This window comes from Enterococcus sp. C76 (assembly GCF_040886985.1).
Lineage (GTDB): Bacteria > Bacillota > Bacilli > Lactobacillales > Enterococcaceae > Enterococcus_B > Enterococcus_B lactis.
Genome location: NZ_JBFOEY010000004.1, coordinates 230,686 through 271,482, shown reverse-complemented (window position 1 = coordinate 271,482; position 40,797 = coordinate 230,686). Strand labels below are relative to the sequence as shown.

Below are 40,797 nucleotides of genomic sequence, written 5' to 3'. Positions count from 1 at the left end.
AAAAGTAGATGTAAGAAATATCATACTGTAGGCAAAAGTATCAGTTTCCTCTTTACTAAGAGTGTAGACTGATACTTTTGTCTATTTTTGTATAATAAAAAATATGAAGACATATGATCCCACTGCCAAGTGACCAATTTTTTCAGATTCATTTCGGCAAAAACAAGCATCGTATGCACCTGATTTTTTTCTAAGCCTCGATACCTGATGCAGCGCATTCCATGCTTTTTCCCATAAAACGAAAAAAGATGAGCAGGAAGTCAAGATAGAAGTCAGCTTTGAAATCTATTTCAAACAAGTTTCTGGTGGACCTGTGGCTTATCCTGTAGAAGATTACAATTATCTTTTTAATGGGGGTAAAACTGTAGAAGTTTTTGCAGGTGTTGCTATTACATGTTGTGATCATTTTTTTTATCATTACTAAAGAAATCAGAACAGATCTCATTGAAAAAGTTGAACAATTTCACCTTGTCCCAGTTAAGTTTTCGTATTCGTGAATATACACAAATGCTTTCAATGGTCGATATGCAGATTGCTTAAACAATCGATCCGTAGAGAAGTAGGTGTGTGATTCTTAGCACCAGGAATCTTAGGTGTAGTCCATGTCTTGTTCGGGTTACAAATGTTTGGTCTATTCATGCAAAATCCATACAAAAATATTTAGGTGCCATTTACGATCTTCTTCGAATTGTATTTCATCTACTATGTATTGACGACATGGTTATATACAAGGATTGTATTACAAGACAAAAATAAGTAGGTATCATTTTGCTAATATGAACAAATATCAAGACCAATCAGAATTTGGCTTAAGAATTTTTTTCCCTAAATACTGACAATTAAAATTTTTACATTTGCCAGTGTAACTTAAATTTATTTTCTACTTGCAAATGCCTCTTATCTAAAAATTAGCATCGTGTTTGTTAACTAGAAATTTGTTAAACTTTTTAATGAAACTTCAATTTAACCAATGAAATTAGAATAAAGGAAAGGTTATACTAATATCTTATTGTCATTTGAAAAATTAGCATATAAGGCCATAGTAAGGCAAAAAAGAAATATTACAAAAAATAAAAAGGGTCTTTGTAACATTAACCAAAGTGTTACAAAAGATTCTTTTTGTTTTAAATAAATTACGGAATGCTTTCACGCACAGATCAACAAACTATTAGGTGAGAAAAACGATATTTACTATAAAAGAAACATAGTATAACGAAAATTTGGTTTATTTTAACAGTAATGAGGTTAAAAAGGCTGGCTGCTAAATGGCAACAATTAAAGAAGTTTTTTAAAACAATGGTATCGGTTAAATCGCATCCTTAAGTCTTTAAGCAATTTAAGATTGTTAGTGTAACTTGTTACTTAAAATGTAACAAGTTTTCTTTAAATGATTTTGATTTCTAAAGTTTTAAATCCGCTTTCATAAATCTCAAAAGACGCTTATTCTAAATATGTCAGATATATTACTCGAGTAAAAGACAGATCAATTAAAAATTTCGAAGGAGCGTTAATTATGCAGAAAAGAGATTTTATCGATACAAATGATTTTACAAAAGAAGAAATCGATTACTTGATCAAGTTAGGATTAAAAATCAAAAAAAGTATTAAGTATGGTCATTACCCATTACTACTTAAAAATAAAACACTAGGGATGATTTTTGAACAGTCTTCCACTCGAACCCGTGTTTCCTTTGAAACCGCAATGGAACAATTAGGAGGACACGCCCAATATTTAGCACCTGGTCAAATACAACTAGGAGGACATGAAAGTCTTGGTGATACTGCACGAGTATTATCACGTTTAGTAGATATATTAATGGCTCGAGTTGAACGTCATGAATCAGTGGTTTCGTTGGCAAAGAACGCAACAATTCCAGTTATTAATGGCATGAGTGATTACAACCATCCTACGCAAGAACTAGGCGATATTATTACGATGACTGAACATTTACCAAAAGGAAAAAAATTATCTGATTGTAAAATTGTTTTTGTTGGAGATGCAACGCAAGTTTGTGTATCTACCATGTTTATGGCAACAAAAATGGGAATGGATTTTGTTCAATACGGGCCAGAGGGATTCCAAATTAAAGAAGAAGCATTAGAAATAGGGAAGGAAAATGCAAAAAAATCAGGAGGAAGCGTGCAGATCACAGAAGATGTTAATGTGGCTCTTAAAGATGCGGACTTTGTCTATACGGATGTGTGGTATGGCTTATATGAAGCGGAATTATCTGAAGAAGAACGGATGAATATTTTCTATCCAACCTACCAAGTAAATAATGAATTGATGAAAAAAGCTTCACCACATGCAAAATTTTTGCACTGCTTACCAGCAACACGCGGCGAAGAAGTTACAGATGAAGTGTTAGATGGTGAACAATCTATCGTATTAGATGAAGCAGAAAATCGATTAACAGCTATGCGGGCTTTATTAGTTTATTTTTTGAATCCATATTTGGATTATGCCGATCAAGCTTTAGCAGAAAAATTTGATGGGGAATTACAATGCATGCTGAAACCTAAACGTCAATTAGAACGAAGAGATTAGCAAGAACTTGCTTAAGCAGTAGAAGAGTCGTGTAAATCTTTTGCTAATTCATAGAGAGTAAAAAATTTACACGTACTTTTCACAAAAGGCTCATCGAAAGGAGCACATTAATGAAAGAAAAAAAGAGATTCCGTTTATTTGATGCAGTATTGATGGCCGTTGTAGTTATCTTAGTAGTAGAGTCGGCAGCACCAGCTGCTGCAATCGGCTCTTCTCAATTTTTTTGGTGGGGTTTATTATTGATATTATTTTTCTTACCTTACGGATTAATATCAGCTGAACTTGGCACGACATATGACGGCGAAGGAGGGATCTATGACTGGGTTAAAAAAGCTTATGGAAGAAAGTGGGGTGCTAGAGTCGCTTGGTTTTACTGGATTAATTTTCCTATTTGGATGGCGAGTCTTGCCGTTTTATTTCAAGAAGTATTAACTCAAATTTTTCAATTAAATTTTAGTACACCTCTACTGATTATGTTGCAGTTGGTATTTGTCTGGATTGTTACGATAATTAGCTGTTACCCTGTTAGTGATAGTAAGTGGATCTTAAATATCGCTGCATTTGCGAAAGTGGCAATCATGATATGTCTTGGTGTTTTAGGTATCTATCATGCATTAACAAAAGGAATGGCTAATAACTTTTCTGGAACAGCTTTGTTACCTAAACTAGATATTCAAAATTTTAGTTTTTTATCTGTTATCTTGTTTAATTTTTTAGGATTTGAAGTGGTCACTACTCTAGCAAATGAAATGGATAACCCTAAAAAACAAATTCCACAAGCCATTATTTATGGTGGTGTTTTGATCGCCTTTTTCTATTTGTTTGCTGCATTTGGAATGGGAGCGGCGGTACCAGCAGATCAATTATCTGCTTCTGGAGGATTAATTGACAGCTTTATTCTGCTCGTTGGGGGATTGAATCCTTTTGTTGTATTAATCGGTATTCTCTTCATGTATACGCTGGCAGCAAACTTGATTTCTTGGTCCTTAGGAGTAAATTATGTTGCTTTGTATGCTGCGAAAAATCATGATATGCCTCTAATTTTCGCTAAAAAAAGTCAAAAAAATGATATGCCAGTAGGAGCTTCTGTCATTAATGGTATTATTGCTTCACTTCTAATTGTTATTGCACCCTTTATCCCAAATGAGAATATTTTTTGGGCATTTTTCTCACTAAATGTAGTAGCGTTGTTACTTTCTTATATTATGATGTTTCCAGCATTCTTGAAGTTAAGAAAAATCGATTCTCATGTTGTTCGTCCATTTAAAGTCCCTGGACCCAATTGGTTGTTAAAATTAATGACGATTATCCCAATGTTGTTGCTAATCGCGACACTGCTTTTTTCTGTAGTTCCTCTAGATTCGAGTTCTTCAGAGATAAATACTAAAATACCCGTGTTGCTTGGAACAATTTTTGCCTTTGTTATTGGTGAAATCGTGATTCACTATTCGTCAAAAGAAAAAAAAGATAAGGGAGTGCTTACTGATGAAAACAATTGATAGTTCACCTAAAAAAGATCATTTTAGAATGCCCGGAGAATTTTCGGTGCATGAAGGAGTATATATGTTGTGGCCACAACGTCCTGATAATTGGCGAGATGGAGGAAAACCAGCCCAGCGAGCTTTCGTAGAGGTTGCTAGAGCGATTGCCAAATTTGAACCTGTTACAATGGGCGTGAATTCTGATCAATATGATAATGCTCGCCACATGCTTCCCGAACATATACGGGTGGTAGAAATTGCTAGTAATGATTCATGGGTTCGAGATTGTGGTCCTACTTTTGTTACAAATAGTCAAGGAAAAGTTCGAGGTGTGGATTGGACATTCAATGCTTGGGGCGGGCTGGAAGATGGACTTTATTTTCCTTGGGATCAAGATGATCAAGTTGCACAAAAAATTTGTGAAATTGAATGGAAGGACCGTTATCGTTTAGATAATTTTGTTTTGGAAGGGGGATCTATCCATGTTGATGGAGAAGGTACATTAATTACCACAGAAGAGTGCTTATTATCAAAAGGACGCAATCCACAGCTATCAAAAGAACAAATTGAAAATATTCTAGGAGAGTATCTAAATATTGAGAAGGTAATTTGGTTAAAGCATGGAATTTATTTAGATGAAACGAATGGCCATGTAGATAATATCGTTAATTTTGTAGCGCCTGGTGAAGTCGTTTTAGCTTGGACAGATGATAAGCAGGATCCACAATATGAAATTTCTAAAGAGTGTCTAGAAATTCTGGAAAACTCCGTAGATGCAAAAGGTCGAAATATTCATGTAACAAAATTACATGTGCCTAAGCCTATACTGATTAACGAAAAAGAAAGTCATGGAGTAGATACTATAAATGGTACACTCCCACGTCAAAAAGGAGATCGTTTAGCGGCAAGTTATGTAAATTACTATACAGCCAATGGAGGAGTTATTTATCCATTATTTGATGATCCAATGGACGAAAAGGCAAAGGAAACATTGCAATCCTTATATCCTGATCGTAAAATTGTGGGTGTTTATGCTCGAGAGATCTTATTAGGTGGAGGAAATATTCATTGTATCACGCAACAAATCCCTAAAGGAGAAAACGTGTTATGACAAAGAAAATAGTTGTGGCATTAGGGGGTAATGCAATATTAACAAATGATCCTACGGCCATAGGACAACAAAAGACTTTAGCTGAAACAGCTCAGTCATTAGCTGCTCTAGTTGAAAAAGGCTACAAGCTACTTATTACTCATGGTAACGGGCCTCAAGTAGGTAACTTATTATTACAACAAAAAGCTGGAGCAACCCAAACGAATCCAGCCATGCCACTTGATACCAACGTTGCTATGACTCAAGGCAGCATAGGATATTGGCTAGCACAGGCATTAACGAATGAATTAAAGAAGCGTGGTATAGAAAAATCCATAGTAGGATTGTTCACTCAAGTTATTGTTTCTGAAGAAGACCCAGAATTTGAACAGCCTACTAAACCAATTGGACCATTTATCACGAAAGAACAGGCTGAAAAAGAAATGAGAAGGACCGATTCTATCTTCAAAGAAGATGCAGGAAGAGGATGGCGTAAAGTAGTGGCTTCTCCTAAACCTATAGATATAGTTGAATCAAAAGTTATAAAAACGCTAGTTGATTCAGATGTAATTGTAATTGCAGGAGGAGGTGGAGGTATTCCGGTAATTCAAACTGGTGAAGGCCTAAGAGGTAAAGAAGCTGTGATAGATAAAGATTTTGCTTCTGAAAAACTTGCTGAAATCATTGATGCAAATGAACTGATTATCTTAACTGGTGTGGCAAATGTTGCTGTCCATTTTAATACACCGCAACAAAAAGAACTGAAAAAAATTGATATCGAGACGTTAGAAAAATACAAAGATAATGGTGAATTTGCTCCAGGCAGTATGTTGCCAAAAGTGGAAGCTGCCTTAGAATTTGTTAAGAAAAAACCTAATGCGCAAGCTGTAATTACTTCTTTAGAAAATTTAGATAAATTACTAAAAGAAAATGCTGGCACGATTATTTACAGCTCGCAAAATTTAGAACAAAAAAGTCACTTAGTAGATATAGTATCATATGAGTAACAAAAAGTAACTGTGCGAAATAGAACATCTAGTTGTTTCTATTTCGCTTTTTTAATCCTATTATAGATATACTTAAAATGTTATAGTATGTTTAAGACAATACCTTAAAATTTAGTTGATTACTAAAATGTTGGTTTATTTAAAGGAGGAGCATTTATGTTAGAGTCGTCACCAAAAAAAGATGGATTTCAATTGGCACCAGAGTGGACTTTTCATAAAGAATGCTATTTGATTTGGCCAGAACGTCCAGATAACTGGCGCTTAGGGGGGAAACCTGCACAAAAAGCATACGCTGAAGTCGCTGAAGTAATTGCACGATTTGAAAATGTAACTATGCTCGTTTCGCATCAACAATTCTTGAATGCACGTTATCAATTATCTGAAAAAATACGTGTACTAGAAGTAAGTAATAACGATGCATGGATAAAAGACACGGGACCATTATATGTTATGAATTCTTTGGGACAAGTACGTGGTGTCGATTTTCGATTTAATGCTTGGGGCGGTTTGTTAGATGGGTTATTTTTTCCGTGGGATCAAGATGATTTGTTAGCTCAAAAAATTTGTGAACAGGAGAGAATTGAATATTACCAATTACAAGAGTTTGTTTTAGAAGGTTGCTCAATACATACAGATGGGGAAGGAACGCTTTTTGCAACAGAAGAATGCTTGTTATCAGAAGGACGTAACCCTCAATTAGATAAAGAATCAATTGAAAAAATTCTAAAAGAGTATTGTGGCATAGAAAAAATCGTTTGGTTTCCTCGAGGTTTTTTCTTGGATGAAACAAACGGTGATATCGATAATTTAATCAATGTTGTACGGCCTGGTGAAATTATTTTGAGTTGGTGTGAACAACCAAATGATCCAATGTACGAAATCGTCAGAGAAGCAGAAGAAGTATTGATGAAAGAAAAAGACGCAAAAGGAAGAAGCTTCATTATACACAAGATAGAATTACCGAAACCTTTATATATTACAGAGGAAGAGGCTGCTGGTGTTGATCCAGTAAATGGTATGTTGCCTCGATTTTCCGGTGATCGATTGATTGCTTCTTATGTAAGCTATTATACAGCAAATGGTGGTATTATTTTTCCACTTTTTGAGGACCCAAATGATAAAAAAGCAGAATTACTATTAAAAAAAATATACCCAGAACATGAAATTATTGGTGTAATGGCTCGTGAAATTTTACTTGGTGGAGGAAATATTCACTGTGTTGCTCAAGGAGTACCTCAATAAGAAAGGAGAGATAGGCAATGGATTTTTTTGAAATAGCCAATAGTCATATTTCAGAACTGACTAAGAATGAACAAATTCTTTTTGATTATGTCATCAATAACCTAGAAAACATTAAAGGTAAAAGTATCCGCGAAGTTGCTGATGATTGTTTTGTTTCAACAACCACTTTTCTGCGTTTTGTCAGAAAGCTAGGATTTTCTGGATTTAGTGAATTTACTACTGTTATTAAATATACTTTGCTTTATAAAACTCCGTTTCCTGAGAGTTCACCTTTTGTCGTTAGCCAGAAAGACTATCGCGAAGAGTATTTAAAAAATTTAGTCGAATCTGTTCGCGTAATAGATACAGATAAAGTGAAATTAATTGTAGAACAACTACAAAAGCAGCCTAAAATTTTTTTATTTGCTAAAGGATTGAGTAAAGAAATTATGCGTTATATACAATACTTGTATAATACAGCCGGTTTTTTTGTAATTTTTCCTGAAGATCATCAAACTCGTTCTATTGCACAAAAGCAAGTTAAAAAGAATGATATAGCCTTTATCTTTAGTTACAGAGGTGAAGATTTAGAGTTGATCGAAACAATTCGAAAAATAAAGGAACAAGAGCATCCTTTAATCGTTTCAATTACTGGAGCAGATAATAACTTAATACAAAATTTTAGTGATATTAATCTTTATTTGTTTACAGATGAAATCAGCTTGAATCATCTAGATATTACGTCACATATCTCAATGATTGCATTAATGGAATTAATTTTGTACCAATTTATCGAAAGTAGTGGAACAGACACTTACCATCTTGTTTTTCGCTGAATGTTTTAATAGATTTGAGAAGTAGTCTATTCTGCTTTCCTCGTAATATTATATTCATAGGAAATGATGTACCATAATATGTGTGAGATACTTTAAAAATGTAACTTACAAGCAATGAAAACGTTGACTAAGCAAAGGAAATATAGTATATTTTCTTTGTAAGAAAAGAAAAAAGAACTTGAGATAGCGACGCAGTTATCTCTAGAGTTATGTTACTGATAAATCAGGCAGAACTCAGAACTAATATCAAGTAAAGCTTTATGATCAAAAGCTTATTTGATATTGGATCTGAGTTCTTTTTTCTGGAAAGGAGCAACTAATGAAAGTTAAAAAGATTATCAATAACAATGTAGCTTTAATTGAACGGGGAGGAAATGAAGCAATTATCTATATGACAGGAATTTCTTTCAAAAAAAAGGTTGGCCAACGAATTGATGATTCCGAAATTGAAAAAACATATGTTTTAGATTCAAAAGACCGTTTAGAACATTTTAGCTATTTGTTGTCACATTCTGATGATAGACTGCTCTCTATGATCAACGAGCTCGTTAGTTATGGAGAAAAGGAAATCGGTAAAAAAGCAAATGATTATCTTTATTTAGCTTTATTAGATCATCTCTCCTTCGCATTGAAACGCTCAGAGAAAGGACAATATCTTAGAAGTCCGCTTTTTTGGGAAGTTAAAAAGTTTTATCCAGTTTATTACAAAATCGGTTTGGAAGCTTTAAAAATGATAAAGAAATATTTTGATCATTCCTTTCCCACAGATGAAGCTGTTTCAATTGCCTTACACTTTGTTAATCTTCAAGAAAATCAGGTCAATTTTGATGAACAGATAGAAGATATGGAGACACTAAGAGACATGTTGAATATTATCAAATATCATTTTAGTTTATCTATTGACGAAGAGAGCATCAACTACATGAGGCTAGTGACACATTTACAGTACTTTATTGAACGATTAAGAAAAAAACAAGCATACGTTGAAAATGAATCTCAGTTATTTGAACAAGTAAAAAAACTATACCCTAAAGCATATACAGCTGTAGAAAAGATAGAAATATATGTAAAGGGAAAGTTCAACACCTATTTATCTCAAGATGAATACACTTATTTGATGATTCATGTTAATCGCGTAGCGGAAAGAGGCGACAATAATGGATAAATATCATGATTTTAACAAAAATATTATTGAACTTGTTGGAGGAAAAGAAAATATAGAGGCAGTAGTTCACTGTATGACACGGTTGCGTTTTACTCTTATCGACAAAACGAAAGCGCAAACAAATAAGCTTAAAAACTTAGACGGTGTGATTGATGTAGTTAGCAATAATGTTGCTTATCAAATCATCATAGGTACACATGTTAACGATGTATATAAAGAATTGATGACGCAATTGGAACTATCCCCAAAAACTACTTTAGAAGAGCAAAGTGGGAAAAAAAATCCAATAAAAGCAGCATTAGATGTCATATCGGAGTCTATGACACCGATACTTGAGCCTATTATTTGTGCTGGATTACTTGCTGCTGTTTTATCCATTGCTTCTTTAACTGGAATAATCTCACCAGACAGTTCAACCTATCAGATTTTTGATGCTTTGCGGTCTGCTGTATTTTATTTTCTACCTATTTTAATGGCTATGAGCTGCGCAAAACGATTAGGAGCAAGTCCTTATTTAGCAGTAGCACTTGCTGCTACTATACTTTCAAGTTCTATCAATGATGTGAAAGGACTGGAGTTATTTGGTATTGGGTTACCGCAAATTACGTATTCTAATAGTTTTATCCCTATTTTACTAGCTATCTGGTTTATGGGGTACGTAACTAAAGTAGTTAAAAGAGTTATACCTAACACACTCCAATACTTTTTAACCCCTTTGTTCGTAATGTTAATTACTTTACCGGCAACGTTGTTGGTTTTTGGGCCTTTAGGATTTTATATAGGAGAAGGAATCATTGGCTTTTTTAATCTACTGATGAAATATGTAGGTAGTTGGTTTGTCATGATGTTATACTCTGCTCTTCAACCATTTATTATCATGTTGGGCGCGGGAAACTTTATCATGCCGGTTGTAGCTTCTCTAATTGCAGCAAATGGGTATGACCCTGCCTTTATATCTTCATGTACAATTTCAGATATTGCTGTTGGAGGCGCAATGCTAGGGTATTTCTTAAGAGCTCGGAACTTAAAACAAAAACAATTATTTGGGACAGTAACACTTTCTGCAGTACTTGGTGTGACTGAACCTGCTATCTATGGTGTCTTTGTTAAATACCGTCGGCCATTTGTTGCAGTAATGATTGGAGGAGGACTCGGTGGATTATTTGCTGGTTTGACTGGTGTTAAAGCTTATTCTGTTGCTTGGGGATTATTTGGCCTCCCAGCGTATATAGGTGAAGGAGACTTCATGAACTTCTGGTTTATGTTAGCGGCAGTCGTGATTAGTTTTGCTGGTTCAGCTGTAGCTGCTTATCTCTTAGGCGTTCCTACACAAGAAGAGGATCAGGAGACAATCAACCATGTAGTAGCTGAAAAGGGGAAAGATAAAAATCTACGAACTTCTTCATTAGGGAATGTAGTAAAAGGAGAAGTTATTTCTTTAAATGAAGTTAAAGATCAAGCTTTTTCAACAGGAGCATTAGGAAAAGGAATCGCAATCAAACCAACAGGTACACATCTTTATTCTCCAGTAGATGGGGAGATCACGGTAGTTTTTCCTACGAATCATGCAATAGGTATCCAATCACAAGATGGAATTGAAATACTGATCCATATTGGAATCGATACAGTAGAGTTAGAGGGGAAATATTTTAATTTAAATATAAAACAAGGAGATAAAATTCAAAGAGGACAACTCCTTGGAACAGTAGACTTTGATAAAATACAAGAAGCTGGTTATGATACATCTACTATTGTAGTTGTCACGAATACCGATAGTTATTTAGACGTCATCCCTTCAAATTCAGAACAAGTAATAAAAACAAATAATCTACTAAACGTCATTTTATAGAAGGTGAAAAAATGAAATTGAAAAAGAATTTTTTATGGGGTGGAAGTATTGCTGCACATCAATGTGAAGGAGCCTGGCAGGAGGGAGGAAAAGGACCAGCTATCATGGACTATGTCAGACAAGGAAGCTATCAGGTCCCACGCCAAATCGATACAATGATTTCTTCTGAAGCTACGTATCCCTCACATATGGGTATTGATTTTTATCATCAATACAAGTCAGATATTCGTCTGTTTAGTGAAATGGGATTTACAGCATTAAGATTATCAATAGACTGGTCTCGTATCTTTCCTAATGGAGATGATGAGCAGCCGAATCAAGAAGGAATCACGTATTATATAGATGTCGTGGATACGTTGTTGTCTTATGACATTGAGCCAATTGTAACATTATATCACTTCGAGATGCCAAAAAATTTAGTTCAAAAGTATGGTTCATGGACCAATCGAAAAGTAATTGAACTTTATTTGAAATTTTGTCAAACCATGTTTGAATCTTTAAAAGGAAAAGTCCACTATTGGGTTACGTTTAATGAAATGAATCATATTGATCCTCAAACAGAAGCTACAGATATTTTTACGTATATTATCGCAGGTTTGAAGTATTCTGAACTCGAAAACAAATCTCAGACATTGGCTGAGATCGGATACAATATGACAGTGGCTAGCTGTTCGGCAATAGTTTTAGGAAAAAAAATAGATCCAGAAAACAAGATTGGTTGCGTATTTGGAATCGAACCTGTTTATCCAGTAGATTGCAATCCCACAAATGTGATGAATGCTTTTAAACAGATGGATCGAGATTTCTATCAAATAGATGCTATGTGTACAGGCAAATTTCCAGAGTATAAAATCAATGAATATGCAGACCAAGGAATAAAGTTGACCATAACAGAGGATGATAAATATATGTTTTCTAAAGGAACACTTGACTTTATTGGTATGAACTATTACGCATCATCTGTTGCGAAGTACGAAGGAGCGGCTGAAGAAAAGAGTGCCTTATTTGGCGGTCTTCAAAACCCGTATCTTGTGACTAGTAAATGGGGATGGACCATTGATCCGATGGGATTACGATATCTGCTGAATTACACTTATAGAAAATATGGTCTCCCTATCATAATTACAGAAAATGGATTAGGTGCCATAGATGATTTGACAGATGATAAAAATATACATGATGAATATCGCATCGAATACTTAAAACAGCATATTCAACAAATGAAGATTGCAATCGAAAAAGATCAGGTGGATTGCTTTGGGTATCTCACGTGGGCACCCATAGATTTAGTAAGTGCTACAACAGGCGAAATGAAAAAAAGATATGGGTTTATCTATGTGGACAAAGACGATGAAGGAAATGGCACCTTAGAAAGGTACAAAAAGGACTCTTTTTATTGGTACAAAGAAGTGATTGGTTCCAATGGAGATATTTTGTAATACCTGTCTAACATAGAAGGAGTTATAGTAGTTATATTCATATAACAAGTAGTTAGCTTAGAGTAATATTACTAAAGGACCAAAGTTCTATCTAAAAAAAAAACTATCTTTAATATATAAAATCAACAAATCATAACCACCCTTTAAAAAAGAGGGAGCAGGGTGTAGACAAAAGTATCAGTCTACACTCTAGATGTAAGAAATATCATAAGATATTTCTTACATCTTTTTGTTTTGAGCAGGACTTTAGATAATTTTATTAATATATGCTAGCATGCTTTTGTAAATAAAAGAAAGAGGGCGTTTGAATATGTATCTTAAAATTACGGATCAAGCACAAGAAAGATTACAAAAATATATTGATGAAGGCGCAACAATTATTTTAGATTTAGATGATGGCGTGGGCGAATATTCTAAAATGGGTGTTTGCTCTTTAGATACTAGTTTCCGTTTACTTCTTCTTGATAAAGAACAAGGAAAAAATGATTATAAACTCCAATTAGATAGTGATATTGGGGAAGTTTATATCAAAGATTATTCAAAAATGTACATGGATGAACACATGACCCTTTCTTTAGATCCACGTCTAGGTGTATTTACTCTTGAAAGTCCAAGTGGTTCTTTAGACAGCCATGTACAATTAGTCGATCTACGACCAGAAAAATTCTCTGGCATGAAACAATAATTTTCTCCTTATTGATCCATGATCCATAAAACTAGTCTCAATCGAGCTACATTGAAAAACAAGACAACATTCTTAACTTGGTAAATAAAAAAGACGACACATTTTGTCGTCTTTTTTATTGATTAGCTATTTTCGATAAATGATCGCATAGCTTGTGCCATTATTTCTGGCTTTTCTTTATTCAATTCCTATTTTCCGTTTTCGATAAACAGGAGACGGCTATAGGCTGAAACTTTATATAACCGTTTTGCTCCAGGTATGTTTGCATAATCTTTTATACCGCATAAAATCAATTTAGGAAGTCGTGATGTACGAAGCTGTTTTTTGTAATCTAATGTTTTAAGTGAACGGAGTAGATTTAGACAAACCTAATTTTTTAAACATTTTAAAAGGTACGCAGTAAAAATAAACATTCTGGAAAATAAGCAATAAGCGATCAGGAGATTCAAATTGTGGATCAATTAAATCGATGGAGTACTCGGGGGCACTGAAACATCCATAAAGCAAGTAGCCCCGCTATCGATTGTCAACAGAATCACTTACTTTAATGTGATTCCATTAATTTGGAGAATAAATGAACTTCACTCTACTACGATGGTCATCCTGAAAGAATTATCAACCATCGGAAGACCTAACATTTCCTTCCCCAAACCAAATTGATACACAACAAACTCATAACTTCCTGGATCACTTGGCGCTTTGAAAGAAATCTTTCTATTTTGTGGAGTAATTTTATTGGATTTAGAATCTTTCGATAACCGAATAGGCAGGTTAGAAAGACCATTTAGTTCAATTTGCTTATTTCCTAATAAGACAACAAGGAAGTATTCCTATAATCCCTCAATACTTGGACCAACTAAGAAGTTTAATTCAACCATTTCTCCTATTGATACATTCAAATAAGGACTTGGATTATTTATTAACTCACTTTTAGAATCTGTAACATTTAATCCATATTAAAGTATTCGCAGATTAACTGAAAAAGTCGTTTTTTCTTTATTTAAAATAAAAACAGTTTTGTGGGATTTTCGTGGCATAAAATAAAAAACAGCGCAGACACATTGTTAAACCAACATGTTGCACTGTTTAAGGAAGCCACTTGCCGGGCTTGAACCGGCGACCTCTTCCTTACCATGGAAGCGCTCTACCAGCTGAGCTAAAGCGGCATTATCATTAATACAAATAATAGGATAACGAATATTAATGTATTTGTCAATATGTTTTTTATCAAAAAAATGTGTTTTTGTACTAATGAAACAATTCTTAGAAAAAAGTAAAAATAACAAAAAATGCTAACGGTTTCTTCTAGAATATAGTAAAAAAATTCAAAAAAAGTATTGCGTTATTTGAAAGAAATTGATATTATATTCATGTACTTGATTCCGGCATAGCTCAGTTGGTAGTAGCGCATGACTGTTAATCATGATGTCGTAGGTTCGAGTCCTACTGCCGGAGTAAATAAAGCTTATGCAAAGAAAAAGAAATCCAATCACTTGGGTTTCTTTTTCTTTTATTATTATGATGAATCAAGCTTTCTGTTTTTGTCACGTATGTTGTAATCTTTACGAAAGAGTAGAGTTGGCTACTCATAATCAACCATACTTCCCATCATCGCTAAATACGAAATAAATCAGCATTCCTACACCAATCAAAGCACAAGCTGCACCAAGAAAAGGGATGATATTCCCAAAGTTATCTGTATTCATAAGTATGCCACCACCCACAAACAAAAAGCCGCCAGCAATCAGGTTTTTCATTTTATTCATTCTCCTTTCTTATGTTATAGTATTTCCTTCTTTCAATGAGTATTTTGAAAGCTATCTTATTGTATGATGTTCTTCTAGGCCTCTTCTTTATTATACAGGCCATTTTCGTTATCTCATAGAAATATTCCTTTTTATCTGAAAATTATTGTATACCATATGATATTTTTCTTCATGAAGTTGTAAGTATATTCTCATTCAAATGAAAATTTCATCATAGAAGAGATTGTATTTCTAAATTCTTAAGAGTAAAATACGAAGTGTAACTTGGATTTGGAAGGATGATTGGATGAAAGCTATTACACCGGATATGACAACAAAATTTGACAAACAGTTTCAAGCAAATAACAAACAGCAGGCATTGCAGCGGGCTGTCGTGAAGAACGGGATAACTGCTTCTGCTGAAAATATTTCAGCACATGTGGCGAATACACCAGTATTTTCTATTGATCTGGCTACAGGAAAAGTGGCTAATCAGATGCAATCGGGCCGTTGCTGGATGTTTGCTGCATTGAATACGTTCCGTCACAAAATGCTGAATCAATTCCATTTAAAAGAGTTTGAATTATCACAAAATTATACTTTTTTCTGGGATAAATATGAAAAGGCAAATTACTTCTATGAAAACATCATTGCAACTGGAAAAGAGGCTATTGATAGCCGAAAAGTGGCTTTCTTGCTAACTACTCCTCAACAAGATGGCGGTCAATGGGATATGATCGTTTCATTATTCCAAAAATACGGTGTTGTGCCCAAATCGGTAATGCCGGAAAGTGCGAATAGTTCAAATTCTCGAGATTTGAATAACTACTTGAACAAACTACTGCGTAAAGATGCAGTTGTGTTACGCGAAATGGTTGCTCAAGGAGAAACATTAGACGCTATTGAAGAAAAAAAAGAAGAAATGCTAGAAAGTATTTATAACTTCTTAGCCATCTCATTAGGAACACCTCCAAAAGAATTCGATTTTGAGTACCGCGATGAAGAACAGAACTATCATCTTGACCGAGGACTGACACCACAAATTTTTTATGATAAATACATCGGTGTAAAATTAGATGATTATGTTAGTGTGATCAATGCACCAACAAAAGACAAACCATTCAATCGTTCTTATACAGTAGAGATGCTAGGGAATGTCGTTGGCGGGAAAGAAGTTAAATACCTGAATGTTGATATGGAAATTTTCAAAAAATTAGCGATTGCTCAGCTTGAACAAGGAGAATCTGTATGGTTTGGTTGTGATGTAGGACAATCTTCTACTAGAACCAGTGGCATCATGGCCTTAGATGCTTATTCGATGGATGATCTATTCGATACGGATTTCACAATGACTAAAGCTGAACGTTTGGATTTTGGTGAAAGTTTGATGACCCATGCGATGGTATTGACTGGTGTTGATTTAGTGGACGGACAATCAACAAAATGGAAAGTCGAAAACAGCTGGGGCGAAAAAGTTGGAAAGAACGGTTTCTTCGTTATGAGTGATGCCTGGATGGACGAATATACGTACCAAATCGTTGTCAGAAAAGATTTGTTGACGAAAGAGCAACTAAATGCGTTCAATGAAGAACCAATTGTGCTAGCTCCATGGGATCCAATGGGTGCTTTAGCATAGGTAAATAGTTCAATAAAGAGTATGCATTATAGATAAAAAAGAGCTGGCTTAAGTCAGCTCTTTTTTATCTATAAAGTCCATCTCCTGCTTTTTATGGTCTCTGTGCTATAATTCTAAATAAAGGGATGAGGATTGGAAATAATCCTTTTATCATGAAACAAGTATGATGACAAAATAGAATAAAATTGGGAGTAGGGGGGAAAGTCATGGATATCCAAACTGTTTTATCTGATCTGAAACTAAATGGGAAAGTGATTCCAGTTGTTGGCGGCGATGTGAATCAAACTTATCGTATAAAAACAGAGCAGCGTGCTTATTTTTTGAAAATCCATCCGAATGTAAAAAAAGGTTTTTTTGAAGCAGAAGTAGACGGGTTAAAAGAGCTAGCTGCATTCGTACGTGTACCAGATACGTACATGCTGGGTGAAACAAGTGAAGGCGCTTATTTGTTAATGGAATGGATCGAGCCGGGAAAAGGAGATCAACGAGATCTTGCTGCAGCTTTAGCTAATCTCCATCAGCAAACAGCGCCGCAATTTGGTTTTCGAAAAGATAACTATCTAGGTACACTTATTCAGAAAAATTCTTTTGAAGAAGATTGGTGGATTTTTTTCTTTAAAAATCGGCTTGAAGCCCAGATTTCTTTAGCAGAAGAAACGAATCGTTGGAATGTACAGCGGCAAGAAAAGTATCTGCGATTTAAAGAACGAGTATTGAGATCGGTTGAACCCAAAAAGATCACTCCACGCCTCTTGCACGGAGACCTGTGGAGTGGTAATGTGTTCTTTGACCAGCAAGGACAACCAATTTTTGTCGATCCGGCTGTTTCTTATGGGAATCGGGAACAAGATATCGCAATGAGTCAATTATTCGGCGGTTTCCGACCGGAATTTTTAGATGCCTATCAAACTATATTTCCATTAGAAGAGGGATGGGAAGATCGACTGCCGATTTACCAGTTATATTATCTTTTGGCACATTTGAATATGTTTGGAGAAAGTTACGGTTCCCAAGTAGATCAATTACTAGAAAGTTTTTAAGAGGAGGGCGTGTTTTTGGCAAAGAAATATACCAAAAAGCATGAAGTTTCATATTACGAGTGTGACATCAATCAAACGATGACATTTCCTTCGATGTTAGGAGTAGTTATCAAAACATCTGAAGATCAAAGCGACCAATTGGGAAGAGGCAGTGAATTCGTCAATAGCTTTGGACTGACTTGGGTCATCACGAATTATTCTATGGAGATTAAACGTTTACCTAGAGTCGGTGAAGTAATTTCAGTAACGACTCAAGCCATGGAGTACAATAAGTTTTTCTGTTATCGGAACTTCTGGATCCATGATGAAGATGGGGAAGAATTAGTTAAAATAGAATCTGTTTTTGTATTGATGGATTTTGTGAATCGAAAAATGAGCAGTGTTAATGAAGAGATCATTGCTCCTTTTGAGAGTGAGAAAATCAAGAAAATCAAGCGTCAGGAAAAAATTGAAAAGATTGATTCGGGCTTCATGCTGCCATATCGTGTTCGTTTTTATGATATCGATAGTAATCAGCATGTTAATAATGCGATGTATTTTAATTGGATCATTGATGTATTGGGATATGACTTTTTGACTACGCATGTTCCAGAAAAAGTAATTATTCGATTTGATAAAGAAGTAGAGTACGGGAATGAGATCGAAAGCCATTTTGAACAAGTCCCAATTGAAAATGGTGTCAAAACAAAACATGAAATCCGAATGCAAGAACAGCTGTATTGTGAAGCCAATATTCTATGGAAAAATAAATAAAAAAGAGGTTGTGACAGAAATGGTCAGCTTCAAGAAATAAGAAGAAATTTACGAAAATTGTTTCTCAAATTTTTGTAAAATTTCGGCTTAGTTTTCGAAGAAGCTACTTTTGTCACAGCCTCTCTTTTTAAGTTTAGCTATCAGATATTGATGTTTAGTTTTGGATAAACGAAATCAATTCTTCACCCGTCAAACCATAGTTTACGGCAATCAATAGTTTTAAACGTGCTTTTTGACTATTGATACTGTTGCAGAAAATAATCCCCATTTCTTCTAGTTCTTTTCCTCCGCCTTCATAATCATAAACAGGCTCTGCGATTCCATTGAAACAACGAGAAACAAGTACTACAGGGATTTTTTGGACAAGGAGCTTTTCTAAAGCTGCTAGGGCTTGAGGAGGGAGATTTCCGGCACCTAAAGCTTCAATGACTAGACCGTCTACTTTCGTATGGGCGATTGCTTCCAATAAGTCTCCTTGCATCCCAGCATATGCTTTAACAATTGGGATAGTCCCATTTACAGCGGAAATATCCAGCCGCTTTGTTTCTAAAAGTTCTTGTAAGAATAAGATTCGATTCTTAGTTACTAAACCGATTGGTCCCAATGTAGGCGTTCGGAAAGTAGCAACATTTGTGGTGTGGGTCTTTGTCACGTAGCGTGCAGAATGGATCTCATCGTTCATGACAACTAATACACCCTTATCTACCGCTTCTTCACAGCTTGCGACGCGAATAGCACTTTCAAAATTATAGAGGCCGTCACTTCCAAGTTCGTTACTTGAACGCATTGCCCCAGTCAAAACAATTGGTAATTTGTCACCAATCGTTGTATCAAGAAAAAAGGCAGTTTCTTCTAATGTATCCGTACCATGTGTAATCACCACTCCGAATATACCTGATTCATAAGCGGACAAGATACGTTCTTTTAATACCAACATGTGAGAAGGCATGATGTGTGGTGAGGGAAGATTGAAGATATCTTCAACTAAGAGTTCCACATGCTCAGGTATCGTGATTTCTGCATCTAATAACGGGTTTGCCACATCAGGACTAACACCGCCAGTGAGCATGTTTTCTTTCATGGCGATCGTTCCGCCGGTGTGCAGTACAAGTATTTTTTTCATTTTACAGACTTCCTTACGAATAATTTTGCATAGCCGTTAAATCTTATTGTATACTATATAAAAGAGTTTTGCTATCAGTGAAGAATAACAATAGCCAGACTTATTATAAAAAAGCTGCCCTTACTTAAACGAAGAAGACTCGACCTTGACCTCTTAATGCACGGAGTATTTGGTTGAGTTTCTTTTACAAAAAAGCAGTCAAGGGAAAACAATTACGAAGGTGGTCGAAAATGATCAGAATCGGATTAACATCGTTTAAAGAACATGACAAATTAACTGGCAAAAAGAATAACACTCTGTATGAATATGCCGGATTTCTACCCTTAGTGGAATTAGATACTGCTTATTATGGGATTCCTCGAAAGTCCTCTGTTGAGAATTGGATAAACGAAGTACCTGAATCTTTTCGCTTTGTAGTCAAAGTCTATCAAGGGATCAGCGGTCAAGGAGATTGGAAGCCTTATTATCAGACCGAAGAAGAGATGATTACGCATTTTTTAGATGTCATGTCGCCAATGGTAGAAGCTGGAAAGCTTTTTTGCTTTTTAATTCAATTCCCCTCTTCATTCAAATGTACAAAAGAAAATGTCCAATACTTGCGCAAACTTAGAAAGTGGTTTGAGAGTTATCCTGTTGCCGTAGAATTGCGGGATTATTCTTGGTACAGCGATGAATTTCTTGAACGTACGAGAAACTTTATGTCTCGAGCCGCTTTTTCTTTAGCCATCATCGATGAGCCGCAGCTGCTGAATACAACGATCCCTTTTGATCCATTTGTAACCAATCCGAACTTTGCTCTCTTTCGATTCCATGGTAGGAATGCTCAGGGATGGCAAGCAAATGATAAAGATTGGCGCAAAAAAAGAACATTGTATCGTTATTCAGAAAAAGAACTGCAAGAACTAGCACGTGAAGTCAAAGCAGTTGATTCTAAGACAAAAGAGATAGGTGTGATTTTTAATAACAATTCTGGTGGGGATGCGGCTGAAAATGCATTAGCACTGCAAAAAATATTAAATATCAAGCCGGATGGACTTAATCCAACTCAAATGGATCTGTTTTAAGGGCTTATTTTATTCATGAAAGGGGCGAAATCTATGATCAAAGCTATTTTTTTTGATATTGACGGAACATTGGTCACCAATCGTTCAAAAGCATTGGAATCAACAAAACAAGCAATTAATTATGCTCGGAAAAACGGCATTTTATGCGGTGTAGCAACGGGTCGCAGCCCAATAAAGATCAAAGAAATCATTGATGAATTGGAATTAGATATGTATGTCGTGTATAATGGCCAACTGGTTTTTACTGCAGATCGAACGATTATCGACCACCCTTTTGAACAAAAAGTATTGGAACATATTGTTGAATTTGCAGATGAGAACCATCGACAAATCGTTTTTGGTGCGAGAAATCGGCTAGATGGATCAACGACGATGCTATTAGGACAATCGATTTTTATCAAGCGGCTAGTCAGCTTTTTACCGCGTAAATTCCCGGTACGTCTGATGAAAAAAATCCTCCAGCTTTTTAGCCCTCACCGGCAAAAGGACCGTTATGAAACATTAGAGATATTAAAAGAACCAATTTACCAATGTATACTGCTTAGTCCGGAGTCAGAACAGAAAAAGTTAGAACATCTATTTCCTGAGTGTACCTTCCAACGTTCAAATACGTATACTGTAGATATTATCCCAAAAGGTGGTTCAAAATTGCTAGGCATCCAAGCTTTTGCAAATGCCGTCGGAATCGAGATGGAAGAAATCATGGCATTCGGAGACCATTACAATGATATCGAGATGCTGAAAGGTGTAGGAATTGGAGTGGCCATGGGAAATGCTCAGAACGAAGTAAAACATGCCGCAGATTTTGTGACCCAATCAAATGAAGAAGATGGCATATACGAAGGACTGAAACACTTTGGTCTGATTTATTAGTCAATGAAAGAAGGAAAACATTAGTATGGAATCAGAGACACCTTTTCAAAAAGTAGAAGCATTTCACAAAATTTTTGATCCAAGAAGACCAGAAATCCCCACAGCTTTTACTGCGATGGAGGCTCATACACGTGCTGCATTCAAAATAGAAGAACTTGTTGAATTTGTTGCAGCTACCTCACCAAGTAAAGAACAACTACATGAAGCTGTTACTCTGCTACACGAAGCATTAGATAAAGCAGAAGAAAAAATACTTGATAAAACAGAGTGGGGAAGTGACCCACTGATTGAACAAGTAGATGCACTGACAGATATCCTTTACTTTACTTATGGTTCTTTTTCATTATTGGGAATAGCGCCTGATCGAATATTTGATATCGTGCATCAGGCAAATATGGGAAAATTGTTTCCAGATGGAAAACCTCATTATGATCCTGTAACAAATAAAGTATTGAAACCTGAGAACTGGCAGATAGAGTACGCGCCAGAGCCTAAAATCGCGGCAGAAATCCAACGACAGATTCAAGAAGCTCTTGCTGGGAAAAGCTCTGCTGATAGGAGTGCACGCACAAACGAAAGAGAGTGATCAGTACTTCACTATTTTTGTTATCTTTATACGATGAAAAACAAAAGATTTTCGTTTAAGTTAGTGAATGCATGAAAATAGTATGCTATAATCTAGAATAGATGTCTTTTGCACGAGAGACGTATTATTTGGATTTATGCCAAGCAGAACGCCATCTGTTGCATAAAAAGATGCATACTGAAAACGGAGGAACCATAAATGGGAAATAATGTTATCATCGGAATCGTCATTGCAATCATTATAGTCGCCATTGTCGTCTTTTTGGTTAGTTACTTGATGAAGAAAAAAAACCAAGATCGATTGGATGCCTTAGAAAAACGCAAGGAAGAATTATTTGACTTGCCAGTGATTGAAGAAGTCGATGATGTAAAAAAAATGCATCTGGTTGGGCAAAGCCAAAATACCTTTCGTGAATGGAGTCAAAAGTGGAATGACATATCTACTTCCTCATTCGCTGAATTAGAAAGTCAAATTTTTGAAGTGGAAAACCTCAATGAAAGTTTTCGGTTCTTAAAAGGAAAAAAAGCAGTTGTTGAAGCAGAAGCAACAATGGACCAAATGGAGAAACAAGTAACGGAAATCCGTGAAGGTCTGAAGGAATTGCGAGAAACAGAAGAACGCAACTCATTAGCTGTCCAGCAGGCGCTTGATGTCTATGAAGAACTGAAAGAAAAAGTCAGAGAAGACGAGCATGAATATGGACCAGCTCTTTTTGAATTGCAAAAACAGATCAAGATGATCGAAAAAGAATTTACGCAATTCGTGACTTTAAATACTTCCGGCGATCCTGTAGAGGCCCGCGAGGTTTTAGATAAAGCAGAAAAACATACGTATGAAGTGGAAGCTCTGATGAAAAAAATTCCACCACTGTATGAAGATCTCCATACGACTTTCCCTGAACAACTTGAAGAAATCAGTGATACTTATGAGAAATTAATGGAAGAACAATATGTATTCCCTGAAGAAGATCTTGCTGAAGATATCGCAAAAGTAAGTCGAAGAATTGAAAATTCATTAGCCAATCTTGAAAAAACAGAAGTTGAAACGGTCGAATTCGAAAACCGAGAAACAGCTGATTTGATTGATTCGCTATATGACATCTTAGAACGGGAAATGGAAGCTCAGAGATATGTAAAAACTAACCAATCAACGATTGCAGAGTATATCAAACATACAACGAAGAATAACCGTCAATTATTGATTGAGTTGGATCACACCGCTCAAAGCTATACATTGAATCACAATGAAATTGGTCGTGTACGAGGTTTCCAAACTGAAGTGGAAGAAATGGAACGTCAAAATGAACAGATGATTCCACAGATTCGCCAACACGAAATCCCTTATTCAGAAGTGCGTACGTTCTATAAAACAGTCTTCAAGGTCTTAGAAGATATCGAAACGCAACAAGTAGAGATCGACGACTCATTACATGAATTGAGAAAAGGCGAAAAAGAAGCGCAAGAAAAGATCGATACATTCGAATTTAAATTGCGTAGTTTGAAACGTTTTGTAGAAAAACAACGTTTGCCTGGCTTGCCGAATGATTACCTAGAATTCTTTTTTGTTGCTACTGATCGTATTGAAGAACTAAGTGTTGTCTTGAATAAAATTCGAGTAAACATGGAGGAAGTCAACCGTTTAGTTGCTCTATGCGAAGAAGATCTAGAATTATTAGATAAGAAGACACATGATCTAGTAGATGCAGCAGCACTAACGGAGCAAATGCTCCAATATGCAAACCGTTATCGTCATACACACGAAGAAGTGCGAGAAGCAATTGATAAAAGTTACTATTTATTCAATAAAGAATATCATTATCAAGAAGCATTAGACGAAATTGGTACAGCATTAGAGCGAGTAGAACCAGGTGCTTTCAAACGTATCGAAGATTTTTATTTTAATCATCCAGACTTAGTATAAAGCAAAAAAGCAGCAATCATGCAAGAACAAGACAACCATCCGTCTTGTTCTTGTCTTTTTTTATGTCTATCCGAAGGACGAAACAAGTGAAAATTCCACCTGCTCTTGAAAGCACCTTGGACAACCGTTATAATAGAAAAGAATTTCAAAAAAGAGGGGTTTCTTATGATATATTTTGATAACAGTGCAACGACCCCAATCTTTCCGCAAAGCTTAGATGCATACGTAAAAACCAGTCAGCGGATTATTGGGAATCCATCAAGTCTTCATGATTTGGGCAATCAAGCTAATCGGTTGTTGCAGCAAGCAAGAAAGCAGATCGCTGATTTGATCCATGCAGAACCAGAAGAAATCTTTTTTACTTCAGGAGGAACAGAAGGAGATAATTGGGTATTAAAAGGAACGATGATTGAAAAAAGAGAGTATGGGAATCATATGATCATTTCAGGAATCGAACATCCGGCAGTCAGTGAGACGGCCGAACAATTAAAAGAATTAGGAATCGAAGTAAGTATCGCCCCAGTAGATAAACGCGGTTTTGTACGTGTTGACGAATTGAAAAAATTAATAAGAAAAGAGACAGTTTTGGTCTCTGTTATGGCTGTGAATAATGAAGTAGGATCGATTCAGCCCATCCAAGAAATCAGTGATCTTTTGGATGATTTCCCTAAAATTCATTTCCATGTAGATGCTGTTCAGGCAATCGGAAAAGTACCATTCTCGCAATGGTTGACAGGGAGAGTGGATTTTGCAACATTTTCAGCCCATAAATTCCATGGTCCACGGGGAACGGGTTTCATTTATTGGAAAAAGGGTCGTCGTTTAGCACCATTACTGACAGGTGGGGGACAGGAAAGAAATCAGCGAAGTGGGACAGAAAATGTTCCAGGTATTGTGGCTATGGCTAAAGCTTTACGTTTATCATTAGAGATAAAGGAACAAAAACCTGAGCAGACACAACGCTTAAAAGAAGCTTTGATCCATGCGCTGAAGTCGTATGATAAAGTGACGATCTTTTCAGAAGGAACCGACTATGCGCCGCATATTTTATGTTTTGCTCTAAAAGGAATTCGTGGTGAAGTTCTCGTCCATGCATTAGAGGAAAAACAAATATTTGTTTCTACTACTAGTGCCTGCTCCTCACGTAAACATATGGCAAGCAGTACATTGCATGCGATGCATGTACCAAATGATTTGGCTACATCTGCTATTCGAATCAGCCTAGATGAAAATAATTCATTAGCAGAAGTGGAGCAATTTATGATTATTTTCAAGCAGCTTTATAAGAAATTTTCTGCAATCAATTAAAAGAGGAGTGTTCTTGTGAAATACAGTGAAATTATGGTCCGTTATGGAGAACTTTCGACAAAAGGAAAGAATCGAAAAAGCTTTATCATGCAACTAGCACAAAATGTCAGACAAGCTTTGAAAGAATTTCCAGAAATCAAAATCCATGCTGATCGCGACCGGATGCATCTTTTGTTGAATGGTGCAGACAGTCAGCTAGTTATTCCAAAACTAGCAAAAATATTTGGGATCCAAAATTTTTCTCCGAGTATTCGGGTAGAAAAAGATGTCGAAGTTTTGAAACAAGCTGTTCAAGACATCATGAAAGAAATTTATACAGGGAAAGAAACATTTAAAATTATCGCTAAAAGAAGCGATCACCAATTTGAATTGACAAGTAATGAATTGAATCAAACATTAGGCAATGCTGTTTTTGATATTTTCCCTCATATCCAAGTTCAAATGCGTCAGCCCGATATTCCATTACGTGTAGAGATTCGTCGTGACGGCGCTTATCTGTCGTATGAAACGATCAAAGGAGCTGGCGGGTTGCCTGTAGGAACAAGCGGAAAAGGAATGCTCATGCTTTCTGGCGGGATTGATTCTCCTGTTGCAGGATATTTTGCAATGAAGCGGGGAGTGGAAATCGAAGCTGTTCATTTTGCTAGTCCGCCGTATACAAGTGAACAAGCACTGCAAAAAGCAAAAGACTTAACAGCGAAACTAGCACCTTATGTAGGAACAATCCATTTTATTGAAGTGCCATTTACCGAGATTCAAGAAGAAATCAAAAAATCAGTGCCACAAGGATATTGGATGACGATCACTCGTCGAATGATGTTGCGGTTGACCGATGAAATTCGCCGTATTCGTCATGGTCTAGTTATTTTGAATGGCGAATCATTAGGTCAAGTGGCTTCACAAACCTTGCAAAGTATGGTGGCTATCAATGAAGTAACGAATACGCCAATCATTCGGCCTGTAGCGACAATGGATAAACTTGAAATCATTGAAGTAGCAGAACAGATCGATACATTTAATCTTTCTATCCAGCCTTTTGAAGACTGCTGTACGATTTTTGCTCCTCCACAGCCAAAAACACGCCCTCAACTGGAAAAGGTCCATCAATATGAAGAGCGTTTAGCAATAGATGAAATGATCCAACGAGCACTAGCTGGCTTGAAGATGGAAGAGATACAAGCAGAATCTTCTAATGAAAAAACTGAAGAATTTTCAGAATTGCTATAGGTTGTGAAATCAGTGTTTTTACCTGAGTATTAGAGAAACAAAACGGAAAAATAGCTCCATATATTTTACCGTTTTTGAACTAATGTCGAAGATTAGCTGATAAATGATAAAAAAGAGAATTTTCCATGAAATAGCGACCCAAATAGTTAATTTTTGGGTCGTTTTATTTGTCTCACACCCTTTTCCTTCCTACCTGTAACCTTGCTCCCGGGTTAGAAACATGTTACACTAAATATGTGAAATTATTAACAAGGAGCGTCGTTATGCGAGAAAAAACAGATACACTGCCAAAAGCAACTGCGAAAAGGTTACCTTTATATTTACGCTATTTAAAGATGCTAGATGACTCAGGCATAAGTAGAATCAAATCAAATGAGTTCAGCGAAATCACCCAAATTCCTTCTGCAACGATCCGCAGAGACTTCTCGCAATTAGGCGAGCTAGGCAGAAGCGGATATGGCTATGATGTCCCTTTCCTTATCGATGTATTCAATAATATCCTTAATACTAAAGAAGAAAAACGAATCGCATTAGTCGGATACGGAAATCTTGGCAAAGCATTGAAACACAACAATTTTAGAAGAAATGAAAATCTAAATATCGTGTGCGTCTTTGATAATGATCCAGCACTGATCAATCGAGTCATTGATGGAGAGATGATCTATCCGATTGATCGTTTCGCGGAGATAGCCAAAGCAAAAAATGTGACAGTAGCAATCTCTACGGTACCAAGTAAATATTCACAATCTGCTATTGATGAAATTGTCAAAGGGAATGTAACCGCTATCCTTAACTTTGCACCTGACCGAGTAACTGTCCCAGCTTATGTCAATGTTCAATACATTGATTTGACAACCGAGTTACAGACGCTTATTTACTTTGATGAGAATTACTCAGAAGTTTTTTCTTAGGAAAATTTGAGTAGGCTTATTGATCTTGCGAGGATCCATTGTAATTCTTTCAAAAATTTTTTAATACTAAATGAAGTGGTTTTTTCACGACCACTTGTTGACTAAAAAAAAAAACCATTGTAGAATGAAGCATAACGCTGAACAAGAGGAGTAACTGGCACATTCATTCTTAGAGAGAGAACTATCTGCTGAAAGGTTCTCAATGACAACCAGTGAAGGTAGCTTGGGAGTTTCTGTCTTGAATGGAGTAGAGATAGACGAGTCGTGATCGTTAACTCACTGGAGAGGCAATAATGATTGATTATTGCAATTTAGGTGGTACCGCGTAAATCATACGTCCTAAAATACGAAAGTATTTTAGGACGTTTTTTAGTTTAAAGGAGGAAAACAGCATGACGGAAGAAAATAACCTATCAACAAAATATAACCCGCAAGAAGTTGAAGCTGGACGTTATCAGCATTGGTTAGAACAAGATTTGTTTAAACCGAGCGGAGATAAAAAAGCAAAACCTTATTCAATCGTGATCCCACCCCCAAATGTTACTGGAAAACTTCATTTAGGGCATGCTTGGGATACGACCTTGCAAGATATGCTGATTCGTCAAAAGAGAATGCAAGGATACGATACTTTATGGTTGCCTGGTATGGACCATGCAGGAATCGCGACACAAGCAAAGGTAGAAGCAAAGCTTAGAGAGCAAGGAATTTCTCGCTATGATCTAGGTCGTGAAAAGTTCATCGATCAAGTGTGGGAATGGAAAGAAGAGTATGCAAACCATATCCGTGAACAGTGGGCTAAAATGGGCTTATCTTTAGATTACAGCAGAGAACGTTTTACATTAGATGACGGATTATCTGAAGCAGTACGTAAAGTTTTTGTTACCTTATATGAAAAAGGGTTGATCTATCGCGGTGAATACATCATCAATTGGGACCCTCAAGCACGAACAGCTCTATCTGATATCGAAGTTATTCATAAAGACATCGAAGGCGCCTTTTACCATATGAGCTATGAACTGGCAGATGGATCAGGCGTAGTAGAAATTGCGACGACCCGGCCAGAAACGATGTTGGGAGATACGGCGATTGCTGTTCACCCAGAAGACGAGCGTTATCAAGCGCTGATCGGCAAAAAAGTGATTCTACCTTTAGTTAATAAAGAAATCCCAATCATTGCAGATGAATATGTAGATATGGAGTTTGGGACAGGTGTAGTAAAAATCACTCCAGCACATGATCCAAACGACTTTGAGGTAGGTAATCGTCATGATCTCCCACGAGTGAATGTGATGGATGATGATGGCACGATGAATGAACTAGCAGGAAAATATGCTGGAATGGATCGTTTCGCTGCTCGTAAAGCAATCGTGCAAGATCTAAAAGAAATCGGCCGATTGATCAAAATCGATACGATGGTCCATAGTGTGGGACATTCCGAGCGGACAGGTGTCGTTGTCGAACCTCGATTGTCTACTCAATGGTTTGTAAAAATGGCGCCGTTAGCAAAAAAAGCCATTGATAACCAAGAAACAGATCAAGCAGTGGAATTCTTCCCTCCAAGATTCAATCAAACATTTTTACGTTGGATGGAAAATGTCCATGACTGGGTAATTTCACGACAATTATGGTGGGGACATCAAATCCCTGCATGGTATCACAAAGAAACAGGTGAAATGTATGTAGGGATGGAAGCACCAGCTGATAGTGAAAACTGGGTCCAAGATCCGGATGTTTTAGACACTTGGTTTAGTTCAGCATTGTGGCCTTTTTCAACGATGGGCTGGCCAGACACGGAAAGCGAAGATTATAAGCGGTACTTCCCTACTAGCACCTTAGTAACTGGTTATGACATCATTTTCTTCTGGGTAAGCCGAATGATCTTCCAAAGTTTGGAATTTACTGGCGAACGACCATTTGAGAATGTCTTGATCCATGGATTGATTCGTGACGAACAAGGGCGGAAGATGAGTAAATCATTAGGTAATGGGATCGATCCGATGGAAGTAATCGAAAAGTATGGAGCAGATGCTCTTCGTTGGTTCTTATCGAATGGTTCTGCACCAGGGCAAGATGTTCGCTTCAGCTATGAAAAAATGGATGCTTCATGGAACTTTATCAATAAAATCTGGAATGCTTCACGTTTCGTTATCATGAATATCGAAGGTATGACCGTAGAAGAGATCGATTTATCTGGAGAAAAATCAGTGGCTGACCGTTGGATTCTTACACGTTTGAACGAAACAGTCGCACGTGTAACTGAATTATTTGATCGTTTTGAATTTGGTGAAGCCGGTAGACAACTGTATAACTTTATCTGGGATGATTTTTGTGACTGGTATATCGAAATGAGCAAAGAAGTACTTTATGGAGATGATGCTGTTTCAAAACAAACAACACGTAGTATCCTAGTCCATACCTTGGATCAGATTTTGCGTTTGTTGCATCCAATCATGCCATTCGTCACAGAAGAAATATGGGAACATATTCCTCATCAAGGAAATTCTCTAGTAGTAGCAGAATATCCTGTGGTACGTCCAGAGTTTGACGATGAAACTGCTTCTAAAGGAATGGAAGTATTGAAGGAATTGATTCGAGCCGTTCGAAATATTCGTTCAGAAGTGAATACACCATTGTCTAAACCAATCACATTATTAATCAAAACAAACGATGCTAAAATCGATCAATTTTTAGTTGAAAATACAAGCTACATCGAACGCTTCTGCAACCCAGAAGAGTTGACGATATCAAGTGAGATCACTGCACCAGATCTAGCGATGTCAGCTGTTCTGACAGGTGCAGAAATCTTCTTGCCGTTAGCAGGATTAATCAATATCGAAGAGGAAATCAAACGATTAGAAAAAGAACTGGAAAAATGGACAAGCGAAGTGAAACGTGTCCAAGGAAAACTTTCTAATGAACGGTTTGTTTCTAATGCGCCGGAAGAAGTAGTAGAGGCAGAACGTGCAAAAGAAAAAGATTATTTAGAGAAGCAAACGGCTGTCAAAGAACGAATCGAAAGTTTGCGTACTATTCAATAAAAGCGGGGAACACCACTTATTCCGAATAAGGGGACGTGACATGATTATTGTCGCATCCTCTTTTTTAGTCTACTCTGATTACTTAGAAAAAAGAGCGATTTATCATGTATCCGGAGCAGATTTTTCTCTCTATCGTCCTTTTATTTTTCTTATGTCTTCTATTTGTTATAATAAAAGAGAAATGGGGGAATTGTTGATGACGATTGAAGAAGCAATAGAATGGATCCATAGTCGATTACCATTTGGTTCACGTCCTGGTCTTGACCGAGTCGAAGCTTTATTAGAAGTGGTAGGTCATCCGGAGAGGAAAGTAAAAACGATCCATATCGCTGGAACAAACGGAAAAGGGTCTACTGTAGCCTATTTGAGAAGCCTATTAGAAGAAGCTGGTCTGATAGTTGGAACGTTTACTTCACCTTATATCGAAACGTTCAATGAACGGATTGCAATCAATGGCAAAAGTATCCCAGACAATGACTTGATCCAGCTTGTAAAAAAATATCAGCCGCTGATCAAACAACTTGATCAATTTGAAGCAGTAGCTGGTATCACTGAATTTGAGACATTAACAGCAATGTCATTTGATTATTTTTTGATGAAGAAAGTAGACGTAGCGATTATTGAAGTGGGCTTAGGTGGCTTATTGGATTCTACCAATGTAGCTGTACCGATGCTAACTGGAATAACAACGATTGGGCTTGATCATACCGAGATACTTGGAGAGACGATTGAAGAAATCGCTGCGCAAAAAGCAGGAATCATCAAACAAGGCGTTCCAGTTGTCACAGGAAACATCGGCCCAGAAGCTTTTAATATCATCAAACAAACAGCTAAAGAAAAAAATGCGATGCTTTATGTATACGGGGAAAATTATAAAATAAACTATCTGCATCCTGATGAGACTTGGGGAGAAGTATTTGAATTCTTTAATGAAGCAGGGAAAATCCCTCAACTAACCACGCCGCTTTTAGGGCAACATCAAGCTGAAAATGCAGGAGTAGCCATCGAATTGTATTTTGTTTACTGTCAATTGGAAAAGCTGCCTTTTCGAGAAAAAGATGTTTTGAAGGGGTTGAAGAAATCTCGATGGCCAGGAAGAATGGAGCGTTTGAGTAACGAGCCATTAGTTGTTTTAGATGGTGCCCATAATACGCATGCAATGAACCGGCTTGTTGAGAATTTGAAAAAAGAATTCAAAGGATATCAAATCAACATTTTGTTTTCCGCCTTACGAACTAAAAATGTTAGAGAAATGCTAGAACGACTGCAACAAGTACCAAATGTCCATATTTATTTGACGACCTTTGAACATCCAAAAGCCATCGAATTAAGTGAAGTATCAGATTTAGCAAGTGAGAGAGTATCAATCGTTTCATTGTGGCAATTCGGATTAGCAGATATATTGGAAAAGATGACAAATGAAGATGTATTAGTTGTGACCGGTTCGCTTTATTTCATTTCAGAAGTTCGTCATTTATTAATACAATTAGGAGGAGACCATGAAGTATAATGCAGTGATTTTTGATATGGATGGTTTATTGTTTGACACAGAGTTAGTATATTACGAGGCTTCACAAGTAGTAGCAGATAGGATGGGTTTTCCTTATGATAAAGACCTGTATTTAAAATTCTTAGGTGTTTCCGATGAAGAAGTGTGGGCGAATTATCATATGATTTTTGCGGAATTCGGTAAAACAAGCGTACAAAAATTCATAGACGATTCATACCAGGAAACGCTTGAGCGCTTTTCAAAAGGAGCCGTACAAATGAAGCCAGGTGTGTTGGAACTCCTCTCTTTTTTAGAAGAACATCAGATTCCCAAAGTTGTCGCTTCCAGTAACCAACGAGCTGTCATTGAACTTTTATTGAAGAAGAACAATCTGTTTGAACGATTTGAAACGATTGTTTCCGCAGAGAATGTCCAACGAGCAAAACCAGATCCGGAAATTTTTTTATTAGCCAATCAGAAATTAGGTACAGCTAAGAAAGAAACATTGATTTTAGAAGATTCACAAAATGGTATTTTAGCAGCTTCTGCGGCTGAGATCCCTGTAGTCATGGTTCCAGATTTGCTTCCGCCTTCCCAAGAATTGATCAAAAAAACGGCTGGGGTCGTTTCTTCTTTGCATGAAATCCCTGCATTGATAAAATAAAAATCCATCTCTTTTCGTATCTTATTTTAGAAAAGATAGAAAGGAGATGTTTTTTTGGAAAAACGATTGATCAAAGAAGTACCAACTAGCTCTTTACCAAGGGAACGTATGGAAATTTATGGAGCTGAAGCTTTATCGGATCAGGAGCTTTTAGCAATTTTACTGCGTACTGGTCAGCACCCTCATAGTGTGATGTCGATTGCCGGCAATCTGTTAAAAACGTTTGGAGGATTGGCTTCTTTACGACAGGCTACTTTGCATGAGTTAGAAGAGATTCGAGGGATAGGACGTGTGAAAGCAATCGAAATCAAAGCCTTGATCGAGTTAGGCCGCCGCATTCAGACGGACCAAGAAAGAGCATCTCCCGCCATTCGTACTAGCTATGAACTGGCACAACAATTGATTCTGGAAATGAAAGATCACAAACAGGAACATTTGATTTGTATTTATTTGGACACGAAGAATCAAGTGATCTTAAAAAAGACAGTGTTCATCGGTTCGCTGAATCAGTCAGTCGCTCATCCTAGAGAAATATTCCATTATGCCGTACGTTACTGCGCGGCAAGAATCGTTTTAGCACATAATCATCCTTCTGGTAATGTTATTCCATCACAACAGGATATGAATTTTACTAAAAGGATACAAAAGTGTGGAGAAATGATGGGCATCACTGTACTGGATCATTTGATCATCGGACGTAAACGATATTTTAGTTTGAGAGAAGAAGGATTAATGGAAGAGAAGTAAGTTGCTTTCTTGCAAAAAAAATGAAGCAAGTGTACAATTATATTGTAATTTTGTTTGGGAATAGAAGTTGAAACATCTGTTGCACCTCTATCGTACACGAGCAATGTTACAATTTAAATAAGTGCTTTTGGCACGAGGAGGATATTATTATGGAAAACGGAACAGTAAAATGGTTCAACGCTGAAAAAGGATTTGGATTTATCTCACGTGAAGATGGAAGCGACGTATTCGTACACTTCTCTGCTATCCAAGGTGACGGATTCAAAACATTAGAAGAAGGTCAAGCAGTGACTTTTGACGTTGAAGAATCAGACCGTGGCCCACAAGCTGCAAACGTTGTAAAAGCTTAATTTTATCTGTAAATCAAATTGATGGTAGGCATCAATTTTTACGAGAGAACAAAGCGAGTAACAAAAATACCTGCCACAAGAGGAAATTTCTCTTGTGGCAGGTATTTTTTGTATGAAAAAGTAAATAAATTTTAAGAGGTTGTGAAAAAGCTGCCCTGTATCAAGCAATAAGAACAGCCAAATAAAAACAACTTGTCCTGTTTTCCGTTCGGTTTCTCTTATACTCAGGTCAGGGCACTAATTTCACAACCTCTTACTTATTCTTCATCTGGTGTCATGACCATCGGTAAAATCATTGGATGTCTTTCTGTACGTTCGAATAAGAATGGCTGAAGTGCGCCAGTCATCGCTTCTTTCAATTTATATTCTGAACAGTCAGGTCCATTTAAACATTCTCTTAAAGCATGGAATAAGATTCGCTGAGCTTCATTGATCATTTCTCCTGATTCTCGCATGTAGACAAATCCACGAGAAAGAATATCTGGACCAGCCAAGATTTCTTTTTTCTTGATATCTACTGTTGCAACAGCTAATACAAGACCTTCTTCTGAAAGCAAGTGACGGTCACGTAAAACGACATTACCGATATCGCCGATCCCGCTACCATCGATATACACATCTCCAGCAACAAAATGCCCAGCAGGACGTGCAGAATCGCTAGTTAACGCTAAAACATCGCCATTTTCCATGATGAAGCAGTTTTCTGCAGGAACACCTACATCTTGTGCTAGAGAAGCATGGACTTTCAGCATGCGGAATTCTCCATGGACAGGGATAAAATATTTTGGTTTCATCAAGCGAAGCATCAATTTTTGTTCTTCTTGTCCACCGTGACCGGAAGTATGGATGTTATTGATTTTTCCATGGATTACTTCTGCGCCAGCTTCAGACAGCAAGTTGATCAAATGATTGACACTTGTTGTATTACCAGGGATAGGTGAACTTGAAAAGATCACTGTATCGTCTGGCTGGATTTGGATTTGACGGTGGGTACCATTTGCAATACGGCTCAAAGCGGCCATCGCTTCCCCTTGAGAACCTGTACATAGGATCATCGTTTCGTTAGCAGGCAAGCGATTGATTTCATGTGCATCTACAAATGTGCCGTCTGGAACTTTGATATATCCTAAACGTTGGCCATTGACAATGGCATTTTCCATGCTACGTCCGAAAACAGCGATTTTACGACCAGTCGCCACAGCGGCATCAGCTGCTTGCTGCAAACGGAAGATATTAGAAGCAAAGCTGGCAAAAATAATACGACCTTCGATTTTTGAAAAGATCTTCAAGATAGAATGACCAATCGTTTTTTCTGATTTAGTAAATGTTGGAATCTCAGCATTTGTACTATCAGATAAAAGGCACAAGACACCTTCTTCCCCGATACGAGCCATTTTATGCAAGTTTGCTGGTTCGCCGACGGGAGTGAAATCAAACTTGAAGTCTCCAGTCGCTACGATATTACCAGAAGGTGTTTTTACCACGATCCCTAATGCGTCTGGGATACTATGAGTCGTTCTGAAAAAGCTGACAGAAGTTTTTCTAAAACGAATAATCGTATCTTCATTGATTTCATGAAGCTCTGCCTCTCGAAGCAAGCCATGCTCATCTAATTTGTTCGTGATCAACGCTAATGCGAGAGGACCAGCATAGATAGGAATATTTGCTTGTTTTAGCAAGTAGGGTATTCCGCCGATGTGGTCTTCATGTCCGTGAGTAATCACTAGGGCTTTTACTTTGTGCAAGTTTTGTATGATGTAGCTGTAGTCGGGAATGACATAGTCAATTCCAAGTAGATCGTCTTCCGGGAACTTGATCCCGGCATCAATCAAAATGATTTCATCTTGGAATTGTACCCCATACGTATTTTTCCCGATTTCACCTAATCCACCAATAGCAAAGACGCCTGTCTCATTATTTTTGATGGAAAGTTTCATATTAAAACTCCACTAATGAGAAATCAGCATTTTCTTTTTCGTATTCTAGATGACTTCCTTCTAGAAGTTGAACGAATTCAATATTGTATGGGGTATTTTCTTCCACACGTTGGCGAGCGTCTACATCGCTTTTTGCCTCAATGTAAAGAGATTTTGTTTCTTCCCGTTTAGGGTTACGTACTTTTGTTTCTTGATAATAAACTTTATAGATCATTGTTTTGTCTCCTTTATCTGCGTAAAGCAGTGATTTAGCTAGTTGATTTTTTTAGACAACACAAAACGAGGGGACAAGCCACCTAGTTTTTCATATGCTTTGACTAGAATACTGGATTCGAGTCAAAGAGACAAGCCTCGTTTTTGCTCATCTGTTCGGATATTTTTTCAACCGTACCTTCTGTATAAAAAATATACAACAATTAATTGTTATTCTAGCATAAAACAGCAAATAAGTATAGAAATCAACTAGATTGAAAGAAAAAATCAACGTTTATCATTTTACTATAATCATAATGACTTTTTTATGAGAGAAGTGTTCTATTAATAGGTTCGTTGTGCTATCATTTTTAGTAATGAAAATGTAACAAAAGATTAAAAGGAGATGAGAAAGTGAAACTAATGTGGCATTATACCATGCGTTATAAGAAATTCTTGTTTTTCAATTTTATATGCGTATTCGGTTTTATTTTGATTGAATTAGGACTTCCTACGATTTTAGCGCGTATGATTGATGTAGGAATCCGCAATGATGATTTTGATTATGTGAAACAGCAAGGGATATTTATGATCGTTATTACCGTAATCGGTATTATTTTGAATATCTTGTTAGGTTATTTTGGTTCGAGGATCACGACCAATATCGTAGCAGATATTCGAGATGACTTGTTCGAAAAGATCCAAAGCTATTCGCATCAGGAGTACGAAAATTTAGGCGTATCTTCCTTGATCACTCGTACAACAAATGATGCTTATCAGATCATGTTGTTCCTGCAAAATATTTTACGTATCGGTTTCATGGCGCCGATGATGTTCGTTGTCAGTTTGTACATGGTCATGCGTACAAGTGTGACACTCAGCTTGTATGTAGTAGGCGCATTGCCTTTGCTATTATTGGCGGTCGTAGCGATTGCTAAGGTGTCTGAGCCGTTATCTAAAAAACAACAAAAAAACTTAGATAAAATCAATAGTATCTTGCGGGAAAACCTTTCAGGATTGCGTGTGATTCGTGCATTCGTCAATGAAAAGTTTGAAGAAAAACGCTTTGCTGTAGTCAATGAGAATTATGCTGCTAGTTCGAAAAGCTTGTTCCGTTTGATGGCTGTTGCACAACCAGGTTTTTATTTCTTATTTAATATCGTGATGGTATTGATCATTTGGAGCGGGGCAGTGCAAATCGATGCTGGCGAACTTCGGGTAGGAGATTTGATTGCATTTATCGAGTATATATTCCATGCCTTATTCTCATTCATGTTATTTGCCAGTGTGTTCATGATGTATCCAAGAGCAGCCGTTTCAGCTGGACGTATCCAAGAGGCACTAGATGCCAAACCTTCGATTGTAGAAGATCCAAATGGTATATCGGATACGAAGATTAAAGGGTATATCGAATTTCAAAATGTAACATTTGCTTATCCAGGCCATTCGCAAGAGCCAGTGATTCGAAATGTCAGTTTTACAGCCTCTCCAGGAGAAACCGTTGCTTTTATTGGAAGTACCGGTAGCGGAAAATCTACGTTGATTCAATTGATTCCTCGCTTTTATGATGTGAGTGAAGGAAAGATCTTGGTCGACGGAGTAGACGTGAGAGATTATCGGTTAAGCAAGTTGCGAGACAAGATTGGGTTTATTCCGCAAAAAGCGCTGCTATTTACTGGAACGATTGCCGATAATTTGCGATACGGGAAAGAAGATGCCACACAAGAAGAAATGGAACGTGCAGCTGAGATTGCTCAAGCTTCAGAATTCATTTCTCGAAAACCAGATGGATTTGACGAACATTTATCAGAAGGTGGTTCCAATTTTTCAGGCGGACAAAAACAACGATTGGCAATAGCCAGAGCCATCATACGCCGTCCGGAAATCTATATTTTTGATGACAGCTTTTCTGCATTAGATTATCAAACGGATGCGAAGTTACGTGCTCGTCTGAAAAAAGAAACAACAGAGTCTACTGTATTGATCGTAGCACAACGTGTGGGAACGATCATGCATGCAGATAAGATCATCGTATTAAATGAAGGAGAAGTCGTCGGTATGGGGACACATCGGGAGTTGTTGGAAAAATGCCCGATTTATTATGATATTGCCGCTTCTCAATTATCAAAGGAGGAACTAGCATGAAAAAAACCTTTTCTTCCTTAAAACGTTTAGCTCGATATATCAGACCGTATCGTGGGACTTTTCTTCTAGTGATCCTATTTACAGTTCTGACAGTGGCTTTCAACGTGGCTTTGCCATATGTTACAGGACTTCCTACTACAGAAATCAGTCGTAATATTGCCAATGGCGAATCAATCAATTTTTCTTATATATTCAAATGTCTTATTTGGATCACAGTGGTCGGAATAGGGTATTGTATTTCGCAATTGCTTTCTGGGGTTTTGATGACAAATGTCGTTCAAAGTGCCATGCATGATTTGCGAAGAGACATAGAAGAAAAAATCAATCGTCTTCCGGTTTCTTATTTCGATAAAAACCAGCAAGGAAATATTTTGTCTCGTGTGACGAATGATGTAGATGCAGTCAGCGGTGCTTTACAACAAGCTTTTATTGGTATCGTAAATGCGATATTGGGAATTACGTTGGCTGCAGCAATGATGTTTTATATCCAGCCGATGATGGCGCTGATCTCTATGATCATGATTCCAACATCGATCTGGATCTCCAAACGAGTGATCAATGCTTCGCAGAAATATTTTCAAAGCATGCAGAATTCGCTTGGTGAGCTAAACGGCTACGTTCAAGAAAATATGACAGGTTTCAGTGTATTGAAAGTATACGGACGCGAAAAAGAAACATTGGAAGGATTCAAAAAAGTAAATCATAGCTTGAAATACTTTGGGTTCCGCGCAGCGTTCATTTCTGGGTTGATGATGCCATTAGTCCAACTAACTGCCTATGCTACTTATATTGGTATGGCTGTTCTAGGAAGTTTCTATGTTATTACTGGAGCAATCGTTGTTGGTCAACTTCAGGCGTTCATCCAATATATTTGGCAAATCAGCCAGCCGATGGGGAACGTGACACAATTGTCTTCTGTTTTGCAAAGTGCATCAGCGGCAACAAAACGTGTATTCGAGATTTTAGATGAGCCAGAAGAAAAAGAAAACAAAGTAGATGTTTCACTGCCAGAAACGATTTTAGGAGATGTGACATTCGATCATGTCGATTTTGCGTATGATCCGAAGAAACCATTGATCCAAGATTTGAACTTTGAAGTGAAAGCAGGTCAAACCGTGGCTGTCGTCGGTCCGACCGGTGCAGGCAAGACGACCTTGATCAATCTATTGATGCGTTTTTACGACGTAGACAAAGGAGCTATCAGGATCGACGGGATTGATACCAAATCAATGAGCCGCAGTGATGTCCGTTCCCTGTTTGGTATGGTCTTACAAGATGCATGGCTCTATCAAGGAACGATTGCCGATAATATCCGTTTTGGAAAGCTTGATGCGACAGATTATGAAGTAGTAGATGCTGCAAAAACAGCAAACGTAGACCATTTTATCCGGACAATGCCAGATGGATATGAGATGGCCATCAATGCTGAGGGAGACAATGTGTCTTTAGGACAAAAACAGTTGCTGACGATTGCCCGAGCAGTGGTTTCAGATCCTAAAATTTTGATTTTGGATGAAGCGACAAGTTCAGTAGACACTCGTTTAGAAGCGTTGATTCAAAAAGCGATGGATCGCGTGATGGAGGGGCGGACAAGTTTTGTCATTGCTCACCGTTTATCGACGATACGCGATGCAGATCTGATTCTAGTGATGGACCAAGGTCAGATCATTGAAAAAGGAACACATGAGAGTTTATTGGCACAAGGCGGATTTTATGAAAAACTGTATAACAGCCAATTCGCTGAGGAAGCAGGATAAATCATAGAAGTATAAAACAGTTTGAAACTTATTTTTTGTTCTCCTTTCTTGATAATGGTAAAGTAAGGTTATCAAAAAAAGTGAGGGCACGGAGATGGAACAGTTTTTAAATGAAAAAATCACTGAAGCCAAAAGAGAAATTGATCGTTTAACGCACGTCTGTCAGACAAAACCATTTGATTCAGCTGATTTTTTTGAAAATGAGTTTCAAATCGAACGCTTGGCAGCACAAATCGAAGTGTACGAATTAGTTTTGAAGAAAGTAATAGAAGAAAAGATAGAGGTACAATAAACAGGTAAAACGTCAGTTTACTAGATAGCGCAAATAGGCATCTGGACTGAGCAGGTTTTACCTGTTTTTTTCTTATAAAATAAATATATGCTATGATACATTTATTCAATAGGATTAGTTTCTACAAAAAAACGAAAGGAGAAAATAGAGATGGAACGGTTTATAGCATCAAATGCTACAGTGATTGGTGACGTGACATTGTCAGAAGATGTGACGATCTGGTATCAAGCAGTTTTACGCGGGGACAGTAATTGGATAAAAGTAGGACAAAGAACGAATATCCAAGATGGTACAATCGTCCATGTCGATCATGATGCACCTGTAGATATTGCGGAGAATGTGACGGTAGGGCATCAGTGTATGCTACACGGCTGTACAATCGAAAAAGGGGCGCTGATCGGGATGGGAACCACGATATTGAATCATGCGGTTATTGGTGAGAATAGTTTGATTGGTGCTGGATCATTAGTAACAGAAGGAAAAGTTATTCCTCCTAATGTCTTGGCTTTTGGTCGTCCAGCTAAAGTGATCCGACCTTTGACAAAAGAAGAAATCCAAAAAAACAAAGAAAACATCCAGCATTATGTCGAAATAGGTCGGATGCATGCGCAAGGAAAATTCAAGGAGCAAAGATAGGCAGTAGCATCCATAAAAATAAAAAAAGGATGGTCAGTTTGAG

General features: G+C 37.0%; 33 protein-coding genes, 2 tRNA genes, 3 pseudogenes and 1 other annotated feature. Of the genes and pseudogenes, 31 read left to right on the top strand and 7 right to left on the bottom strand.

Translation table 11 applies throughout. The features are described 5' to 3' along the window. Positions 1-119 precede the first annotated feature (119 nt). Positions 120-248: pseudogene (locus AB3I00_RS07655) on the bottom strand (transposase); the annotation flags it as partial. Between the two features lie 71 nt (positions 249-319). On the opposite strand from AB3I00_RS07655, the pseudogene AB3I00_RS07650 reads away from it, so the two are divergent. From AB3I00_RS07650 to AB3I00_RS07600, 11 genes and pseudogenes are all read left to right on the top strand, one after another. After that, positions 320-760: pseudogene (locus AB3I00_RS07650) on the top strand (hypothetical protein); the annotation flags it as partial. 753 nt (positions 761-1,513) lie between these two features. Next, the gene (gene ptcA, locus AB3I00_RS07645) at positions 1,514-2,548 is read left to right on the top strand and encodes a putrescine carbamoyltransferase (RefSeq protein ID WP_002295311.1); all 1,035 of its coding nucleotides are present in this window, start codon (positions 1,514-1,516) and stop codon (positions 2,546-2,548) included. Between the two features lie 110 nt (positions 2,549-2,658). Further along, entirely contained in the window at positions 2,659-4,047 is a 1,389-nt protein-coding gene (locus tag AB3I00_RS07640) for an APC family permease (RefSeq protein WP_086286536.1), read from the top strand. After that, positions 4,034-5,140, top strand: a complete 1,107-nt coding sequence (aguA, locus tag AB3I00_RS07635) for an agmatine deiminase (protein WP_086286537.1) — start codon at positions 4,034-4,036, stop codon at positions 5,138-5,140. Before AB3I00_RS07640 ends, aguA (AB3I00_RS07635) begins: the two co-directional genes overlap by 14 nt. Next, entirely contained in the window at positions 5,137-6,126 is a 990-nt protein-coding gene (arcC, locus tag AB3I00_RS07630; protein WP_070704072.1) for a carbamate kinase, read from the top strand. The genes aguA (AB3I00_RS07635) and arcC overlap by 4 nt, the downstream gene beginning before the upstream one ends. Before the next feature lie 156 nt (positions 6,127-6,282). Next, positions 6,283-7,368, top strand: coding sequence for an agmatine deiminase (gene aguA / locus AB3I00_RS07625; protein WP_070704070.1), 1,086 nt, complete (start codon positions 6,283-6,285; stop codon positions 7,366-7,368). Between the two features lie 17 nt (positions 7,369-7,385). After that, positions 7,386-8,183, top strand: coding sequence for a MurR/RpiR family transcriptional regulator (locus tag AB3I00_RS07620; RefSeq protein WP_070704068.1), 798 nt, complete (start codon positions 7,386-7,388; stop codon positions 8,181-8,183). A gap of 319 nt (positions 8,184-8,502) precedes the next feature. Continuing rightward, positions 8,503-9,348 carry a PRD domain-containing protein gene (locus tag AB3I00_RS07615; RefSeq protein ID WP_086286539.1) on the top strand — a complete coding sequence of 282 codons (846 nt, stop codon included), beginning with the start codon at positions 8,503-8,505 and terminating at the stop codon, positions 9,346-9,348. After that, entirely contained in the window at positions 9,341-11,197 is a 1,857-nt protein-coding gene (locus tag AB3I00_RS07610; protein WP_086286540.1) for a PTS beta-glucoside transporter subunit IIBCA, read from the top strand. The genes AB3I00_RS07615 and AB3I00_RS07610 overlap by 8 nt, the downstream gene beginning before the upstream one ends. Positions 11,198-11,208: 11 nt before the next feature. Then, complete coding sequence (locus tag AB3I00_RS07605) at positions 11,209-12,636, top strand: family 1 glycosylhydrolase (protein ID WP_070704058.1); 1,428 nt, start codon at positions 11,209-11,211, stop codon at positions 12,634-12,636. A 310-nt stretch (positions 12,637-12,946) separates the two neighbouring features. Beyond that, positions 12,947-13,321, top strand: coding sequence for an iron-sulfur cluster biosynthesis family protein (locus tag AB3I00_RS07600; RefSeq protein WP_002335491.1), 375 nt, complete (start codon positions 12,947-12,949; stop codon positions 13,319-13,321). A 122-nt stretch (positions 13,322-13,443) separates the two neighbouring features. Here the strand turns inward: AB3I00_RS07600 and AB3I00_RS07595 are convergent. Next, positions 13,444-13,792 (bottom strand): annotated as a pseudogene (locus tag AB3I00_RS07595) (hypothetical protein); the annotation flags it as partial. A 622-nt stretch (positions 13,793-14,414) separates the two neighbouring features. Next, positions 14,415-14,487, bottom strand: a tRNA-Thr gene (locus tag AB3I00_RS07590). Positions 14,488-14,702: 215 nt separating this feature from the next. On the opposite strand from AB3I00_RS07590, the gene AB3I00_RS07585 reads away from it, so the two are divergent. Further along, positions 14,703-14,776, top strand: a tRNA-Asn gene (locus tag AB3I00_RS07585). A 137-nt stretch (positions 14,777-14,913) separates the two neighbouring features. On the opposite strand, the gene AB3I00_RS07580 is transcribed toward AB3I00_RS07585, so the two are convergent. Continuing rightward, on the bottom strand, positions 14,914-15,078 hold the full coding sequence (locus AB3I00_RS07580; protein ID WP_368025011.1) for a hypothetical protein: 165 nt from the start codon (positions 15,076-15,078) through the stop codon (positions 14,914-14,916). 295 nt (positions 15,079-15,373) lie between these two features. Between AB3I00_RS07580 and AB3I00_RS07575 the strand changes: the two genes are divergently transcribed. The 3 genes from AB3I00_RS07575 (at position 15,374) to AB3I00_RS07565 (ending at position 18,495) form a co-directional block, all read left to right on the top strand. Continuing rightward, entirely contained in the window at positions 15,374-16,702 is a 1,329-nt protein-coding gene (locus AB3I00_RS07575; RefSeq protein ID WP_368025010.1) for an aminopeptidase C, read from the top strand. 206 nt (positions 16,703-16,908) lie between these two features. After that, positions 16,909-17,742, top strand: a complete 834-nt coding sequence (locus tag AB3I00_RS07570) for a fructosamine kinase family protein (protein WP_002315463.1) — start codon at positions 16,909-16,911, stop codon at positions 17,740-17,742. Between the two features lie 15 nt (positions 17,743-17,757). Further along, a complete protein-coding gene (locus AB3I00_RS07565; protein ID WP_002315462.1) occupies positions 17,758-18,495 on the top strand; it encodes an acyl-ACP thioesterase domain-containing protein in 738 nt (245 codons plus the stop codon). Between the two features lie 154 nt (positions 18,496-18,649). Here the strand turns inward: AB3I00_RS07565 and AB3I00_RS07560 are convergent, their stop codons facing one another. Beyond that, positions 18,650-19,618, bottom strand: a complete 969-nt coding sequence (locus AB3I00_RS07560) for an asparaginase (protein WP_002314249.1) — start codon at positions 19,616-19,618, stop codon at positions 18,650-18,652. Positions 19,619-19,848: 230 nt separating this feature from the next. Here AB3I00_RS07560 and AB3I00_RS07555 point away from each other — a divergent pair, with 230 nt between their 5' ends. The 12 genes from AB3I00_RS07555 to AB3I00_RS07500 all read left to right on the top strand — a co-directional run bounded on the left by AB3I00_RS07555 (position 19,849) and on the right by AB3I00_RS07500 (position 33,795). Then, positions 19,849-20,682: a DUF72 domain-containing protein gene (locus AB3I00_RS07555; RefSeq protein WP_002328978.1), complete on the top strand. Its 834-nt coding sequence runs from the start codon at positions 19,849-19,851 to the stop codon at positions 20,680-20,682. A gap of 33 nt (positions 20,683-20,715) precedes the next feature. Next, positions 20,716-21,555, top strand: coding sequence for a Cof-type HAD-IIB family hydrolase (locus AB3I00_RS07550; RefSeq protein ID WP_002335498.1), 840 nt, complete (start codon positions 20,716-20,718; stop codon positions 21,553-21,555). A 25-nt stretch (positions 21,556-21,580) separates the two neighbouring features. Next, positions 21,581-22,141 carry a haloacid dehalogenase gene (locus tag AB3I00_RS07545; RefSeq protein ID WP_002315459.1) on the top strand — a complete coding sequence of 187 codons (561 nt, stop codon included), beginning with the start codon at positions 21,581-21,583 and terminating at the stop codon, positions 22,139-22,141. A 198-nt stretch (positions 22,142-22,339) separates the two neighbouring features. Beyond that, entirely contained in the window at positions 22,340-24,061 is a 1,722-nt protein-coding gene (locus tag AB3I00_RS07540; RefSeq protein ID WP_002310211.1) for a septation ring formation regulator EzrA, read from the top strand. A gap of 165 nt (positions 24,062-24,226) precedes the next feature. Next, positions 24,227-25,369 (top strand): cysteine desulfurase family protein, encoded by a 1,143-nt coding sequence (locus tag AB3I00_RS07535; protein WP_002315458.1) that lies wholly within the window; start codon positions 24,227-24,229, stop codon positions 25,367-25,369. Positions 25,370-25,384: 15 nt separating this feature from the next. Continuing rightward, a complete protein-coding gene (gene thiI, locus AB3I00_RS07530) occupies positions 25,385-26,596 on the top strand; it encodes a tRNA uracil 4-sulfurtransferase ThiI (RefSeq protein WP_002310213.1) in 1,212 nt (403 codons plus the stop codon). Positions 26,597-26,859: 263 nt separating this feature from the next. Next, the gene (locus AB3I00_RS07525; RefSeq protein ID WP_002287954.1) at positions 26,860-27,507 is read left to right on the top strand and encodes a redox-sensing transcriptional repressor Rex; all 648 of its coding nucleotides are present in this window, start codon (positions 26,860-26,862) and stop codon (positions 27,505-27,507) included. A 128-nt stretch (positions 27,508-27,635) separates the two neighbouring features. Then, positions 27,636-27,852: a binding site (T-box leader), on the top strand. A 47-nt stretch (positions 27,853-27,899) separates the two neighbouring features. Beyond that, positions 27,900-30,545, top strand: coding sequence for a valine--tRNA ligase (locus AB3I00_RS07520; protein WP_002315456.1), 2,646 nt, complete (start codon positions 27,900-27,902; stop codon positions 30,543-30,545). Positions 30,546-30,741: 196 nt separating this feature from the next. Continuing rightward, positions 30,742-32,055 carry a folylpolyglutamate synthase/dihydrofolate synthase family protein gene (locus AB3I00_RS07515; protein WP_104764374.1) on the top strand — a complete coding sequence of 438 codons (1,314 nt, stop codon included), beginning with the start codon at positions 30,742-30,744 and terminating at the stop codon, positions 32,053-32,055. Beyond that, positions 32,045-32,698: an HAD family phosphatase gene (locus AB3I00_RS07510; RefSeq protein WP_002315454.1), complete on the top strand. Its 654-nt coding sequence runs from the start codon at positions 32,045-32,047 to the stop codon at positions 32,696-32,698. Before AB3I00_RS07515 ends, AB3I00_RS07510 begins: the two co-directional genes overlap by 11 nt. Positions 32,699-32,752: 54 nt before the next feature. Beyond that, positions 32,753-33,445 carry a DNA repair protein RadC gene (radC, locus tag AB3I00_RS07505; RefSeq protein ID WP_002315453.1) on the top strand — a complete coding sequence of 231 codons (693 nt, stop codon included), beginning with the start codon at positions 32,753-32,755 and terminating at the stop codon, positions 33,443-33,445. Between the two features lie 149 nt (positions 33,446-33,594). Continuing rightward, positions 33,595-33,795, top strand: coding sequence for a cold-shock protein (locus tag AB3I00_RS07500; protein ID WP_002294067.1), 201 nt, complete (start codon positions 33,595-33,597; stop codon positions 33,793-33,795). Positions 33,796-34,052: 257 nt separating this feature from the next. On the opposite strand, the gene AB3I00_RS07495 is transcribed toward AB3I00_RS07500, so the two are convergent. Then, a complete protein-coding gene (locus tag AB3I00_RS07495; protein WP_002310218.1) occupies positions 34,053-35,732 on the bottom strand; it encodes a ribonuclease J in 1,680 nt (559 codons plus the stop codon). 1 nt (position 35,733) lies between these two features. Continuing rightward, positions 35,734-35,946: a DNA-directed RNA polymerase subunit epsilon gene (locus AB3I00_RS07490; protein ID WP_002287947.1), complete on the bottom strand. Its 213-nt coding sequence runs from the start codon at positions 35,944-35,946 to the stop codon at positions 35,734-35,736. 392 nt (positions 35,947-36,338) lie between these two features. Here AB3I00_RS07490 and efrA point away from each other — a divergent pair, with 392 nt between their 5' ends. The 4 genes from efrA to AB3I00_RS07470 all read left to right on the top strand — a co-directional run bounded on the left by efrA (position 36,339) and on the right by AB3I00_RS07470 (position 40,754). Beyond that, a complete protein-coding gene (efrA, locus tag AB3I00_RS07485) occupies positions 36,339-38,069 on the top strand; it encodes a multidrug efflux ABC transporter subunit EfrA (RefSeq protein WP_368025009.1) in 1,731 nt (576 codons plus the stop codon). After that, complete coding sequence (efrB, locus tag AB3I00_RS07480) at positions 38,066-39,826, top strand: multidrug efflux ABC transporter subunit EfrB (protein WP_002335505.1); 1,761 nt, start codon at positions 38,066-38,068, stop codon at positions 39,824-39,826. The genes efrA and efrB overlap by 4 nt, the downstream gene beginning before the upstream one ends. 94 nt (positions 39,827-39,920) lie before the next feature. Next, a complete protein-coding gene (locus tag AB3I00_RS07475) occupies positions 39,921-40,118 on the top strand; it encodes a hypothetical protein (protein ID WP_002315450.1) in 198 nt (65 codons plus the stop codon). A gap of 150 nt (positions 40,119-40,268) precedes the next feature. Beyond that, positions 40,269-40,754: a gamma carbonic anhydrase family protein gene (locus tag AB3I00_RS07470; RefSeq protein WP_002310223.1), complete on the top strand. Its 486-nt coding sequence runs from the start codon at positions 40,269-40,271 to the stop codon at positions 40,752-40,754. The last annotated feature ends 43 nt before the right edge of the window (positions 40,755-40,797 follow it).

Coding starts and splice junctions, on each gene's coding strand:
- ptcA (WP_002295311.1), top strand. CDS start 1,514: ATGCAGAAAAGAGATTTTATCGATACAAATGATTTTACAAAAGAAGAA.
- AB3I00_RS07640 (WP_086286536.1), top strand. CDS start 2,659: ATGAAAGAAAAAAAGAGATTCCGTTTATTTGATGCAGTATTGATGGCC.
- aguA (WP_086286537.1), top strand. CDS start 4,034: ATGAAAACAATTGATAGTTCACCTAAAAAAGATCATTTTAGAATGCCC.
- arcC (WP_070704072.1), top strand. CDS start 5,137: ATGACAAAGAAAATAGTTGTGGCATTAGGGGGTAATGCAATATTAACA.
- aguA (WP_070704070.1), top strand. CDS start 6,283: ATGTTAGAGTCGTCACCAAAAAAAGATGGATTTCAATTGGCACCAGAG.
- AB3I00_RS07620 (WP_070704068.1), top strand. CDS start 7,386: ATGGATTTTTTTGAAATAGCCAATAGTCATATTTCAGAACTGACTAAG.
- AB3I00_RS07615 (WP_086286539.1), top strand. CDS start 8,503: ATGAAAGTTAAAAAGATTATCAATAACAATGTAGCTTTAATTGAACGG.
- AB3I00_RS07610 (WP_086286540.1), top strand. CDS start 9,341: ATGGATAAATATCATGATTTTAACAAAAATATTATTGAACTTGTTGGA.
- AB3I00_RS07605 (WP_070704058.1), top strand. CDS start 11,209: ATGAAATTGAAAAAGAATTTTTTATGGGGTGGAAGTATTGCTGCACAT.
- AB3I00_RS07600 (WP_002335491.1), top strand. CDS start 12,947: ATGTATCTTAAAATTACGGATCAAGCACAAGAAAGATTACAAAAATAT.
- AB3I00_RS07580 (WP_368025011.1), bottom strand. CDS start 15,078: ATGAAAAACCTGATTGCTGGCGGCTTTTTGTTTGTGGGTGGTGGCATA.
- AB3I00_RS07575 (WP_368025010.1), top strand. CDS start 15,374: ATGAAAGCTATTACACCGGATATGACAACAAAATTTGACAAACAGTTT.
- AB3I00_RS07570 (WP_002315463.1), top strand. CDS start 16,909: ATGGATATCCAAACTGTTTTATCTGATCTGAAACTAAATGGGAAAGTG.
- AB3I00_RS07560 (WP_002314249.1), bottom strand. CDS start 19,618: ATGAAAAAAATACTTGTACTGCACACCGGCGGAACGATCGCCATGAAA.
- AB3I00_RS07555 (WP_002328978.1), top strand. CDS start 19,849: ATGATCAGAATCGGATTAACATCGTTTAAAGAACATGACAAATTAACT.
- AB3I00_RS07550 (WP_002335498.1), top strand. CDS start 20,716: ATGATCAAAGCTATTTTTTTTGATATTGACGGAACATTGGTCACCAAT.
- AB3I00_RS07545 (WP_002315459.1), top strand. CDS start 21,581: ATGGAATCAGAGACACCTTTTCAAAAAGTAGAAGCATTTCACAAAATT.
- AB3I00_RS07540 (WP_002310211.1), top strand. CDS start 22,340: ATGGGAAATAATGTTATCATCGGAATCGTCATTGCAATCATTATAGTC.
- AB3I00_RS07535 (WP_002315458.1), top strand. CDS start 24,227: ATGATATATTTTGATAACAGTGCAACGACCCCAATCTTTCCGCAAAGC.
- AB3I00_RS07525 (WP_002287954.1), top strand. CDS start 26,860: ATGCGAGAAAAAACAGATACACTGCCAAAAGCAACTGCGAAAAGGTTA.
- AB3I00_RS07520 (WP_002315456.1), top strand. CDS start 27,900: ATGACGGAAGAAAATAACCTATCAACAAAATATAACCCGCAAGAAGTT.
- AB3I00_RS07515 (WP_104764374.1), top strand. CDS start 30,742: ATGACGATTGAAGAAGCAATAGAATGGATCCATAGTCGATTACCATTT.
- AB3I00_RS07510 (WP_002315454.1), top strand. CDS start 32,045: ATGAAGTATAATGCAGTGATTTTTGATATGGATGGTTTATTGTTTGAC.
- AB3I00_RS07500 (WP_002294067.1), top strand. CDS start 33,595: ATGGAAAACGGAACAGTAAAATGGTTCAACGCTGAAAAAGGATTTGGA.
- AB3I00_RS07495 (WP_002310218.1), bottom strand. CDS start 35,732: ATGAAACTTTCCATCAAAAATAATGAGACAGGCGTCTTTGCTATTGGT.
- AB3I00_RS07490 (WP_002287947.1), bottom strand. CDS start 35,946: ATGATCTATAAAGTTTATTATCAAGAAACAAAAGTACGTAACCCTAAA.
- efrB (WP_002335505.1), top strand. CDS start 38,066: ATGAAAAAAACCTTTTCTTCCTTAAAACGTTTAGCTCGATATATCAGA.
- AB3I00_RS07475 (WP_002315450.1), top strand. CDS start 39,921: ATGGAACAGTTTTTAAATGAAAAAATCACTGAAGCCAAAAGAGAAATT.
- AB3I00_RS07470 (WP_002310223.1), top strand. CDS start 40,269: ATGGAACGGTTTATAGCATCAAATGCTACAGTGATTGGTGACGTGACA.